General features: G+C 69.0%; 60 protein-coding genes, 1 pseudogene and 1 other annotated feature (2 of these 62 running past the window's edge). Of the genes and pseudogenes, 26 read left to right on the top strand and 35 right to left on the bottom strand.

Annotated features, from left to right (window positions below):
- The 5 genes from ACPCJR_RS11975 to ACPCJR_RS11995 all read left to right on the top strand — a co-directional run.
- Positions 1-449: the 3' portion of an AAA family ATPase gene (locus ACPCJR_RS11975; RefSeq protein WP_108939647.1), read on the top strand. The gene continues 1156 nt to the left of window position 1, outside the view; 449 of the gene's 1605 nt are visible here — the last part of the coding sequence; its start codon lies beyond the left edge, outside the window; it ends in the stop codon at positions 447-449.
- Between the two features lie 11 nt (positions 450-460).
- Complete coding sequence (locus ACPCJR_RS11980) at positions 461-697, top strand: hypothetical protein (protein WP_108939646.1); 237 nt, start codon at positions 461-463, stop codon at positions 695-697.
- A 26-nt stretch (positions 698-723) separates the two neighbouring features.
- Positions 724-1233 carry a hypothetical protein gene (locus ACPCJR_RS11985; RefSeq protein WP_108939645.1) on the top strand — a complete coding sequence of 170 codons (510 nt, stop codon included), beginning with the start codon at positions 724-726 and terminating at the stop codon, positions 1231-1233.
- 141 nt (positions 1234-1374) lie between these two features.
- Positions 1375-1752: a hypothetical protein gene (locus tag ACPCJR_RS11990; protein ID WP_108939644.1), complete on the top strand. Its 378-nt coding sequence runs from the start codon at positions 1375-1377 to the stop codon at positions 1750-1752.
- Positions 1749-2204, top strand: coding sequence for a hypothetical protein (locus tag ACPCJR_RS11995; RefSeq protein ID WP_108939643.1), 456 nt, complete (start codon positions 1749-1751; stop codon positions 2202-2204). Before ACPCJR_RS11990 ends, ACPCJR_RS11995 begins: the two co-directional genes overlap by 4 nt.
- A 199-nt stretch (positions 2205-2403) precedes the next feature.
- Here the strand turns inward: ACPCJR_RS11995 and ACPCJR_RS12000 are convergent, their stop codons facing one another.
- The 5 genes from ACPCJR_RS12000 to ACPCJR_RS12020 form a co-directional block, all read right to left on the bottom strand.
- Positions 2404-2676: a hypothetical protein gene (locus ACPCJR_RS12000; RefSeq protein ID WP_108939642.1), complete on the bottom strand. Its 273-nt coding sequence runs from the start codon at positions 2674-2676 to the stop codon at positions 2404-2406.
- The gene (locus ACPCJR_RS12005) at positions 2676-2888 is read right to left on the bottom strand and encodes a hypothetical protein (protein WP_108939641.1); all 213 of its coding nucleotides are present in this window, start codon (positions 2886-2888) and stop codon (positions 2676-2678) included. Before ACPCJR_RS12005 ends, ACPCJR_RS12000 begins: the two co-directional genes overlap by 1 nt.
- Before the next feature lie 56 nt (positions 2889-2944).
- Positions 2945-3133: a hypothetical protein gene (locus ACPCJR_RS12010; protein WP_108939640.1), complete on the bottom strand. Its 189-nt coding sequence runs from the start codon at positions 3131-3133 to the stop codon at positions 2945-2947.
- Between the two features lie 249 nt (positions 3134-3382).
- Positions 3383-3883, bottom strand: a complete 501-nt coding sequence (locus tag ACPCJR_RS12015; protein ID WP_108939639.1) for a hypothetical protein — start codon at positions 3881-3883, stop codon at positions 3383-3385.
- The gene (locus ACPCJR_RS12020; protein WP_108939638.1) at positions 3880-5760 is read right to left on the bottom strand and encodes a hypothetical protein; all 1881 of its coding nucleotides are present in this window, start codon (positions 5758-5760) and stop codon (positions 3880-3882) included. Before ACPCJR_RS12020 ends, ACPCJR_RS12015 begins: the two co-directional genes overlap by 4 nt.
- Positions 5761-6112: 352 nt before the next feature.
- Between ACPCJR_RS12020 and ACPCJR_RS12025 the strand changes: the two genes are divergently transcribed.
- Positions 6113-6550, top strand: a complete 438-nt coding sequence (locus tag ACPCJR_RS12025; protein ID WP_162940501.1) for a hypothetical protein — start codon at positions 6113-6115, stop codon at positions 6548-6550.
- Between the two features lie 411 nt (positions 6551-6961).
- On the opposite strand, the gene qatD is transcribed toward ACPCJR_RS12025, so the two are convergent.
- The 6 genes from qatD to ACPCJR_RS12055 form a co-directional block, all read right to left on the bottom strand.
- Positions 6962-7759: a Qat anti-phage system TatD family nuclease QatD gene (qatD, locus tag ACPCJR_RS12030; RefSeq protein ID WP_108939636.1), complete on the bottom strand. Its 798-nt coding sequence runs from the start codon at positions 7757-7759 to the stop codon at positions 6962-6964.
- A gap of 19 nt (positions 7760-7778) precedes the next feature.
- The gene (qatC, locus tag ACPCJR_RS12035; RefSeq protein ID WP_108939635.1) at positions 7779-9155 is read right to left on the bottom strand and encodes a Qat anti-phage system QueC-like protein QatC; all 1377 of its coding nucleotides are present in this window, start codon (positions 9153-9155) and stop codon (positions 7779-7781) included.
- Positions 9152-10030, bottom strand: coding sequence for a Qat anti-phage system associated protein QatB (gene qatB / locus ACPCJR_RS12040; protein ID WP_391516830.1), 879 nt, complete (start codon positions 10028-10030; stop codon positions 9152-9154). Before qatB ends, qatC begins: the two co-directional genes overlap by 4 nt.
- Position 10031: 1 nt before the next feature.
- The gene (gene qatA / locus ACPCJR_RS12045; RefSeq protein WP_108939633.1) at positions 10032-12020 is read right to left on the bottom strand and encodes a Qat anti-phage system ATPase QatA; all 1989 of its coding nucleotides are present in this window, start codon (positions 12018-12020) and stop codon (positions 10032-10034) included.
- A 266-nt stretch (positions 12021-12286) separates the two neighbouring features.
- A complete protein-coding gene (locus tag ACPCJR_RS12050; protein WP_182556145.1) occupies positions 12287-12508 on the bottom strand; it encodes a hypothetical protein in 222 nt (73 codons plus the stop codon).
- Positions 12487-12684 carry a hypothetical protein gene (locus tag ACPCJR_RS12055; protein ID WP_162940498.1) on the bottom strand — a complete coding sequence of 66 codons (198 nt, stop codon included), beginning with the start codon at positions 12682-12684 and terminating at the stop codon, positions 12487-12489. Before ACPCJR_RS12055 ends, ACPCJR_RS12050 begins: the two co-directional genes overlap by 22 nt.
- A 374-nt stretch (positions 12685-13058) precedes the next feature.
- Between ACPCJR_RS12055 and ACPCJR_RS12060 the strand changes: the two genes are divergently transcribed.
- The 4 genes from ACPCJR_RS12060 (at position 13059) to ACPCJR_RS12075 (ending at position 15932) form a co-directional block, all read left to right on the top strand.
- Positions 13059-13547, top strand: coding sequence for an RNA polymerase sigma factor (locus ACPCJR_RS12060; protein ID WP_091950927.1), 489 nt, complete (start codon positions 13059-13061; stop codon positions 13545-13547).
- Positions 13547-14263, top strand: a complete 717-nt coding sequence (locus ACPCJR_RS12065) for an anti-sigma factor family protein (protein WP_091950929.1) — start codon at positions 13547-13549, stop codon at positions 14261-14263. The genes ACPCJR_RS12060 and ACPCJR_RS12065 overlap by 1 nt, the downstream gene beginning before the upstream one ends.
- A gap of 123 nt (positions 14264-14386) precedes the next feature.
- Positions 14387-15598 carry a molybdopterin-dependent oxidoreductase gene (locus ACPCJR_RS12070; RefSeq protein ID WP_108939631.1) on the top strand — a complete coding sequence of 404 codons (1212 nt, stop codon included), beginning with the start codon at positions 14387-14389 and terminating at the stop codon, positions 15596-15598.
- A gap of 13 nt (positions 15599-15611) precedes the next feature.
- Entirely contained in the window at positions 15612-15932 is a 321-nt protein-coding gene (locus ACPCJR_RS12075; RefSeq protein WP_174804894.1) for a cytochrome c, read from the top strand.
- A gap of 49 nt (positions 15933-15981) precedes the next feature.
- Here ACPCJR_RS12075 and ACPCJR_RS12080 read toward each other — a convergent pair whose 3' ends face one another.
- Together ACPCJR_RS12080 and copM are read right to left on the bottom strand one after the other, a co-directional pair.
- Positions 15982-17421: a YncE family protein gene (locus ACPCJR_RS12080; protein ID WP_108942867.1), complete on the bottom strand. Its 1440-nt coding sequence runs from the start codon at positions 17419-17421 to the stop codon at positions 15982-15984.
- A 49-nt stretch (positions 17422-17470) separates the two neighbouring features.
- Entirely contained in the window at positions 17471-17869 is a 399-nt protein-coding gene (copM, locus tag ACPCJR_RS12085; RefSeq protein WP_091950935.1) for a CopM family metallochaperone, read from the bottom strand.
- A gap of 197 nt (positions 17870-18066) precedes the next feature.
- On the opposite strand from copM, the gene ACPCJR_RS12090 reads away from it, so the two are divergent.
- The 3 genes from ACPCJR_RS12090 (at position 18067) to ACPCJR_RS12100 (ending at position 20316) form a co-directional block, all read left to right on the top strand.
- The gene (locus tag ACPCJR_RS12090; protein WP_108939630.1) at positions 18067-18576 is read left to right on the top strand and encodes a sigma-70 family RNA polymerase sigma factor; all 510 of its coding nucleotides are present in this window, start codon (positions 18067-18069) and stop codon (positions 18574-18576) included.
- A complete protein-coding gene (locus ACPCJR_RS12095; protein ID WP_091950940.1) occupies positions 18573-19370 on the top strand; it encodes an anti-sigma factor family protein in 798 nt (265 codons plus the stop codon). Before ACPCJR_RS12090 ends, ACPCJR_RS12095 begins: the two co-directional genes overlap by 4 nt.
- A gap of 61 nt (positions 19371-19431) precedes the next feature.
- Positions 19432-20316 carry a LysR substrate-binding domain-containing protein gene (locus ACPCJR_RS12100; RefSeq protein ID WP_091950942.1) on the top strand — a complete coding sequence of 295 codons (885 nt, stop codon included), beginning with the start codon at positions 19432-19434 and terminating at the stop codon, positions 20314-20316.
- 14 nt (positions 20317-20330) lie between these two features.
- Here ACPCJR_RS12100 and ACPCJR_RS12105 read toward each other — a convergent pair whose 3' ends face one another.
- The 3 genes from ACPCJR_RS12105 to ACPCJR_RS12115 form a co-directional block, all read right to left on the bottom strand.
- On the bottom strand, positions 20331-21422 hold the full coding sequence (locus ACPCJR_RS12105) for a molybdopterin-dependent oxidoreductase (protein ID WP_091950944.1): 1092 nt from the start codon (positions 21420-21422) through the stop codon (positions 20331-20333).
- A gap of 64 nt (positions 21423-21486) precedes the next feature.
- The gene (locus ACPCJR_RS12110) at positions 21487-22569 is read right to left on the bottom strand and encodes a YeiH family protein (RefSeq protein ID WP_091950946.1); all 1083 of its coding nucleotides are present in this window, start codon (positions 22567-22569) and stop codon (positions 21487-21489) included.
- A gap of 277 nt (positions 22570-22846) precedes the next feature.
- Positions 22847-23647 (bottom strand): pentapeptide repeat-containing protein, encoded by an 801-nt coding sequence (locus tag ACPCJR_RS12115; protein WP_091950948.1) that lies wholly within the window; start codon positions 23645-23647, stop codon positions 22847-22849.
- Positions 23648-23832: 185 nt separating this feature from the next.
- On the opposite strand from ACPCJR_RS12115, the gene ACPCJR_RS12120 reads away from it, so the two are divergent.
- The 4 genes from ACPCJR_RS12120 (at position 23833) to ACPCJR_RS12135 (ending at position 29717) form a co-directional block, all read left to right on the top strand.
- Positions 23833-24507 (top strand): Crp/Fnr family transcriptional regulator, encoded by a 675-nt coding sequence (locus tag ACPCJR_RS12120; protein WP_091950950.1) that lies wholly within the window; start codon positions 23833-23835, stop codon positions 24505-24507.
- A 1083-nt stretch (positions 24508-25590) separates the two neighbouring features.
- Positions 25591-25646 (top strand) — a sequence feature (sul1 is cis-regulatory element that is thought to sense ions involved in sulfur or methionine metabolism; They are found in Alphaproteobacteria).
- 108 nt (positions 25647-25754) lie between these two features.
- On the top strand, positions 25755-27239 hold the full coding sequence (locus tag ACPCJR_RS12125) for a SulP family inorganic anion transporter (protein WP_108939628.1): 1485 nt from the start codon (positions 25755-25757) through the stop codon (positions 27237-27239).
- A 240-nt stretch (positions 27240-27479) separates the two neighbouring features.
- Entirely contained in the window at positions 27480-28676 is a 1197-nt protein-coding gene (gene nhaA / locus ACPCJR_RS12130; protein ID WP_108939627.1) for a Na+/H+ antiporter NhaA, read from the top strand.
- A 273-nt stretch (positions 28677-28949) separates the two neighbouring features.
- On the top strand, positions 28950-29717 hold the full coding sequence (locus ACPCJR_RS12135; RefSeq protein WP_108939626.1) for a potassium channel family protein: 768 nt from the start codon (positions 28950-28952) through the stop codon (positions 29715-29717).
- Between the two features lie 14 nt (positions 29718-29731).
- On the opposite strand, the gene ACPCJR_RS12140 is transcribed toward ACPCJR_RS12135, so the two are convergent.
- Positions 29732-31027 carry a DUF2254 domain-containing protein gene (locus ACPCJR_RS12140; RefSeq protein ID WP_108939625.1) on the bottom strand — a complete coding sequence of 432 codons (1296 nt, stop codon included), beginning with the start codon at positions 31025-31027 and terminating at the stop codon, positions 29732-29734.
- 134 nt (positions 31028-31161) lie between these two features.
- Between ACPCJR_RS12140 and ACPCJR_RS12145 the strand changes: the two genes are divergently transcribed.
- Positions 31162-32415, top strand: a complete 1254-nt coding sequence (locus ACPCJR_RS12145) for a cation:proton antiporter (RefSeq protein WP_108939624.1) — start codon at positions 31162-31164, stop codon at positions 32413-32415.
- Between the two features lie 83 nt (positions 32416-32498).
- Here the strand turns inward: ACPCJR_RS12145 and ACPCJR_RS12150 are convergent, their stop codons facing one another.
- The 6 genes from ACPCJR_RS12150 to ACPCJR_RS12175 all read right to left on the bottom strand — a co-directional run bounded on the left by ACPCJR_RS12150 (position 32499) and on the right by ACPCJR_RS12175 (position 37151).
- Positions 32499-33164, bottom strand: coding sequence for a response regulator (locus ACPCJR_RS12150; protein WP_108939623.1), 666 nt, complete (start codon positions 33162-33164; stop codon positions 32499-32501).
- 18 nt (positions 33165-33182) lie between these two features.
- A complete protein-coding gene (locus ACPCJR_RS12155) occupies positions 33183-35252 on the bottom strand; it encodes an ATP-binding protein (protein ID WP_108939622.1) in 2070 nt (689 codons plus the stop codon).
- Positions 35236-35571, bottom strand: a complete 336-nt coding sequence (locus ACPCJR_RS12160; protein WP_391512106.1) for a hypothetical protein — start codon at positions 35569-35571, stop codon at positions 35236-35238. Before ACPCJR_RS12160 ends, ACPCJR_RS12155 begins: the two co-directional genes overlap by 17 nt.
- A 138-nt stretch (positions 35572-35709) precedes the next feature.
- A complete protein-coding gene (locus tag ACPCJR_RS12165) occupies positions 35710-35919 on the bottom strand; it encodes a ribosome modulation factor (RefSeq protein ID WP_391512105.1) in 210 nt (69 codons plus the stop codon).
- A gap of 192 nt (positions 35920-36111) precedes the next feature.
- Positions 36112-36609 (bottom strand): PRC-barrel domain-containing protein, encoded by a 498-nt coding sequence (locus ACPCJR_RS12170; protein WP_108939619.1) that lies wholly within the window; start codon positions 36607-36609, stop codon positions 36112-36114.
- 119 nt (positions 36610-36728) lie between these two features.
- On the bottom strand, positions 36729-37151 hold the full coding sequence (locus ACPCJR_RS12175; RefSeq protein WP_108939618.1) for a hypothetical protein: 423 nt from the start codon (positions 37149-37151) through the stop codon (positions 36729-36731).
- Positions 37152-38046: 895 nt separating this feature from the next.
- On the opposite strand from ACPCJR_RS12175, the pseudogene ACPCJR_RS12180 reads away from it, so the two are divergent.
- Positions 38047-38804 (top strand): annotated as a pseudogene (locus tag ACPCJR_RS12180) (IS5 family transposase).
- A 9-nt stretch (positions 38805-38813) separates the two neighbouring features.
- On the opposite strand, the gene ACPCJR_RS12185 reads toward ACPCJR_RS12180, so the two are convergent.
- Positions 38814-39488, bottom strand: a complete 675-nt coding sequence (locus tag ACPCJR_RS12185) for a Crp/Fnr family transcriptional regulator (protein WP_108939615.1) — start codon at positions 39486-39488, stop codon at positions 38814-38816.
- A gap of 402 nt (positions 39489-39890) precedes the next feature.
- On the opposite strand from ACPCJR_RS12185, the gene ACPCJR_RS12190 reads away from it, so the two are divergent.
- From ACPCJR_RS12190 to ACPCJR_RS12210, 5 genes are read left to right on the top strand one after another with little or no spacing between them, the layout of a single operon-like run.
- Positions 39891-40712 (top strand): quinoprotein dehydrogenase-associated SoxYZ-like carrier, encoded by an 822-nt coding sequence (locus ACPCJR_RS12190; protein ID WP_108939614.1) that lies wholly within the window; start codon positions 39891-39893, stop codon positions 40710-40712.
- Positions 40712-41299, top strand: a complete 588-nt coding sequence (locus ACPCJR_RS12195) for a rhodanese-like domain-containing protein (protein ID WP_108939613.1) — start codon at positions 40712-40714, stop codon at positions 41297-41299. Before ACPCJR_RS12190 ends, ACPCJR_RS12195 begins: the two co-directional genes overlap by 1 nt.
- A 34-nt stretch (positions 41300-41333) precedes the next feature.
- The gene (locus ACPCJR_RS12200; protein ID WP_108939612.1) at positions 41334-41720 is read left to right on the top strand and encodes a thioredoxin family protein; all 387 of its coding nucleotides are present in this window, start codon (positions 41334-41336) and stop codon (positions 41718-41720) included.
- A gap of 10 nt (positions 41721-41730) precedes the next feature.
- Positions 41731-42450, top strand: a complete 720-nt coding sequence (locus ACPCJR_RS12205) for a cytochrome c biogenesis CcdA family protein (protein ID WP_108939611.1) — start codon at positions 41731-41733, stop codon at positions 42448-42450.
- Positions 42451-42464: 14 nt separating this feature from the next.
- A complete protein-coding gene (locus tag ACPCJR_RS12210) occupies positions 42465-43016 on the top strand; it encodes a hypothetical protein (protein WP_108939610.1) in 552 nt (183 codons plus the stop codon).
- 357 nt (positions 43017-43373) lie between these two features.
- On the opposite strand, the gene ACPCJR_RS12215 is transcribed toward ACPCJR_RS12210, so the two are convergent.
- The 10 genes from ACPCJR_RS12215 to ACPCJR_RS12260 form a co-directional block, all read right to left on the bottom strand.
- Positions 43374-43832 carry a DsrE family protein gene (locus ACPCJR_RS12215; protein ID WP_108939608.1) on the bottom strand — a complete coding sequence of 153 codons (459 nt, stop codon included), beginning with the start codon at positions 43830-43832 and terminating at the stop codon, positions 43374-43376.
- Between the two features lie 98 nt (positions 43833-43930).
- Positions 43931-44908 (bottom strand): MBL fold metallo-hydrolase, encoded by a 978-nt coding sequence (locus ACPCJR_RS12220; protein ID WP_108939607.1) that lies wholly within the window; start codon positions 44906-44908, stop codon positions 43931-43933.
- A 26-nt stretch (positions 44909-44934) separates the two neighbouring features.
- A complete protein-coding gene (locus ACPCJR_RS12225; protein ID WP_108939606.1) occupies positions 44935-45612 on the bottom strand; it encodes a c-type cytochrome in 678 nt (225 codons plus the stop codon).
- Positions 45596-46891 (bottom strand): sulfite dehydrogenase, encoded by a 1296-nt coding sequence (gene soxC / locus ACPCJR_RS12230; protein ID WP_108939605.1) that lies wholly within the window; start codon positions 46889-46891, stop codon positions 45596-45598. The genes ACPCJR_RS12225 and soxC overlap by 17 nt, the downstream gene beginning before the upstream one ends.
- A gap of 53 nt (positions 46892-46944) precedes the next feature.
- Positions 46945-48624: a thiosulfohydrolase SoxB gene (soxB, locus tag ACPCJR_RS12235; protein ID WP_108939604.1), complete on the bottom strand. Its 1680-nt coding sequence runs from the start codon at positions 48622-48624 to the stop codon at positions 46945-46947.
- A 17-nt stretch (positions 48625-48641) separates the two neighbouring features.
- Positions 48642-49484, bottom strand: a complete 843-nt coding sequence (gene soxA / locus ACPCJR_RS12240) for a sulfur oxidation c-type cytochrome SoxA (RefSeq protein ID WP_108939603.1) — start codon at positions 49482-49484, stop codon at positions 48642-48644.
- 58 nt (positions 49485-49542) lie between these two features.
- Positions 49543-49872: a thiosulfate oxidation carrier complex protein SoxZ gene (gene soxZ / locus ACPCJR_RS12245; protein ID WP_108939602.1), complete on the bottom strand. Its 330-nt coding sequence runs from the start codon at positions 49870-49872 to the stop codon at positions 49543-49545.
- Between the two features lie 42 nt (positions 49873-49914).
- Entirely contained in the window at positions 49915-50373 is a 459-nt protein-coding gene (gene soxY, locus ACPCJR_RS12250) for a thiosulfate oxidation carrier protein SoxY (RefSeq protein ID WP_108939601.1), read from the bottom strand.
- 33 nt (positions 50374-50406) lie between these two features.
- Positions 50407-50883 carry a sulfur oxidation c-type cytochrome SoxX gene (gene soxX, locus ACPCJR_RS12255; RefSeq protein ID WP_108939600.1) on the bottom strand — a complete coding sequence of 159 codons (477 nt, stop codon included), beginning with the start codon at positions 50881-50883 and terminating at the stop codon, positions 50407-50409.
- 169 nt (positions 50884-51052) lie between these two features.
- Positions 51053-51640 (bottom strand): thioredoxin family protein, encoded by a 588-nt coding sequence (locus tag ACPCJR_RS12260; RefSeq protein WP_108942866.1) that lies wholly within the window; start codon positions 51638-51640, stop codon positions 51053-51055.
- A gap of 156 nt (positions 51641-51796) precedes the next feature.
- Here ACPCJR_RS12260 and ACPCJR_RS12265 point away from each other — a divergent pair, with 156 nt between their 5' ends.
- On the top strand, positions 51797-52162 hold the full coding sequence (locus tag ACPCJR_RS12265) for a thioredoxin family protein (protein WP_239681434.1): 366 nt from the start codon (positions 51797-51799) through the stop codon (positions 52160-52162).
- A gap of 46 nt (positions 52163-52208) precedes the next feature.
- Positions 52209-52562: an ArsR/SmtB family transcription factor gene (locus ACPCJR_RS12270; protein WP_108939599.1), complete on the top strand. Its 354-nt coding sequence runs from the start codon at positions 52209-52211 to the stop codon at positions 52560-52562.
- Between the two features lie 13 nt (positions 52563-52575).
- Here the strand turns inward: ACPCJR_RS12270 and ACPCJR_RS12275 are convergent, their stop codons facing one another.
- On the bottom strand, positions 52576-53546 hold the 3' portion of the coding sequence (locus ACPCJR_RS12275; protein ID WP_108942865.1) for a YeeE/YedE family protein. The gene runs 88 nt beyond the window's last position; the window shows 971 of its 1059 coding nt (coding positions 89-1059); its start codon lies off the right edge, out of view; its stop codon occupies positions 52576-52578.

Below are 53546 nucleotides of genomic sequence, written 5' to 3' on the forward strand. Positions count from 1 at the left end.
CCGGCGTTATGGTTGACGAATTGGAAAAGGCCTCGGGTTCGCGCAACTCCAACGGGGGGCGTCTCCACGATGGGTTGCATGGCGTTTGGGAGGATTCGACCGCACGTGCCTGGCACTCGCAGTTCCTCCTTCACCCCATCGACGTCAGCCGGCTCGTCTACGTCTGCACGCTGAACGACGACACGCTGCCCGCGACCCTTCGCGACCGCATGCGTCTGGTTCGGGTCCCGGAGCCCGGTCCGGAGCACCTCGGCGTCCTGGCGCCCCGGCTGGCCCGGGCGGTCTGCCGGGATACCGGGCAGGACGAGCGTTTCGGCGACCTCGACGGCGACGAGCTCTCGGCCCTGGCCGACGCCTGGCGGGGGGGCTCGATCCGCCGCCTGCGCCGCCTCGTCGAGATCTGTCTCCGGAGCCGCGAGAGCGGCCCCGCGGCGATGCCCCGCCACTGAGGCGGTTCGCCGTGACGCTCCTCCAGCCACCCAGCCACGCGGGCCAGCTCCGCGTCAGCAGCGTGCTGCTCGCCTCGGCGCTCTCCCGCGCCGGCGACGACGCCCTTCTCGCCGACGGCGTCCGCGTCGTCGCCGACATGGCGGCCCGCGTGGCCGCCGGCGAGCTCGACGCCGAGGCGGCCGCCGCCGACGCGGGCCGCCTCGCCCGCTCCCTCACCCGTTCGGGATCGCGCCGCGACCCCGCCTGACGACCTTCCCACCCAAGGAGAAAACCATGGCCGAACCCAACAAGAAGCGGCGGCGGGCGCCCCTTGTCACGTCCGCAGACTGCGAAGCACTGCAGGCGGTCTACGCCCTCTCCGCCAACGCCGTTCATCGCATCGACGCCGCCGCGCGGGCGGGCATGATCTGCGAGCTCCTGGCGGGCGCGCACATTAAGCGCGTCGTCCGCGCGATCCGGCTGGCCGTCCGCGGGCAGATGCCGCCGGCCCAGGCCGCGCTCGAAATCGCGCAGTCCGAGTACGAGGCATCCCGCAAGGCCCCGCTGCATGCCCATGACGAGGCCACCAGGCCTGCCGTTCGCGAAGCGGTGCGCCAGAAGCCCGTTCAGCAGCCGCCGTGCCCGCCCCAGCCCTTGCGTCGGCTGCATCTGCCGACGCCCAACCCGGCGTGGCACATGAAGGAGCAGGGCGACGAATACGACCAGGCCATGGAGGAGTACCTGGCCATGGTCCCCGATGGCCCTTTCGAGGACGACGAGCCGGACGACCGCAATGCCGCGTAGCGCCGCTTCCGCCGCGGCCGCCCGAATAGGACGGCCGATCCCGGGCGCGCGTTCGTGCGCGCCCCGACCCGGCCAGCCCGGCTCCTCCATCCCCGGCGCGTCCCCCCGCGCCGCCGTCCCGCCCCTCCCGGAACGCCCGCCATGACCACCGAGAACCCGTCACCCGTGCACGTATTCTGGAACCGGGCGCGCCGCGTCTGGTCCATCCGCAGCGGCCGTTTGGTCGTCGACCGTCGCCCCTCCCTGGCGCTCGCCGGGTGCGTCATGCGCGCGAGCGAGGCCGGCCGCCTCCGTTGCCAGGCGGCGGCGCGTCGCGAGGTCGTCGCGACCATCGTCGGCACCCTGTCCGACGGCGCCCGGCCGGCCGACGCCATCCGCATCGGCTACCGGCCGACCGAGCCTGGCTTCCGGCGCCGCGACACGGACGAGATCGTCACCTCCGCCGACGCCGTCTGGTTCGAGCCGGACGGCACCGCCTGGGCCCTCGCCCCCACCCCTTCCCCGGAGACCCACCAGTGATCACGACCCTCCTCGACCACGTCGCCATCCGCACGGTCGTCATCCCCGTCATCGCCACGGCCTACGCCGCGACCATCCCGCCGAAGGAGAAGCCCTTCCCCTCGACCGGCGACCGCTTCCTCATGTCCGTGCGCGGGCCCGTCGCTGGTGGCCGCGCGGGATTCGCTCGGGTCTACGCCTCCCCCGCGGGCCGGGACCGCTGGACGACGACCGTGACGTGCGGGACCGTCGACGCGCGAGGCCGCGAGCGCATCGAGCTCCAGGCCCCCGGGGAGGCGTGGCGCGACCGGGACGGGCTCGGCGGGACATGGACGCCCCTGGGCGGCGGCGGCCGCTACGGAGAGCGCCAGCTACGCGTCTGGTCCGTCACGCGCCAGGACGGCCTCGACGTGACGGTGGCGATGGCCGGGCCGTGCCCCTCCGGCGCGGGCGACGTCTCTTCGGGCGACTGAGGCCCTCGTGCCCTGGCGCTAGGCACGGGATCCCCGATCATCCCCGGCGGAGGACCTTGGCATGGACAGGACGTTCGCGACGACGCTGGCGCTGTGCGCCCTGGGGCTGGCGGTGACGGGATGGGCCGCCGTGCGACCGAGGCGACGGCGCCGGCGACCGCGGCGAGCCCGATCAGGGCGGCAAGGGGCTTCCGGCGCATCAGTCCGCGTCCCGCTCGGCATGGAGCCGGAACTCGCGCAGACGGTGCCTCAGGGTGCGGTGCAGGCGGGCGTTGGCGCGCTGGTAGTCCTCGGGCTCCCAGCCGGCGTAGAACTCGGTCTCGGTCGCGACCGGGACGAAGAACAGGAGCCGGTCGCCGGAGACCCGCGCCACGGACGCGGTCGCCGTCAGCTCGTGCCCGTCCGGGACGGCCCGGCAGGTTTCGTCGCCGATCTTCACCAGGCTGAAGTAGAGGCGGCTCGCGGGGACCATCAGGCGTCCCCCCGCGGAGGCTGGCAGGCATGGTAGCCCTTGCCGCGGACGACGGCGCGAAGGTCGCCCTCGGCGCGGGCGGTGGCGACGACGCAGTAGACGGCCTTCCGCGAGAGGCCGAGAACGGCGTCGATGGTGGTGGCGGACGCGTCGGGCCGGGACGACCAGGCGTCGAGCACGGCGTCGCGGTGGGGAGCCCGGGGCGCGCCCATTAGTGCACCGCCCCGGCCTTGGGGAGGACGAGGCCCTGCATGGCGAGGATCGGGTCCTACCCGAGGCAATCGCAGAACCAGAACAGGCGCTCGAAGCCCAGCCGGCGCAGGCGGTCCGGGCAGCGGCTCTTGATGTCGCTGAGGTCCCGGCGGAGCTGGCCGATGTTGCCCACGCTGTCGCCGAGGGCCACGCGGACCTGCTCGGTCGTCATCCGGGAGACGATGGGGGCGATGACGTTCGCCATCGCGACCCGCGCGCTCAGGCTCGACGGCGAGCGGCGCTTGCGCGGGTCGTCCAGCCGGTTCGGGGGCGCGCTAACGCCAAGGGCGGCGGTTTGATCTATGCAGGAACGCTGCGCGCGCGACCCGGATTCGCAAAGGGGAGCGCAACAGGATCGTGCGCGACCGCGTCGCTTTGCGCGGTCGAAACCATGCAGACGTCGGAAGGACGGGCTCGCCTAACCTTGGCAGCCCGTCCCCGGGGCGCGTCAGCCTCAGACGCGCGCCGCGGCCTCCCAGGACCACGGGGCGGGCGCCGGCAGGGCCATCAGCCGCACGCGCGCCCCGTCGAGGTCCCTGCTGGGTGGCCCGAGCGCGAGGATCACGAGGCTGTCCGCACGCTCCCGGGCATCGTCGTCGGGCTCGCCGGCGAGCAGTTGCCCGGCCGAGACGAGGGCGCGACGCGAGGCGCCGCCCCGTTCGTCGTCCCAGGCCCCCAGGGCGGCGTACTCGCCTTCGCCGCGCCATCCTTTCAAGATCATGCGCAGGGCAGCATGGCCGGCGGCCGCGGCGGCCGCGGCGGGCGGGGCCGGGAGCGGCGCGTGGTTCTCAGTGAGGTAGGTGACGCGCCCGTAGCGGTACTGCCGGCGACCGTGGGGGTTGGCCGGCTTGGCGCCCCCGTACCAGGCGTCGAGGGCGCGCTTGCGGGCAGCCTGGAGGGCGCGGTGCCGCAGGAGGTCGTCGCTGACGTGGTCGATGACGAGGGGGCGGTTCATGCCTCGCCTCCCGGGAGCAGGTGCCGCAGGAAGTCCGGGACGTCGGCGTAAGCCTCGTCGGAAACGATGACGCCCGCCGGGCCGGTAAGGGCCGAGCGGGCGTCGGTGTCGTCACAATGGGGTGCAATGCTCCGAACAAGGACATCATAGCCCTCGACCGGGCTAGCCACAACAGCACCGGCCCCGACGTCACCGCGAGCGCACGCGTCAATGGACCCGGTCGAACCGTAAGGGTTTTCAGGGCGGGTCTTGGCGGGGCGCGGGGCGGCCTTGTCGAACCCCGTCCGCCTCGACGGCTTGCGGGGACGGCCGGGCTTGGCCTTGGCCGCGGGCTTGCCGATGGCGGCGACCTGCCGGGCTTCGCGCTGCGCCTTCTCGACCTGCGCGACCGACACGCCCTCCTCGGCGGCGACGGCGGCAACGGTCATGCCTGCTGCACGCTTGGCCAAGGCCCGCTGCCCGAGGGCGAGGCGCGCGGCCTGCGTCGCGTCGCGTGGCTTGGCCCCGGCGGCCTTGCGGCGGCCTTGCGACCGCGCCGCCTCCCGCTCCCGCTTGACGCCGTCGGAGAGGAGAACCCGCAGGTCGAGGTCCTTGTCCTTCATCTCGGCCACGGTCACGCCGAGGTCGCCCACGAGGTGCCGCGGGTTCAGCTTGTACCGGGGGTCGCTGACCTTGCCCCCGCCGCGCGGGTCCATGCGTCCTGAGGCGGCGCGCTGGGCCTTGCGGACGGCGGCCTTCGCATATCCCCGGGCCTCCCGCTTGGATAGGCCGCAGAGGGGCGCCAGACGGTCGACCTCCGCTTCGAGCTCGCGGACGGTCATCGTCCATGCGGCCGCCTTGACGAGCGAGAACAGCCACAGGTCGCGCTCGCCGCGGTGCACGGGACGGCCCCGGAAACGGCGCTCAAACAGTCTGGTGAGGTCCCGGTGGACGGCCCGCGCGAACGTCTCGTAGGTCAGCTTCGGGGGAGGCACCACGATCCCAGCGGCCTTCCTGGCGGCCCGCTTCTCCGCCTTGGCGGCGCGCTCGCGGGCCTGGGTCTTCCGGTGCGCGGCGACCTGCTGGGGCGTGTACGGCAGGACCGCCGCCCGCAAGACGTCGAAGGCGTAGCGCTCAAGGTCCCCGAACGTCGTCGGCCAGACGATGCGGGCCGGCACCGAGTTTTTCTCGTTCTGCACCCCCGGGAGCTTGAACGCCATCGTCGGGTTCGAGGCGCCGCGGTCGGGCCCGAAGTCGTCGAACTCGGTCAGGATACGCTTCTGCATGGCTAGCCAGACCGGCAGGGCCGAGGGCGACTGCCGGGTGTGGAGCCAGGACACGAGCAGCCCCTGGCCGCTGGCGAGGACGTAGGACGGCATCGGCCACCCGAGGTCCTCGCACCGCTCCACCACCGCGGCGGCGACCTCCTCCGGCGGGCGCCCGCGCCAGGCCACGCGGTTGTAGTAGTCGAGGTCGACCCAGCAGGCGTTCAGCCCGGCCAGGTTCCAGGTCGCCTTGCACGGGGAGAGCCGGTGCGCGTCCGGGTCCTTCGGGTCGCGCCGGAACGAGTTCATCGTGATGGAGAACGGCTCCAGGACGTCTACGACCCTGCGGAGCTCGTCCCCCGTCGCGCCGCCGTTGGCGGTCTTGTACCCCCGCGTACCGTCCCGCTTCGTGTACGTGTCGCGGTAGGCCATGACGACGACGCCGCGCGTGTCGTGGGGGTGGAGCATGGCCGCGTAGGACGGCCCGCGCATGTTCTCGGTTCTGAGGTCGGCGAGGCCCGGCTCGAACACGGCCGTCGGCTGGCGGCGGTAGCCGAGCGGGCTATCGAACGCGCTGAAACGCCCAGGGCGGGCCGCCTGTGCCCCTTCCGGGGCGAGGATGGTGTCGGACAAGTTCGAAGCATCTCCCGTCTGGAGAGGCTCGCGAGGCACCCCTGCCCACGAACCCCCGGCGCCGCGCAAATCGACCGGCATGGGGATGGTGCAGCTCACGACTGCACAGGTCAAACGGGTGGGACGGCTCGTCCCGTTCTAAGAGGAGGACCCAGAGACTCCCCCTTCGGGGGAGCATAGTTATTGACCCGGTCGAACCGTAAGGGCTCGCGGACGCGGGACGGGATCGTAGGAATTCCGGACGGGCGCAAGGGTTTGACGTGGGACGAGCACGAACCGTGCCCCGGGAAAGGCCATTCGATCCTCGCGACGCACCTGGTGGGATGCATGGTCGAGAAGCAGGATGGTCCCCATGACCGACACCGCCCCTTCCCGCGAGACGTCCGCCGCCGCCCGCCGCCGCATCGCCGCCGCCGACCGTGCCCGCGAGTGGCGCGAGCGGCAGCGCGAGACCGAGGCCGCTCGCGTCGCCGAACTCGACGCCCTAAAGGCCGAGGTCACGTCCCTACGAGCTGAGCGCAACCGGCTGCAGGCCGCCCTCGGGAAGCCGGGCGCCACCGGCATCGACGAAGACCTGGCGCGTGCCTTCGTCCGGATGGGTGGTATCCGCCGGTCCGCGGCCGGCCCGCTCGCTATCGCCAACCCGAAGGTCGACGTAGCCGACGTCATTGCGGTTGCCGGCTACATCCGCTCCGGCGGCCGCCCTGCGGGACAGACGGCCTTCGACGCCGCCCGAAAGCGCGTCCTGGAGCGGCTTGCGCAGTTCCTCCCAAGCCCCGGCGAGGCGTAGGGACATCACCGATGAGAAGTGGCGGATGAAGTTGGGCTTCCTCAAGGAGCCGCCGCCGTTCGCCGAGGTCTTCGTCCTGCCCGGTCCGTCAAGCTCACGGGAGGCGCGATCTCGGAGGAGATGTGCGACCGGCATGAGGAGGCACTGCACGGGAACTCGCAGGCCGCGGTGCGGGGCCTGACCAAGGCCGTTAACGCGTGGGCGCGTGCGATTGACGCCTTCATGGCCGAGCGGATTGACGCCGAGCGCTGGCGGCGCGACCGCTTCCGCAGGCTGATGCGTAGCTAAGGGACCGGACGGCCCCCCCCCCGGGGGTGGCGCGTCACCCCAGGGTTGGTGCGCTGCCGTGACGTCCTGAGGTCGCGTGGATCGACGCCGCGCGGTGACGGCGCGACCGTAGCCCGAAAGCCGTCAGGCGAGCTTCGCAGTGGCACCTTCGGAGCGAACCTGTGCGTTGGTGGGGCTACCCGATGAAAGTGCCTTCAGGTTGACCAGGAGGTTCACACGGCATTCCTCGATTGGAACTTGAAGTGCCTCAGCCAGCCTGGTGACCGCGCGCTCGACGTCGGAGGGCCGACGGGGTTGGCCGCCCTCGGCCGTGAAAGGGCCGTCGGTCTCCGTCAACAGCCTGTCGGCCGGAAGGCCCCTAACCAGCTTCCGCCCCCGTTCGGTCGCTAGCATCTCGCTGTTGACCGAGAAGAAGCAGCCGAGGCCGGCGGCCCGTGCGGCCTCGGCCACGGAGCCCGTGAACCAGTGGAGGATGACCGTCCCTTTTGAGGGCGGCAGGTGCTCCTCGACCATTTCGAGCACTTGGCGCGCGGCTCGCACGGAATGGACCGAGAGGATCTTCCCGCCCTCCGAGGCGCATGCCTTCAGGATGCGCCCGAACACGTCCTTCTGCCGGTCGAGGCTGCGGTAGTGGCGGGGGCTTGCGTCGAGCCCGACCTCGCCGACATAGCGGGCCTCGGGCAGGTGGCGTTCCCAGACGTCGATTTCCCGCCACCGCTCCTCTACGAGTTGCGGGTGGAGACCGAGCCCGGCTCGGACGTATCTGGTGGTCGCGGCGAGGTCGCGGTTCCGCCGCCAGGCGGCAGGCGTCGTGGTCACCGCGAGGGTGTAGACGCCCTCGCGGTCGCACTCCGCGACCAACCTCTCGAAGTCCGGGTAGAGGTCCAAGTGGCAGTGGAAGTCGATCAGGCGCCCCGTCACGTTCGTTCCGGCATCGTCGCTAGGAGGTTGTGACGCCCTGCAGCAGGCGACCGACCTCCCTCATACCACGCTCGTAGACGCCGATCAGTCCGTCGAGGTTCGCGACATCCTCGCGCAGCGGCCCCGGCTTATGGACGAGGATGCGGGAAAGCCCCGGGTCGCGGGAAAGCCGGTCGAGTGCGTACTGGTACCCGCGGATCTGCTTTCCATCCTTCTTCTTCGCCGAGAGCGGTTGGGCGGTGAGGTCCTCACAGCGGTATCCAGTCGGGTCGTTCCCGGTGCCAAGGGCCGCCTCGATGGCGGCCCGCCGGATGATGCATGGGACGCAGGTGCCGCAATGGTTCTTGCCATCTCGGTTAAACCGCTTGACCGAGGGATGCGCACACGAGACCGAGAGCGGTATCAGGTCCCGCAGGATGCCAAGCATGGCGCATCCCGCCACCATCTCGCCTTTCGTACAATCCCAATACGGGTTCGTGACGGTGCCCGGGATACCCACGGCACGCAGGAGGTCGTTCCAGCGGCGAAGGTAATACGGGTGCGTCGTCCGCGTGCTGTTGGAGCCTATCCGCGTGGGGTCGAGCGGCACGTTCAGTGCGATCAGTCCGTTCTCCGGGATGCGGATGTCGAATGGCCCCGTGAGCCCGGAGCCCGCGAATGCACCTAGCGCAAGGAACAGGAACGACCGCCCCCTCGTCGAGTCCTCGCTGCCGGCGATCAGCCCACGCTTGAAGGCCAGCGAGTACCGCAGCCCTGTCAGCGGCCCCTTCCGGTTCGTGGGCCGTGCCCCTGCGACGGCGTCCACCATCGCCTGGAACAGCGCTCCCTGTGGGCCACTGACAGCGCCGTCTCCCCGGTGGCTCACGAAGAGCGGGTGGGCATGTCCGGCCAGGGTGTCCAAGGCCCCGATCAGGCTATCGAGGCCGCCCGAGTAAAGGGAGACGCCATCGAAGTCGGGGGCATCGACGTTCGGAAGGGCGGCGGGTGAGACGCTGGCGAACGCTTGCGGCCGGGGACGGAAGCGCGCCTCCCAATGGTCGCCCGTCAGGAAGCGCAGCATCCCCTCCAGCACAGGTGCAGCAGCTTGCCATCGGGCGGGATCGGACACTGGAACCTCCAGCCGCAACTCGCGGGTCCACGCGTCCTGCGCGTTGGCCGCCCGGCTGACGCGGGTGTCGAGGGCGTGAACCAGCACGGCCACCACCATGAGGTCGACCCCGACCTCGGTCGGCCTCACGCGCAATTCCCGCAGGTCGTCGAGGGCTTGGCCAATGCTGTGCTGGAGCTGTCGGTTGCCATTCACCAGATCGAGCCGGGCATGGGCCACGCCGTCCTCGACCGGGGGATCATACTGGTCGGAGGGGCCGAAATGCCCCACGAGCGCGTGTCGCGTCATTCGTCCGCCCCCTCGGCTGCCTCATCGCCCCGGTCGCCGAGAACCTCCGCGGCACGCTCGAAGATGGCGTCGATCTCCGGCCTCAGGTCCGCCTCGCGGAAGTCCCCGCCGAACTCCTCCATCGCCTCGGCGACGCAGCCGCGGACGAAGTCCTTGAGCCCCTTCTCGACGGCGCGGATCTCGTCGGGGTTCGCCGGCAGAGTGATCATGCCCGTGCCGATGGCCGTGACGATGCGCTGGTTGACGGCATTGGCGATGAACTTGCCGACGATGTCCTTGACCGTCTCGGCCGACGGTTTCTCCAAGTCGGGCGGCTGGTCCTGCATGACCTCGTTCACCGCTTCAAGGTAAGCCTCACGGGCGTGGGCGTCGTCCAGGTCACCGTCCGGTGGACAGATGTGGTCGACGAGCGCGGCGTAGATGTCCTGGATCGGGCGGTCGGCCAGATCGCCGAAGTTGAGCGTGCGGACGACCTCGCGGATGCCTCCCGGCGCCGCGGAGGCCCGAGACAGCACGTCGGCCAGGCTGGATACCGCCGAACGCTCCGCCGCCATCCGCCGCGACGTCGAGGTCGCTCCGCCGCCCGTCCGCTTCACGTAGGAGGACACGGCCCTGCCGAGCGCCCGCCGGTCGCTCCCGCCGGATTTCGTGAACCAGGTGAAACTCGACCGCGGGCCGGTGTAGCGAAGGGGTGGGTCCTTACCCTGTTGCGGCTGGCCCGGTCCTGGCTCGCCTGCGCCGGGGGGAGGGCCGCCCGCTCCCGACGGGGCGGGCCCGGCTCCTCCCGCGTCGCTACCGCCGGCGCCTCCCTCGACCCAACTCGGGATCAGGGGATTCCCGTTCTTGCCGCCCCCGAAGGGCGTGGAGGTGCCCACCTCAAGCCCCCCTTCTCGCAGCCCTCGGAGGTGCCAGGGCGGTGGCCGCCGCCCGCTTCAGCCGAAGGTTGCTGGAAGCCGCCCAGCGCGTGAGCAGCGCCCGAAGCCTCTCCTTGACCCGCTCTTCCTTCACCATGGTGTGGCCCGTCGCGGCCCAAAAGCCGAGCTTGTCCACCGGCAGGTCGTTGAGCATCTCGACGTATTGGGCCTGTAGGCCGGCGTGCTCGGTCGTGAGCACGGCGACCCCGTGGAAGGCATCCGGTTTCTGCTCTAGGGAGCTCGATGAGATCACCCGCGCCCTCAGTTCCCTGAAGACCTCGCTGACCTCCGGCGGCGCCAAGGTCCTGACCTCGGCGGCGGCGGACTGCGCGGCCATCTCCCCCGACGAGAGCTTGGCCACGAGCTTGCGCAGCTTCTCCGGAAGAGGGGCCGAGCCGGAGACGAAGTTCTTCCTGTCCTTGATGACGAACAGGTACGGCTTCAGGGAGGTGGCGCCCAGGGCGGGCTTCACCTTCGCCCAACGGATGACCTCGGGGCGCATCTTCCAGTCGGCCACGATCGAGCCGGTCCTGTCGTCGCCCCCGTCTCCACTTGCGCCGGCCGGGGGCCTGGCATCGCCTTCACCGTCCGCGAACGCCTCGATCTCGGCGAGCTCGGGGCAGATGCCGTCGCGGGCATTCGCCGCGGTCGTCGCGATGTGAGAGAACACGGCCTCAGGCAGGTAGAGTTCCGCCAGCATCAGCTTGGCGAGGTGCGACTGGCTGATCGCGTCGCCGAAGTTCCGCGCCCTCGCCACCTCCAGCCGGAGCGTCAACGCGTTCAGGAAGCGCTTGACCTGCCTGGGATTGCCCTTGGTCCCCGCGGATAAGACCGGGCTGATTTGGTCGGCGGTGAGTACGACCTCGGAAACTCGGTCGTAAGTGGCTCCCAGCGCGGTCCTGACGGCCTCCGGCGTGAAGACCTCGGTGTCCCAGGGCTTGGAGAGTGCATCCCGGCCCAGCGCCATCAGGGCGCCGAACTCGCGCGCATTCTCGCCCAGGGTCCCGCCGACTAGGAGAAGCGTCACGTAAATGTGGGTCTCGGTGTCGCCGAGGGCCGGGATCCTGAACGGCACCTGAAGCAGCTTCTCCAGGTAGGCGCGCGAATAGCCGTTGGCGGGTTGGTTGTCGGGCAGGTCGGGGAAGTGCTTGCGGACGGCGTACTCGATCATGCCCTCGTCGGCGCCCACGATGAACGCGGTCTTGTCGAGGAACACGAAGAGCCTGATCGCCTCTAGGGTCTCGATGGCGGTCGCGGGGAGGCACCGGTCGAGGTCGTCCACCAGCACGACCAGCCGCTCGATCCCGGCCTTCGCGATCAGCTTCTTGAAGGACTTCCGGAAGTCGCCGATCTCCTTCGGGACGCTGTAGCCCTTCTCGAACCTCCCTTCGGGTTTCTCCTCGTCGCCACCCTCCTTCCTGAGGTCCTGGATCTCCTTAAGGGCCTGATCGCGCTCCTCGCTGTTCGTTGCCTTCTCCTTCACCCACTCGACCGCCGAGCCCAGCAGCTCGTCGAAGCCGAATGCCGGGATGCCGGTGACAGCGGTGAAGGCCAGGGTGCCCGCCTTCTTCGCGAGCTTGAGCTTGTCGACGCTCTTGAGGGCTTCCTTGACCTCGTCCGTCGCCTTCGACCAGAGGGACCGGTTCTCGATGAGGCCCAGGAGCACCCCTTCGATCAGGGCGATCTTGGCGTCTTCGAAGCCTTGGAACTGCCAGCCGTTGAACTTGAGGCAGAGGACCTTCCCATCCTTCGATAGCCCATCTGCGACCATCTCCAGGACGCTGGACTTGCCGGCACCCCAATCGCCGTGAACGCCCACGGAGATCGCGTGCTCCGACTTCTCGCTGATTAAGCGGACGATGGTCTTGGCGATGGCCTCGTTATTGAGTAGGTCGACCTTGGTTTCGACGTCGCTCAGGTAGCCGAGAGATGGCGTCGATGCTGCCGTCATTGCATCCCCCTCGCTCAGCCTGGGCCTTTTCGGGCGGCCAACAATGGGTGAGCGTGTCGAAGGGTTTAACGACTTATGAAACGTTAAGGTTGCATGTCAAAATCACCTTTTGTTCCGCCTTGGCCGATAGTGGCTCTTGGGTACGGCGAGCGGGGTCTGCTCGGGCGTGCGGACGTGGTGTTCGATGGATGGCCACGTAGTTCATGCAGGTCGCCTCGCCGCTAGGGGAAGCGACACCTTTTACAGGCTTTGCACCCTCGGTCGTGTCAGATGAAGTAGCGGTAGTCGCCCTGGACGTCGAAACCTTGGGGGACGTGCTTGAGGATGCGCCCGACCCGCCGGGCAGCCTGCAGGGTTATGGGAGAAGCACCGTCGAACTGGGTCGAGTTCCAGTTCATCTTGGTCAGGGCCAGAGTCTCGGCGGCAAGATCGTGGCTGCTGGTGTCGTTCAGGTGCGGCCGGAGCATCAGCGGCCTGGGGACACGCATGCCTGGATAGGTCTTATCTTGAGCAGGCGCACATCGAGCAGGCCAATTAGCGCTTCTCCAAGGCTGACCTTGCTGCCAACGAGCAAGAGGCGAACGAGCATCTCCGCGACGACACCCTTGCTCATGCCAACCTGATAGAGGCCAAGGCCGCTGCGCACCAGGCCGAGGTCGACCACCTCAGGGCCGGCGCGCAGGCGGCCGCCCCGGAACCGGTCTCTGCGCCCGCGCCGCGCGATCCGCCAACCACGGAGGCCGCCTTCATGTAGAAGTCACACCTTAGTTCGTTCGGCTTCGCGCCATGAGCGGACATCAACTCGATACCCGGAACCGGACATTCAGCTTCGCGCCCACCCCGGTCTTAAAACCGCATCCTCACAATGCCTGAAAGCAGACATACGAGCTTGCAATCGATTGTTCAGCAACAGCAACGCTCCGAGTAGCGCTGCAGAGGTGTAAGGCCTCCCGACATCCACAACCATCGACGACCGTTGCGACTCTGTGTGGACATGCATCGATGTGCTATGGAGTGCGGGGAGGATGACACATCAGGATGCGGTCCATCGGTGAGCACCTCGTCGAAGCGTGGCCGCGCCTGTTCCGCTACGCGCTGACGCTGACGCGGGAGCCCGACGCCGCGCGCGACCTGATGCAGCAGAGCGCCCTCAAGGCGCTCTCGACGGGGACGACGCCGAGCGAACCGCGGGCGGCCCGCGCCTACCTGTTCCGGATCGTGCGCCACGCCTGGATCGATCGGCTCCGCCGGAACCGGACCCGCCGCGAGGACGATCTCGTGGATTGGCCCGACGAAGGGTTCGACGACCGCCTGATTGAGGCCATCGCCGTGCGCCAGGCTTTCGCCACCCTCGATGCACCCTGCCGAAAGGTCGTGACCTGCGTGGACGTCGAAGGCCTGAGCTACCGGGAGACCGCCAAACGGCTCGGCATTCCCGTCGGCACGGTCATGAGCCGTCTGCACAGGGCGAGGCGGATCATGCTGCACCGGATCGCCGAGCCGTCCGATGGGAGCGAGGGGCCGTGATGCGCTGGGAGACCCTCAATGCCTACGTCGATGGGGAACTTGATGCGAAGGACCGGCGCGCGGTCGCGGAGACGCTGGCCCGCGATCCGGTCCTGGCCGCGCGGGTCGCGACCCTGACCCGGCTGAAGCAGGGGGTGAAACGGGAGGTGAAGGCTGCGGTCGTGCCGCCCCCGCGCGCGCCGATGGCCCGCGCCTCCCTCGGATGGGCGTGCGCCGCGGCCCTGGTCGTCCTCGTCGGCACCGGCTGGCTGGCCCCGTCGTCTCGCCCGCCGGCCGACGCCGCGCGCGCGGCCTTCATGGCCTGGAGTGCGGCGGGCGCACCCGCGAACGCCATGCAGCCCGCGGGCGGCCTGAACGGCTTCCCCCTCGATCTCGGGGCGGCGGGCTTCCGCTTGGTCTACCTGTCCGAGGGTGACGGTTCGGCTGGCCGGCTTGCCGGTTACGAGGGGCGTCACGGCTGCCGGCTCGCCGTCTGGAGCAGGCCGTCGCGCGGGCAGGCCGGACTCGAGATCGCGCAAGGGGACCGCGACCTGCGTGTGGCGCGCTGGGACAGCAAGGGGCGCCGCTATGTCCTCCTGTCCGAGACGGTGCCGGCCGAGCGCTTCGCCTTGCTGGCCGAGGCGGCCGTGCTCCTCACCGAACCGACCAAGACGGACCGCCTGCGGCTCGCCCTGGACCGGGCCACCGGCCTCTCTGAACGCCCCTGCACCGGCTGACCGGCGCGGGCCGCGGAATTTATTTCGACCCGCCGCGAATAGACCGGGGGCGACGTGCGTCTCCTCCTCCGCACGTCGCGGGCCCGGTCGCCGGAGTCACGCGCGAAACCGGGGAGGAATCGGATGCTCGACAGACGCGATCTCATCAGGCGGGCGGGTCTCACCGCCCTGGCGGGCCTCGGCGGCGGCAGCTTCGCGTCGTTGCGGGCACTCGCGGGCGACACCACCACGCTGCCCTTCGGCAACGGCGAGCGGCCCCTGGTGGCCTATCCGGGCAAGCGCCCGCTGCTCCAGATGACCGCGCGCCCGCCGCAACTGGAGACCCCGTTCTCGGTGTTCGACGAGGGCGCCATCACGCCCAACGACGCGTTCTTCGTGCGCTACCACCTCGCCGACATCCCGACCGAGATCGACCCCGAGACCTACCGGGTCGCGATCAAGGGCCATGTCGAGAAGGAGGTCTCGCTCTCGCTCGCCGACCTGAAGGCGATGCCGACGACCGAGATCGTCGCGGTCAATCAGTGCTCGGGCAACTCTCGCGGCTTCTTCGAACCGCGCATGGCCGGCGGGCAGCTCGCCAACGGGGCGATGGGCTGCGCCCGATGGACCGGCGTGCCGCTGAAGGCGGTGCTCGACAAGGCCGGGGTGAAGGCGGGCGCCGTCGAGGTCGCCTTCACCGGCCTTGACGGCCCGGTGATCCCGGAGACGCCGGACTTCGCCAAGTCGCTCAAGCTCGACCACGCCCGCGACGGGCAGGTGATGCTCGCCTGGGGCATGAACGGGCAGGATCTGCCCTGGCTCAACGGCTATCCCCTGCGCCTCGTCGTGCCAGGATTCTACGGCACCTACTGGGTCAAGCACCTGGAGAGCATCAGCGTGCTCGACAAACCCTTCGACGGCTTCTGGATGCAGAAGGCCTATCGCATCCCCGACAACGACTGCGCCTGCACGCAACCCGGCAAGGCGGCGGACAAGACCGTGCCGATCAACCGCTTCACCGTGCGCTCCTTTCTCACCAACCTGACCGACGGGGCGGACGTGAAGGCCGGGCGCACGCCCTTGCGCGGCATCGCCTTCGATGGTGGCTCGGGAATCAAGTCGGTGGCGGTCTCGACCGACGACGGCAAGACCTGGGCGGAAGCGCGGCTCGGGCAGGATCTCGGCCCCTACGCCTTCCGGCCCTGGACCCTCGACGCGGAGCTGTCGCAGGGGGCGCACGCGATCCGGGTGCGGGCAACCGCCAACGACGGGGCGAGCCAGCCGATGGAGCCGCGCTGGAACCCGGCCGGGTACCTGCGCAACGTGGTCGAGACCACCCGCGTGCGCGCGGCCTGAGGGAGTGACGACGATGACCCGCACCACCCTCGCCCTGACGGCGGCGCTTGCCCTCGCCACCGGCGCGGCCCTCGCCGCCCCGAAATCCTACGCGGTGCCGGAGCCGACCGCGGAGCTGCGGGCGCCGAAGGCCGGCACGCACGCGGAGGGCTTCGAGGCGGCCCAGGCGAACTGCCTCGTCTGCCATTCGGTGGACTACATCGCGATGCAGCCGCCCGGCAAAGGCGCGGCCTTCTGGGAGTCCGAGGTGACCAAGATGGTCAAGGTCTACCACGCGCCGATCGACGCGGCGCAGGCCAAGGCCATCGCCGCCTACCTCGCCGACACCTACTGAGGCGCGGCTGGAAACATGGGGCGGTCCGGCGACCGCCCCCCTCGTCCCGTCAGCGCGGTGCCTGCGTCTGGACCGTCGCGCCGGTCTCGCCGGGCTTGCCCTCGACGATGACGAGGCTTCGCCGCGCGGCCTCGTTCGCGTTCTGCGTCACCTGCCGGATCGGGCCCACGGCGTTGACGATGGCCGCGCCCACCGGGTTCGTCATGAAGGCGGCCAGCGGCTCCAGCGGCCCGGCGCCCTTCGGATCGGCCGAGAGGGCCAGCACGTAGGGCTTCTTCGGCGTGAGGCCCGTCACCGCCGCCTGCAGGGTCTGCAACACGCCCTGGTCGAACAGCGTGACCTGCGTGGCCGCCTTGCCATCCGGCCCGGCCAGCGTCAGCGTGCTCGACTGGCCCGCCGCGCCCAGCGGCTGGAGGTTCGGCGCACCCGCTCCCTCCGACACCGCGTCCGGGACGTAGGCCACCCCCTGCGGCCCCTGGCCGATCGGGATGGTGGCGATCACCGCGTTGCTGCCGGTGTCGATCACCGCGACCGCGTCGGCATTCTCCAGGCCGACATAGATCCGCGAACCATCGCCCGAGGGCCAGAGGCCGTGCGGGAGCGCGCCGGTGGGAATCGTCGCGACCTGCGAGAAGTCGTCGGTGCGGAACACCTTCACTTGGTTCAGGCCGCCGATCGTCACGTAGGCGAACTGCCCGGCCTTCGTGCGCGCGATGTTGACGTGGTTGGTGATCGGTCCGGTCTCGATGGTCTTGAGCGCCTTGAACGGCGGCGTGGCCTCGAACACCTGGACGCGGCCGACGTCCTTGAGGGTGAACCACACCTGCTTGCCGTCGGGCGTCGCCGCGATGTCGGGGCAGAACGGGCTCTCCTGCTTGATCCGCCCGACGATCTCGCGGCTCTTCACGTCGATGGCGACCGTCTCGGGGCTGAAGCTGGAGCAGACGTAGCCGTAACGCCCGTCGGGCGAGAAGATCGTCATGCCGGGCCCGTTTGGCACCGTGATCCGGCCCGTCTCCTTGCCGGTCCCCGCGTCGAGGATCGCGACGTAGTCCTCGCCGCGCACGCTGACCCAGACCTCGCGCCCATCCGGCGTGAAGAACGCCTCGTGCGGCGAGCGGCCGACATAGGTTGTGCGGCGCACAGTGTTGGTGGCGGTGTCGATGAAGCTGACCGAGTTCGAGCCGATCGAGACGGCGAGCAGGGTCTTGCGGTCGGGCGAGAAGCCCATGCCGTGGACCAGGAGCTGGCCGCGATAGAGCGGGCTCAGGTTCGCGGGCGTCGTGTCGCCGAGACGGATCACGCCTAGGAGCGTATTGGCGGCTGGGTCGATCACCGAGACCGTGTTGGAGAACTGGTCCGAGGTGTAGAACCGGTCGCGGGGGCCGACCGGCACGTCCGGCGCCGAGGCGGGCCCCGGCGCCTGGCCCGCAAGCGCGGTCCCGCCGAGGAGGGCGAGCAGCAGGGTCGCCGGAATGAGGTGTCGCATCATGAAGGTCTCTTCGCGCTGATGGTCGGGACGGGGGACGGCGATCCGCTCAGTGGTGGTGGCGGGCCGGCGGCTGCGTCGGTGGGGTCTGCGCGACCGGTCGCTCGGCGAGGGCGCGGCGCATGACCTCGATCTCCTGCGCCTGCTCGACGACGATGCCCTGCGCGAGCCGACGCAGGACCGGGTCGCGGCCGTATGCGAGTTCGGCCTTCGCCATCTCGATCGCGCCCTGATGGTGCGGGATCATCATGGCGGCGAAATCCCGGTCGGGGTCGCCGGACGGCGACACCGCCATGTCCGCGTGCATCCGCGCCATCGATTGGGCCATCATCGCATCGAAGCCGCCGGGGGCGGTCTCCGCATGCCCGGCGCGCATCATCATGCCGCCGCCCAGGACACCCCCGGCCATGAACAAGGTGATGAGGATCGCCGTCGGTGCTCCGCGCATGGTCTCTCCCGCAGTGTCGAGGTCACGCGGGGAGAGATGCCGGCCGGGCCGGGATATTCCCCGGCGCTCCCGGTCAAGCGGTCACGGATGCGTGATCGGCTCGCCGGGGCCAAGCTTGGAATAGTTCGGGCAATTCCGGCATCTCTGTTCCGAACGGCGGCACGGGCATCGCCGTAGCCGCGATCCGGAGACCACCCTTGGACGACCTCGCCGTCCTGATCGAACCGCAGATTCCGGCCCTGCGGCGCTACGCGACCGCGCTGCTGCGGCAGCGCGAAGCAGCCGACGACCTCGTCCAGGACACGCTGGAACGGGCGATCCGCGCCTGGCCGCAGCGCCGCGAGGGCGATCTGCGGGCGTGGCTGTTCGCGATCCTGCGCAACCGCTACCTCGAAGGCGTGCGCCGCCGCCGGGGCATCGAGGTCGGCCCGGAGGCGCTGATGGAGATCGCGGAGGCCGGGGTCGATCCCGAGGCGGCCGTGGGCGCGCGGGACGTGCTCGACGGGATCGCCGCGCTTCCCGAGGAGCAGCGGTCCGTCCTGCTCCTCGTCGCGGTCGAGGACATGTCCTATGCCGAGGTCGCCGCCGTGCTCGCGATCCCCGTCGGCACGGTGATGTCGCGCCTCAGCCGGGCGCGCGGCCGGTTGCGCGCCTTCCTCGACCGGGCTCCCACGATCGTCACCGGGCATCTGCGGAGGGTGAAATGACCGCGTCCGACCCGCGTCCCGTCGGCGAGGACGACCTGCACGCCTTTGTGGACGGACGGCTCGATCCGGGCCGCCGCGCCCGCGTCGAGGCGTGGCTCGCCGCGCATCCGGAGGCAGCCGCCCGGGTCGCCGCCGACCGGGAGGTGCGGGAACGCCTGCGGGCGCGCCTCGCGCCCGTGGCGGACGAGCCGATCCCCGCCCGCCTGCGCATCGCGAACCTCGCAGGCTCGCGCCGGATGCGCCTCCCGCGTCGGTGGCCGAGCGCGGCGGCGGCGGCGCTCCTGCTCGCCCTCGGCGGCGCGGCCGGGTGGGCCGGGCGCGGCGCCGTGCCGGGCCCGGGCGCCCACGCCGAACCGATGACGCAGGCGGCCGTCTCCGCCTTCCGCACCTACGTGGTCGAGGCCGCCCATCCGGTCGAGGTCCGCGCCGACGGCTCGACCGACCTCGTGCGATGGCTCAGCGCGCGCCTGGGCCGGCCCGTCACCGTGCCGGACCTGCGGGCGCAGGGATTCCGGCTCATGGGCGGGCGCCTGCTCCCCGCCGGAGACGAGCCGGCGGCGATGCTGATGTACGACGACGACCGGGGCACCCGCCTGACCCTGTACAGCCGGGCCGGGCCGACCGGCGGGCGCGGCGTGTTCCGCTACGCCCGCGCCGACGACGTGGCCGCCTTCTCGTGGATCGATGCCGGGATGTCCTACGTGGTGACGGCCCGCACGGACGAGGCGCGGCTGCTCCGGGTCGCCGAGGCGGTCGATGCGCAGGTCTCGGGCAAGCGCGAAGTCGCGCGGTGATGCTCGTATCCGAACCCTGCCGGACCACGCCGGCCAAGGCCCCCGCCGAGCACGAGACGCCATGACCCTCGACCAGTTGCGCATCTTCGTGGCGGTTGCCGAGCGCCAGCACGTCACGCGGGCGGCCGAGGCGCTGAACCTCGTCCAGTCGGCGGTCAGCGCCGCCATCAGCGCACTGGAGACTCGGCACGCCGTCAAGTTGTTCCACCGGGTCGGCCGGGGCATCGAACTGACCGAAGCGGGCGGCGTCTTTCTCAGCGAGGCTCGCGCGGTGCTCGCCCGCGCCCAGGCGGCCGAACAGGTGCTCGCGGACCTCAGCGGCTTGCGGCGCGGCACGCTGTCCATCCAGGCGAGCCAGACCATCGCCAGCCACTGGCTCCCCCGGCACCTCGTCGCCTTTCGGGCGGCCTATCCCGACATCGTCCTGCGGCTCGGCATCGGCAACACCGCCGAAGCCGCCGAGGCGGTCCGAGCCGGGACGGCGGAACTCGCCTTCGTGGAGGGCCCGATCGAGGACGGCAGCCTCGCGAGCACTCCGGTCGCCGAGGACCGGCTGATCCTCGTCATCGCGCCTGATCACCCGTTGGCCGCACGCGCGCGGTCGGGACGATCCGACCTCGCTTCAGTCTCCTGGGTGCTGCGCGAACCCGGATCGGGCACGCGCTCCGCCTTCGAGGCGGCGATCGTCGCGCTGGGCATCGCACCGGACGCACTCACGGTTGCCCTCGAACTGCCGTCGAACGAGGCTGTCCTCGCCGCCGTCGTGGCGGGGGCCGGGGCGAGCGTTCTATCCGAAGCGGTGGTCGGACCCTCTCTGCGAACCGGAGCGCTCGTCGCCGTGCCCTTCGCTCTGCCGACGCGAACCTTCCGGGTCCTGCGCCACAAGGAGCGCTACCGCAGTCGCGCCGCCGACGCCTTGCTCGACCTGATCCGTGCCGCCCCCTGACGGGGGGCGGCCCTTCAGGCGACCTCGACCCACACACGGTGCCAGGAGGCGCTGAGGTAGCCCTTGAAGTTCCACGTCTCGTCCGGCCGCGCCGGCTGGGTCTGCCCGGCGCTGTCCCAGGCGCGCACCACGAGGTCGCGCTCGCCGGACGGAAGGTCCAGCACGATCTCCCAGAACGTCCAGGCGAAGGGAGCGCCGGCCTCGTGTTCCAGCGTAGCTTGATGCCAGGACCGACCGCCATCGCCCGAGACATCGACGCGCACGATCGCCCGATCTCCCGCGATGGCGTACCCGCGAATGGTGGTCTCGCCCGCCTTGAGCCGGGCTCCGCGCGCGGGCTCGCAGATCGCGGCGTTGAGCGGCATCGTTTCGATGGTGTGGCCTTTCGCGGGATTGGCGGTCTCGGCCGTCACGTCCGGCGGGAACAGCTTGTAGTCGTCGGCTTGCATCGGGTTGGTCGAGGGATGGTCCTGCACCGTGATGCGCTTCAGCCATTTCGGGCTGCGCACGCCCGCGAAGCCCGGCACGACGGCCCGCACGGGGAAGCCGTGCTCGGGCAACAGCGATGCCCCGTTCATCGCGAAGGCCAGCAGTGTCTCGCCGGCGACCGCCTTGGCGAGCGGGATCGAGACGCCGTAGGGCCGTCCCTCCACCACATCTTGGCTCTCGAAGGCCACATGGAGGTCCGAGTGGAGGTTCGCTCCTGGCGCTACGCCCGCCGCACGCAGGACGTCGCCGAGGCGGACGCCGGTCCAGTCCGCCGTCCCGATGGCGCCGCCGTCCCAAGGATCGCCCGAGACTGGGGCGACCGCCCGCATATCGGCGCGGCGGTTGCCGGCGCACTGCATCGTGGCCGTGACGGTCGCCTCGGGAAAACGCGCGCGCAGATCCGCCAGCGACAGATCGAGGGGACCGACATGCGCGCCATCGACGGACAGGCGCCATGCGGCGGCGTCGATCTCCGGCAGGTCGCCGTGGGAGCGGACGTAGAAGTCTTCCGCAGGGGTCCGGTAACGGGCCCGCAGGCGGGTCAGCGGTGGCTCGGCATTGTAGGGGCGCTCCCCATGAACGATCAGGCGCGCCATACGCTCGGTCAAGCTCGACATGGGTGTCTCTATCGCAGAAGGTCGGACTCCAACGCGCTCATACGCGCCGGGTGGCAGGCCTATTTCAGGCGATGCCGAGCAGGCGGATCAGCCCGAGGCTCACGGCCGTCAGGGCGGCGAGCGAAGCGACTACCGCCAGGGTGACGCGTGGTCCCGCCTTGGCGACGCTGCGCACGTCGACGCCGAGGCCGAGGGCCGCCATCGACACGATGGTCAGCGCGTTCGCCGCCGCGGCCATGGGGTGCAAAGCCGCTTCGGGAACGAGCTCCGCGGAGCGAAGACCCGTCAAGGCCAGGAAGGCGAGGATGAACCACGGCACCAGCCGGTGCAGCGGCATCCGGCCCGAGGCGGGGCGCTCGCCGGCCGTGCGGTGCGGTACGGTCACGCCCGTCCCCGCGCGCAGCCAGCTAATCCCGAGCGAGAGAGCCAGGACCACTGGCCCAAGCATCAGCACGCGGACCAGCTTGACCAGGGTGCCGACTTGGACGCTGAGGGCGGCCACCGGGGCGGTTGCGGCGAGAACCTGCGGCACGGCGTAGACCGTGAGCCCCGCGAGCACACCGTACTGCATCGGTGAGAGTCCGAGCAGCGGCACGAGCAGCGGCAACCCGAGAACGACGAGAACGCCGAGCACGGCGGTGAAGGCGATGGAAGAGGCGACGTCCTCGCCGTCCGCGTCGATCACCGGGGCCGCCGCCGCGATCGCCGAGTTTCCACAGATCGAGTTGCCGCAGGCGACGAGGATGGCCAGGCGCGGGGTCAACCCGAGAACTCGGCCGATGCCGTAGCTCGCCGCAATGGCGAGGGCCACCACCACCGCGATGCCGACGAGGAGCCCCGGCCCGGCCGCGAGCAGCGTCCCGAGGCTGAGCGAGGCGCCGAGCAGGACGACGGCGATTTCCAGGACGGTCTTGGCGCCGAACGCGATACCGCGAGCGAAGCGCCGACCAGGGTTCCAGGCCGTGCGGACGGCCGTGCCCAGCACGATGGAGAGGACCAGAGCCTCCAGCCACGCACGGCCGAAGATATGCTTCTCGACCATCTCCAGCCCGAGGGCGGCGCCCGTCACCGCGAGGCAAAGGCTCAGGCCGGGCAGGATGGAAGACAGGGCAAGAGCGCGTGATCGGAGAAAGGCTGCTGCGGGCATGGTGCGTGCACCTCGCGGACTGGATCTGCCACGACCATGACCGCGTCCATTCGTTCGATCCAACGGAACGTATCGATCATTTTGATCACGCGATGCGATGATTTGGCTGGGGACGACGAACGTCGTGCTTTGGCTTGAAGCCAGTCTTGTCGATTGGGCAACCCGAGTTTGCGGCTTCGCTGATATCAGGGAACGTTGTAGATTACCGCTGACTAGGTTTCTTGAGACAGAAACCGTTGAGGTCAGAGGCGGGCCGTCAGGTTGGTGAACGGGCGGATCAATCGGATGCCTGAGTGACGGCACGGTCGATGTTCACCCTCTCCGCCCAGTCCTTGGCCTCGGACTGACCTTGGAGGTCGATGAGACGAGCGCCGCTGACATCGACGTTCTTGAAGTCCGCGCCCGTGACCGTAGCACCGGTCAAATTGGCCCCGGACAAGTCTGAGCCCATCAGCACCACGCCAGTGAGATCGGCATCCTTAAGATTCGCATACTCCAGGCGTGACCGGCCGAGGTTGGCTCCCTTGAGGTTCGCGCCCGACAGGTTCACCGAGGTGAACACCGCCCGCATCAGACCCATGGACTGATTCTTGATGTTGGCTCCGCCCTTGAGATCGACCAGCGTGGCGCTGCTCATGTTGGCGCCCTTGAAATCGCCGATGGGCATGGACCGGCTGAGGTCGGCCCCGCTGAGGTTGGCCTCCCGCGCAGTGATGCCGAACATTTTCGCGTCCGCGAGCTTGGCCCCGGAAAGGTCTGCCTTCAGGAGCCATGCCTGTTCGAGGTTTGCGCCGCTGAGGTCGGCGCCGCGTAGATTGGCCTTGTTCAGGCGCGCAGTTCGTAAGTTGACGCCCCGGAGATTCAACCCGGAGAGATCGAGGCCCGACAGCGCCTTGTCGTGCAGGTCGATGGGCTTACCGTCCGCGGCCTGGATCATCGCCTCTACGTCGGCGCGGCTCATCTCGGCCTTCGTCATGGCAGGCGAGGACATGTCGGCTCCGAGCAGCAGATCTTGTTCGGCCGCGGCGGGGCCGGCAGCGAAGACGGCGAGCATGAAGCTGAGGGCTAAGCGGCGCATCGGTTTACTCCCGGCGGGCGCCACGCATGGCGGGCACCCTTATCGTGTTCGTTGTGTCGCGATGCTATGCCGGGCCGCTGCACCCGGTCGGTGACCCAGGTCACACAAATCCGGCGCGGCGGGAGGAAAACGCAACGCGCGCCGGACGATCAACCCGTCGTCATGGCCGGGGGACCACGCCAGCCATGACGGATGCCCAAAAGGTCGAGCGGTGGATCGACCGGTTTCCGCTTCTTCAAGCTCTCAGCCCGGCGCATCTTCAGATCGCTCGGGGAACCGTGCATTTCCCGGTGCTGGATGCAGGCGCCATCGCCTACGAACTAAATGGCGAGTGTGCCAACTACCTGATGTGCCTGGAGGGACGCACGCGGATCTTCCGGATGTCGGAGGGCGGACGCGAGGTGCTGATCTACAAGGTTGGCCCGGGCGGCACCTGCCCCCTCACCACTCAGTGTCTCCTGTCCGGCGGCACCTTTCCGGCGCAGAGCGTGGCCGAGGAGCGGACCGAACTCGCGGCCCTGCCGGTCGGCACGTTCCAGCACCTGATCGGCGACAGCGCGGCGTTCCGCAGATTCGTCATGGATGACTACACGCGATTGATGTCCGGCCTGTTCACGCTGATCGACGAGGTCGCGTTCGCACCGCTGAAGCAGCGCCTCGCGCAACGCCTCCTCGCTGAAGCCGATCCGCGGGGCGTCGCCGCGGTGACCCATCAAAAGCTCGCGGACGATGTCGGAAGCGTGCGCGAGGTGGTGAGCCGCATTCTGGCACAATGGGCCGAGGCGGGCCTGATCGAACTTCGTCGAGGCGCGGTCGAGATTGTTGACCGGACCCGCTTGGAGGCCGCCGGGCGGCGGTGACTGGCGGCGTGCTGGTGTCCATTTTTGAGGCCGACGCCAATCGAGCTTTACGACTGGGTTGGTTCGGTAGGGCCTTGTCTGCTCTTTTTGGCAAGCCCTCCCCAGAGCAGACAGGCCACTACTGGCCAGAAGTTGCCGAACCGGGTCCATTGAACTGCCTGGAAGCGGACATTCCGACCGTCTGCAATGGGTCAGGAGTTCGCACGCCGTTTGTTCGGCTGTGCGCCACTTCCGGACCTTCTGTCACAGCCGCTGGAATAGCCGCTCTTCGCTCGCAAGCGGTCGCTGCGCGGAGTGGTCGAGCTGGGAGGCTACATGATCTTGAGATCGAAGCCACACGCGTCCAGGCTCGCCGCTGGAAGGTCGAGAAGCAGCTCGACCTTCCGGGCTGCGAAGTTTTTGGGACCGTGTCATGCAGGAGATAGCCGAGCTCATCGCCGAGCGCGGCCCCTTCATGCCCGACGAGATCCTGCCAGAGCTCAGAGCCGTGACGCTGCGCGGCGTCACTTTGCACAAGGAGCCGCTTACCCCCGGGACCCTCAAGAAGAGATGGACGTGCGGGTGTCGTTCGGGCGCTACTTCGAGCCTTGCGAAGAGCGACGCTACGCCCGCTGGGCCGGATGACGCGCGCGGGTGCTCGGCCAGGGTGCCAAGCGCCTCGTGTCGGTCGTCGCCCTGGCCGATGGGTACCAAGCCGTACTGGCAGTAAGTGGCGAGCCATGTAGTATCCCGGAGCCGTCCCGCAGGAAGGCAGTAACACCCCCGCGGTTCGCCTATGTCGTGTCGCCACCAGTCCGATAGCCCGCCCACGCCGAGTTTCCGGGAAGCGCCCTGCTCGACCCGCAAGTGGCGGCGTCGAACCTGCACGCCGCCGGCGGCTTGCAACGACAACGAGGGTGGTGCCTGGGTCCGGGCTCGCGCGATCTTCGCAGCCGTGCTCGGTGGCCTTCTTTTCATCGGCGCGGCGCTCGGTGTCCTCGACCTCTAACGATCATCCGCGGCATCCCGCTGCCCCGGTCGGGAATCGGACGTACCCGCCGCATTGCGCTGCAGCGAACACTTGGGTTATGGTTCCCCCACAAGACCGGACCCGGTGAAAGCCCGGGTGGCTCTTCCGGCCGCCAATCCGCCGGATAACGCAAATCGTGGTGCCTGAGTCGCGGACCTCCGAGGAGGCCGACCGGCCCTGTTGCGCGCCCCATGCGACGTACCGAACGCGCCTGGGACAAGGAAAGCCTTTCACAACAATGGATCTCGTCCACCTACGGAGCGAGTGGGCTCCGAACGTCACGCGCGAGTTGCTGGCTGGCGCCGTCGTGGCCCTCGCCCTCATCCCCGAGGCCATCGCCTTCTCCATCATCGCCGGCGTCGACCCGAAGGTCGGCCTCTATGCCTCGTTCTGCATCGCCGTCGTCACCGCCTTCGCGGGCGGGCGGCCCGCCATGATCTCCGCCGCAACAGGCGCCATGGCGCTCCTGATGGTGGGCCTCGTGAAGGACCATGGCGTCGGCTATCTGTTCGCCGCCACCATCCTCACCGGCCTCCTCCAGATCGCCGCCGGCGCGCTCAGGCTCGGCAACCTGATGCGCTTCGTCTCGCGCTCGGTCGTGACCGGGTTCGTGAACGCCCTGGCCATCCTGATCTTCCTGGCGCAGATGCCGGAACTCATCGGCCAAAGCACCACCGTCTACCTGATAACGGCGGTCGGCCTCGGCATCATCTACGGCCTGCCGTACCTCACCAAGGCGGTACCCTCGCCGCTGGTCACCATCGTCCTACTGACCGGCGTCTCGATATACCTCGGCCTCGGCATCCACAAAGTCGGCGACATGGGCGCGCTCCCGAGCGAATTGCCCTGGGTGGCCCTGCCGCAGGTGTCGTTCACCTGGGAGACTCTGCGCATCATCCTGCCGGTGTCGCTGACACTCACCATGGTTGGCCTGCTGGAAAGCCTGATGACTGCGGCCATCGTCGACGAGATGACCGACACGACCTCGAACAAGAACCGCGAGTGCGCCGGCCAGGGCGTCGCCAACATCGCCTCCGGGTTCCTCGGCGGCATGGCCGGCTGCGCCATGATCGGCCAGTCGGTAATCAATGTCTCCTCCGGCGGCCGGGGGCGGCTCTCGACCCTGTTCTCCGGCGTGTTCCTGCTGTTCCTGATCGTCGTACTCGGCCCCTACGTGGCGCAGATTCCGATGGCGGCGCTGGTCGCGGTCATGATCATGGTCTCGATCAACACCTTCCAGTGGAAGTCCTTCCACACGCTGGTGACCCATCCGAAGTCGTCGAGCTTCGTCATGCTCGGCACCGTCGTGGTCGTCGTGGCCACCCACGACCTCGCCAAGGGCGTGCTGTTCGGGGTGATCCTCAGCGGCCTGTTCTTCGCTCACAAGGTCACCAAGTTCTTCGGCGTCGCGTCCTTGCGCGACGAGGCCCGTGCGGTTCGCACCTACAAGGTGACCGGCCAGATCTTCTTCGCCACCGCCGAGGCGTTCCACTCCGCCTTCGACTTCCGCGAGGAGGATCTCCGGGGCGTCGTGCTCGACCTCACGGCCGCGCACTTCTGGGACGTCACCAGCGTCAACGCCCTCGACCGGGTCGTACTCAAGTTCCGGCACCACGGCATCCCGGTCGAGGTCATCGGCATGAACGAGGCCACGGCCACGATGGTCGAACGGCTCGGCACCCATGACAAGCCGGGGGCTGCATTGGTCGCACCCGGCCACTGACCGGGGAAGAGGCATGGGCGCAGGCGGGGACACGTGCCCGTGCCGCCCGACCCAAGGCCTTTAGGCTTGGCCTGCCGCCGGTTACACGACACGCCGGCGAATTTTGGCGCCTCCCCTGGGGATCCGGTGCGGGACGGGTTGTCCCTGTCCGGCTTGGATGCGATAGCCCGCGCAGGGTGCGCGGTCCGTCGGTCGGACCGGCAGGACGAGCGCTGGTCGGGCCGCCAGCGCCGGAGTCCCGTGCCCTTGCTCACCGCCTCGCGGCCTCGCCGCCGTCCCCTGTCGGCCCTGCGCAACGTCCTGACTAGCGACGCCGGCGGCGGCCTCGTCCTGATGGCGAGCGCCGCGCTCGCCCTGGTGATCGCCAACTCGCCGCTGGCGGACACCTACTTCGCCGCGCTGAAGGCCTACGTCGGTCCCCTATCGGTCCTGCACTGGATCAACGACGCCCTGATGGCGGTGTTCTTCCTGCTCGTCGGTCTGGAGATCAAGCGCGAGGTGCTCGACGGGCGCCTGCGCACCTGGCCCGACCGCGTCCTGCCGGGGCTGGCCGCGCTCGGCGGCATGGCGGTCCCGGCCATCGTCTACGCCGCCGTGAACTGGAACTCGCCCGAAACCCTGCGCGGCTGGGCGATTCCCGCCGCCACCGACATCGCCTTCGCGCTCGGCGTGCTGGCGCTGCTCGGCCCCCGGGTGCCGGTCTCGCTCAAGGTGTTCCTGACGGCGCTCGCCATCATCGACGACCTGGGCGCAGTCCTCATCATCGCGGCCTTCTATACCGCCGACCTGTCGCTGCCGATGCTCGGCGGGGCGGCGGTCACGCTCGCGGTCCTCTACGGGATGAACAAGGCCGGCGTCGCCCGCCTGTGGCCCTACCTGCTGCTCGGCGCGGTGCTGTGGGTGTTCGTGCTCAAGTCGGGCGTCCACGCCACCATCGCCGGCGTGCTGCTGGCGCTGACGGTTCCGCTCCGTCTCAGCGTCGGCAAGCCGGACGATCCGACCTCGCCGCTCCACATCCTCGAGCACGCGGTCCATCCCTGGTCGGCCTACCTCATCCTGCCCGTCTTCGGCTTCGCCAACGCGGGCGTGTCGCTCGCCGGGATCACGCCGCGCATGCTGCTCGACCCGGTCACGCTCGGCGTGGCGCTCGGGCTGTTTGTGGGCAAGCAGGTTGGTGTGTTTGGTCTCGTCATCGCCGCGGTGAGGCTCGGACTGGCGCAGCGCCCGGCCCATGCGACCTGGGCCCAGATCTACGGCGTCTCCCTCCTCTGCGGCGTCGGCTTCACCATGAGCCTGTTCATCGGCCTGCTCGCCTTCGCGAACGCCCCGGAGCTTGAGGCCGAGACCAAGGTCGGCGTGCTGATCGGCTCTCTCGCCTGCATGGCCGCGGGGGCGCTGGTCCTGCGCCTCGCCCCGGCCCGCCCGACCCACCACTGAGCCGGCACCTGTCGCGCTCCGCCGGAGCGCGACGTCATCGTCCACTCCCCGGAAGCGGGTGAAGCATCATGCCCCGTCAGTTGCCGCCGCGTCGTCCCGGCGCCATCGAAGGCCGCCTGTCGGACCTCATCCTCGCCCTCGTGGGGGTCCTGCTCCTCGGGGTGGGGGTGCTCATGCTCCTGTCCTGGCTATCCGGCGATGCCGTAGGAGCCGTGGCCGGATACGCGATTACACGGGATTCCTGAGATCCAGACCCTTCCTGTCACACGACCGATGACGATGATCACCGCGACGCTGCGCGAGCTGTACGAGGGCGACTCGCGGGGCGCTCACCGCTTTCGCTACGCCCTGCTGGTGTTCGACGTGGCGACCATCGCCTTCGTCGTCATCAGCTCGTTCCTGCCGCTGTCGCCGTGGATCGTCGCCTGCGACCTCGCGGTGGGCGCCTGCGTCCTGGCCGACTTCGCCGCTCGACTGCTCATCAGCCGCGCGTCGCTGCGCGAGTTCCGGCACCTGAGCACGTGGACGGACCTCGTGGCGGTGGCTTCGTTCCTCGCGCCCGTCGTGGTCGAGGGCGTCGGCTTCCTGCGCATCCTGCGGACGCTGCGCCTACTGCGCACCTACCACCTGCTGGAGCGGCTGCGGCAGGACAGCGACCTGTTCCGCCGCAACGAGGACGCGATCCTCGCGGCCACGAACCTGGTGGTGTTCGTGTTCGTCATGACGGGCATCGTCTACGCCACCCAACACGGCGGCAATCCGGCGATCCAGACACCGGTCGACGCCCTCTATTTCACGGTGACGTCGCTTACGACGACCGGCTACGGCGACATCACTCTGCCCGGGCCGACGGGCCGGCTGATGTCCGTCTTCGTGATGATCTGCGGCGTGACGCTGTTCTTCCGCCTCGCGCAGGTGGTGTTCCGCCCCTACAAGGTGCGCTTCCCCTGCGAGGCGTGCGGGCTGCAGCGCCACGAGCCGGACGCCGTGCACTGCAAGGCCTGCGGACACCTGCTGAACATCCCGGACGAGGGGACCTAGCGCCGGTCGGGGCGTCAGGCGACGGCGACGGGTGCGGTCCTGCGGAACCGACGGTGGCGGTCTTCCAGGTCGGCGAGATCGGACGGGTCCGCCACGTCGCGCCGTGCGGCGGCGATGACGAGGTCCGCATGGCGGGAGAGTTCGGTGGCTCGGTCCTCGAACCGCTCGACCTCGGCCACGCGGGTGAGCACGTCGAGCATCCGTCCGAGCACGTAGACTGAGCCGGCCGCGTTCTGGCGGATCATGTGGAACATGGCATCGCACAGCCCGTCGTAGTCCGTCACCGGGTGGACCAGGACGGCACGGCCCTCGCGCAGCACCACACCGGTAGGCAGGTGTCGGGGAGCGATGCGGCATAGGGCGTCCCCGAGATGGTCGACGACGCTGCCGGCGGTGAAGGGGTCGTTGATGCCGGGCGACAGCGCCCGGACCGCGATCTCCACCAACTGGCGGATCGAGAATTCCAAGTCCTGGAGCGCCGCGGGACGGCGACCCAGCGTCACGGCGTCGAGGATGGCCCCCTCGGCTCCCTCGGCCCGCGCGGACAGGAAGGCCATCGGATAGCCGGAGGGTACGTAGTCGCCGGGCCGCACCCGCAGGGTGACCATGACCCGATTCTCGTCGGCCCAATCTGCCAGGGCGTCGGTGTCCATCGCCTGCACGTAACCGCCACCGGTCGCGGCGGTGGCACACCCGCTCGGCGCCTCGGTGGGGCGAGTCGGCCCCGCCTCGTCGCAGGTGTGGTTGGCGATGGCCTTGCACAGGTCGCGCTGGACCGCATCGACCACGGTCTCGATGTTGATGCTGGTGGCGATATGATGGACGAACCAGACCAGCGTGCCGATGGCGACCAGCGCCAGGACCAGGGCTCCGGTGATGGCGAGGTGGGGGACGAACGGGCTCTCTTCCACGGTGCGCACCGTGCGTAGGACCATCAGCGAGTAGGCGAAGGCTCCGAGGAAAATGCCCAGGACCGTCTGGTTGCGGGCATCGCGAATGAAGTTGCGCAGGAGCCGCGGGCCCATCTGGCCCGAGGCCAAGGTCAGGGCGGCGATGGTGATGGAGAAGGTCGTGCCGGCGACCCCGATGTTCGAGGAGGCGATGGCGCTGAGCAGCGCCCGTGCCCCCTCGGCGCCGCCCGAGTATCCCCAGTTCGTGTCCGGGGACGAGGCATCGAAGCCGGCGATATGGGCCGTCTCCAGCCAGACCCCGAACTGGGCCAGCAGGATGCAGCCGAGCACGACCAGAGCTGGGCGAAGCCAGAACAGGTCGCCGAGGATTTCCAGCCAGGCCTTGATGCGTGCGTTCATCGTCGAGGCCTGACAGCTCCCGCTGCCGGCGACAACCGGCACGAAGGACCGTCCCGGTCGTTGGACATGGACGTGACGGTCCGTCCGACCCGGAACCGCTCGTTCAGGGACGCCGAGCGCGGGAAAGACACACCTTGATCTCGATCTTCGATCTCGCCGCGCTGCTGCTCATCCTGTCGGCCCTCTTCGGCTGGCTGAACCGACGCTTCCTGCGGATGCCGCATAGCATTGGGCTGCTCGTCATGGGGCTCCTCGCCTCGCTCGCTCTGGTGCTCGCCGACGTCGCCTTCCCGCAGCAGCACCTCTACGAGGATCTCACCCGTGTCCTCGACCAGGTCGACTTCACCGGCGTGGTCATGAACGGCATGCTCGCCTTCCTGCTGTTCGCCGGGGCCCTGAACCTCGACCTCGGCGCCCTGCGCGAGCGCGCCTTCGCGGTGGCCACCCTCGCGCTCCTCGGGACGCTCGTGTCGACCGCCGTGGTCGGCGCGGCCTTCTGGGCCGCGGCGCAGGCGCTCGGCACTCCGATGCCGCTGACTTGGGCCCTCGTGTTCGGCGCATTGATCAGCCCGACGGACCCCGTCGCGGTGCTGGCCACCCTGAAGAACGTCAAGGTACCGGAAGCCCTTGAAGTGGAGATGCAGGGCGAGGCCCTGTTCAACGACGGCATCGGCATCGTGCTGTTCACGGTGCTGGTCGCCTTCGCGGTGGGATCGGGGGGCGAGACGACGAGCGTCGGCGGGGTGGCGACGCTCCTCGTGCACGAGGCCGTGGGCGGCGTGCTTCTCGGCATCGTCACCGGCTACGTCGCCTACCGCGCAATGAAGGCCATCGACGATTTCCCGGTCGAGGTGCTGATCACCCTGGCGCTGGTCACCAGCACCTACGCGATTGCCCAGAAGCTGGGGGCGAGCGGGCCTCTCGCCGTGGTCGCGGCGGGGCTGCTCGTCGGCGAGCGTGCGCCCCGCTATGCCATGAGCGACACCACCCAGAAGTACGTCTCGGCTCTGTGGACGCTCATCGACGAGGTGCTGAACTCGGTACTGTTCCTCCTGATCGGCCTGGAGGTGTTGGTCCTCCGCTTCCAGGTCTCCAGCTTGGCGTTGGCCGCCTGCGCCGTTCCCGTCGTTCTCGTCGCCCGCCTCGTCGCGGTCTCGACACCCGTCCTGCTGTTCCGTTGGGGCGGCAACCTCTCGCTCGGCAACGTGCCGTTCCTGACCTGGGCGGGCGTGCGGGGTGGCATCTCGGTGGCGCTGGCGCTCTCGCTCCCGGATAGCGGTGCCAAACATGCCATCCTCGCGGCGACCTACGCCGTCGTGCTCTTCACCATCATCGTGCAGGGCTCAACACTCGGCCTCGTAGCCAGGCGGACGCTTCGCGCGACCTAGGCTGCCTCAAAGCCTCGCAGTACGGTTGCGGCCAGCCAGAGGGGATTGGAGCGAGCCCGGAGACCGTGTGTTCACAGGCGGGATCAACGTAGAGTCAGGGCGTCCAGCCAGCCATGTGCAGCGCCGTAGCGGATGATCTCGGCGCGGGTCCGCAACCCGAGCTTCTCCGCCGCCCGCGCCTTGTAGGTCTCGACCGACTTCACGCTGACGTCGATGCGCCGGGCGATCTCCTTGTTGCTGAAGCCTTGCGCGATCAACCGCAGGGTCTCGGCCTCGCGCGGGCTCAGTGGCTCGCGGCCTTCCGCCGTGCCCGGGCGCCCATCCGAGCCGGAAGTTGCCGCCAGGGCATGGCCGGCAATGGAGGGGTCGAGATAGACGCCGCCGGAGGCCACGGCCCGGACCGCCCGGAGCAGGTCGTCCGCGGCCGAGCGCTTGAGGAGGTAGCCGCGCGCGCCGGCTCTCATCAGCGGCTGCACGTAGGCCGCATCCTCGTGGACGGTCAGCACCAGCACCCGGGTGCCGGGGCATTCACCCTTCACCCGCTCCGTCAATTCAAGGCCGTTCAGTCCGGGCATCGAGACGTCGACCACGGCGACGTCGGGCGCGACGGCGCGGATCATCGGCAGCGCCTCGCCGCCGTCGGTGGCCTCGCCGACGAGCTCGACCTCCGGGTCGGCGTTCAGCAGCGCCCGGATGCCCGCGAGGACGACCGGATGGTCGTCGGCCAGGATGACGCGGATACGGTCCATGCTGTTCCCTCTCGTGGGTCAGGCGGCTGGCGTCACCGGGATGCGGACGAACAGCGTGGTGCCGACGCCCAGGGATGCCTCCAGCGCGAGCGTGCCGTTCAGAAGGGTCAAACGCTCGCGGATGCCCGAGAGACCCAGCCGCGGCTCCGTCGGCGTGCTGCGCCCCACGGAAACGGCAGGGCCCGGTTCGAAGCCGACGCCGTCGTCCTCGATGATGACCTGGACCTCGTCCGGGCGACGGTCGACGCAGACGCTGACGGTGGCCGCGCGGGCGTGCTTGAGGACGTTGGTGAGCGCCTCCTGCACGATCCGGTAGACCGCGCTCTCGACGGCCGCCGGGAGGCGCGACGCATCCCCGACGAACTCCAGATCGGATCGGACGCCGTGGCGCTGCCCCCACTCGCGCAGAAGCGTCGCCAGCGCCTCGCGCAGCCCGAGGTCGTCCAGGGCGGTCGGGCGCAGGTCGATGGCGGCGCGGTGGATGTCGCGCCCGATCTCGCCGGCGAGGCGCTGCAGCCACTGGATCTGCCGTCCGGCTTCGGTCGAGGTTTCCTGCGCGTCGAGCAGACGTTCCAACCCCTTGAGGCCGAGCGACAGGCCGGTCACAGTCTGGCCGACCTGGTCGTGCAGCTCGCGGGCGATCCGGCGCTGTTCGTTCTCCTGCGCCTCGCCGAGGCGGCGCAGCAGGTCGAGCCGCTCCGCCTCAGCCCGCTTGCGCGGCTCGATGTCCGAGACTACGCCGTAGACGAGGCCCGCGGGGTTCCCCTGCCGAAGCCGAGGCGCTCGCCCGGTCAGGCGCACCCAGCGCGACGCCGAACCAGCCTGGAAGACCCGGAACTCCACATCGAGGGGCTTGCCCTCGGCGAGGCTTCGCCGCACCTCCGCCGCCATACGCTCCCGGTCGCCGGCGTCGACCGCCCGGAAGGCGATGTCGGCATCCGCGGTCATTTCGCGCCCCTCCGGCACCTCCGCTTCCCAACCCAAGAGCTCGGCGGCGCGTCGGGAGGCCGTCACGGTCTCCTCGGCCGTATCCCACCGTAGGGTGCCGAGCTCCGCAGCCTCGGCGGCGACGGCGCCCTGCTCCTCGCTCGACCGCAGGGCGAGGGCGAAGCGCGCCTGCTCGCCCGCCCTCCGCTGTGCCATGTCGCGCCCGACCAGCCCGACCAATGCGAGGCCGAGGCCGATGCTCAGCACGCTGCCGCCGGCCAGCAGGAGGTAGGAACGCGAAACCGGCGCGTTCAGCGTGGCGACCGGCATACCGAAATGCACCGACCAGCCGCCGGTGTCCTTAAGGGTGCGGTAGACGACCTCGACGTCCGGCCCCTCCAGCGTAGACCCGGTGTAGAACCCCTGCGGCGCCCGCTGGATCGCCGCCAGCAGGGCGGCGCCGGCCGGGTGGCCGAGTTCCTCCGCCTCGGCCCGTGTGCGGGCGATAGTGTTGCCCGCCGCATCGACGATGGTCCCGACCCAGCCCTCCGGCGCGCCCGCGTCGCGAAGGATCGAGCTGACCGCGCTTGTGGCGAGGCCGACCGAGAGGACGTGGCGGAGCGTTCCGTCGCGGACGACCGGCACCCGCAGCGCGACGAGGCGCTTGCCCGAGATCAGCCCGAGCGGCCCGATCCCGCCGACCACCGGCCGCCCCGTCCGTACCACCGCGTCGAAGCTCGCGCGGTCGGCGGTGGGGCCGAGCTCGTCGTCGAGGGAGCGGAGCAGGTTGACGACCTGCACGCCGTCAGGGCCGGCGAGCTCGACGGTTTCCCAGAGCGGGTGCTCCCGCCTCAGCCGCTCGGCCTCGGCATAGAAGGCGGCGAGGTCCGGCCGGTCGAGGCTCGCCGAGGCGGCCTCGGCTCGGAGGACCGCGACCTGCGTCGCGATGTCGGAGGCGACGCGCTCGGCCACCCGGGCCGCGCTCGCCACGGCGGCGCTCCGGGTCAGTCCGCGTTGCTGCTGCGCCATGAGCGTCGCCACCCAGCCGCTGAGCAGCAGCACGGGGATGGCGGCGGCCATCGCGAGAGCGAGGAAGGTCCGTCCGTTGCCGCGATGGATCTCAGGCCGACCGGCGTCGCCGTTCTCACGTCCGGCGGTCATGCGGGGGTAACCAATCAGGGAGGGGCGTGGTGGACGGACCTGCTGGGGAGAGCGGCCGAGCCATGCTCCCTACCACATGGTCGGCCGAGACCACGCCGTCTACGAACGGCACGCCGACCATGCCGTCATCGGTCAGCACGCGCGGATCGGTCACCGCCTGCTCATCGCCAAGGAGGCGACCTCCCGACGCGATCACCTGCAGGACTTGGCGGTCGCCCCCGGCGGCGGCGTTCCGCTCCAGGTCCCGCAGCCGCCCGATCAGGTTCGGCGGCGCGGTCGCACTGTCCTGCAGGCCGGCCTCGACCAGGGTCGTGACCACTCGCTCCAGGCTCCCGAAGGTCCGGCCTTCGAACGAGTGGGGTCGTTTCCGTCCCATCGTCCCTCCGTCGCCTTTCCGAACGGTCCCGAAGCTTTGCCTTGAGGCCGGGGAAGCCCACGGTCGAGGGAGGGTCGCGACCTAGACCAAGGTCGGGTCGACCGCCCCGTTCCGTGTTGCGGGGCCGCGGGCCGTCACGGCCGGATGTGGGACCCCCTCGGCGAAGTCCCAGGTCGAACCGTCGTAACCCTCATACCAGGCCCGGCGCTCGCGGGAATCGGCCGGATGGGGACAGGCATCCCGCGGCCGCCCGAGGGCCCGGGCGCGGGAACCCTGCTTGATGACGTCCATGATCATCGACACTCCCTCCACCACATCGACGTTTGCGAAGTGGCTTCGAGTAGCGCCCGTATACTGGCCGGCGACAAGCGGTTTGGCCGGGTGTCGCCGTTCTCACCGACGCCCGTCAGGTTCATCCCGACACCGCCCGGGCGCTGGAATGCTTGGGCGTGGCCCCGCGGACACGGGACCACGCGCCGCGGGTCAGGAGTTCTTGTTGTACTTGAACTCGGGCGCGTTCTTCAGTGCGTCCTTGTCGGTGTCGACCATCGCCTTGAGCTTGCCGTCCGCCTTGTGCAGGAAGATCGAGGATGGGTCGACCAGGACGTAGCGCTCGCCCATGCCGAGGAAGCCGCCGACGCTGACGACGACGCCGGTGACCGTCTTGCCGTTGTCGATGACGAGATCCTCGACTTCGCCGATGGTCTCGTTCTTGTTGTTGTAGAGGTTCTTGCCGACGAGCTTCGACGAGGTCACCTCGGCCGGCTTGGCGGTGACGAACTTGATCTTGGCGGTCGCGGTGTCGGCCATGGTCATCCCGCCCATGCCGCCGGCCGTCGTCGGCAGCGCGGTGCCGGCCGGTGGCGTCTTCATCTGGTTGGTCTGGGCGTCGGCGGGCGGCTGCGCCGCCTTGTCCTGGGCGAGCACGGGGCCGGCGAGCACGGAACTCGCGAGGAAAACGCCGAGTGCAAGGTTCTTCATCGGTTTTACCTGTCTATGCCGACGTGGGCTCGACCCGTCCCGTGGTTGGACCGGCGCACGTCGAGGGAGTCGGGAACGGGTGGCGGCCCGGCGGGAATGCCGGGTCGCCTCGACGGGGGTCAGTAGCCGCAGGTGCAGTAGGAGCCGCGGGCGCCGTATCCGTATCCGACCGGGGCATAGCCGTAGCCGCCGTATCCCCCGTAGTAGGCCGGCCGGACCGCCGATGCCGCGAGGCCGAGCCCGAGGCCGGCCGCCAGGCCGAGACCGGGATAGCCGCGGCGGTAGCCGTAGCGTCGACCGTAGCCGTAGCGCGGACCTCCGAAGCCGACGCGACGGTACCCGCCGAAGCCGCGGCGGTAGCCACGGAAGCCGACCGAACGGTATCCCCGGAAGCCGTGGCGGATGCCCCGGAAGCCGCCGTGGTGACCTGCGAAGCCGCCATGGTGGAAGCCATGGCCCCTGCCGAAGGGTCGCGCCTCGCTCGACGGCGAGAACAGCATCAGGCTCGATACGGCCGCGAGGGCCAGTGCGAGACGTCTCATCGGGTTTCAACTCCGTGATGGTGGTGGCTGACCCTTGCGGGCCACGACCGTGACGGGTTCGACGGGGTGGCCGATTGCCTGGCCGCGGGCCGGACGTTCCTGCGCCGGACCGCCGGGGACGCTCGGGCTCGGCGCCCCTCTCTTCCCGCTCACCGAGTGATCTGTGGCGCGGGGGATGGGTGCGCAGTCGGAGAAGACCGCATTCCTGTCGGGACAAGCCTGACACTCCTGAGGGCGCCGCCTCGGGGTCGGCTTGCGTGGCCGGTTTGGTTCACGAAAGCTTAAACCGGGGCCGCCGACCCTGCCGCCATCGTGCGGGCGGCAGTGCCCGGCCCACCCCGCTCACAGGGACGAGGGAGAGACATGAGGGCAGCCATCGTTCGGAAGGCTCGGCTCGCTTGGGGAAGACGGCCGGAGACCGGAAGCGCGGCCGGCACGGGCGACGCCCAGGTGCCGACGGTCCCGGCGGACGTGTCCATCGAGGACTGGGCACGCCTCGGCGGTGGCCTGGCATCGGCCGACGCCGACCTTCAATGCGTCCTTGGCGGCACTGCCACTGGCGGCCGCGGCATCCGATATCCCGGTTATGTCGTGTCGCCATCGCCATGACACCGGATCGGGTCCGTCGGTCCTGCAAGCCCCGTCGACCTGCCGACGGTGGCGGCGCTGGCCAAGCGAGCTGCCGGGTCCGGCCAACGACAACGGCGCCACCTCGTGGCCGCTTTGGGCCGCGCGCGGGATGGCGGTGGGTCTGCTCCTGCTCGTCGGCCTAGCCGGTATCCTCGCGTCCTGATGCCGGTCGTTCGCGAGCGCCGACGGTCTAGGTCGCGAACTCATAACGATTGGTCCGGTTGCCCGCCCGGATCGTTGGTTCTCTGGCAATGGAGGGTCTTGCATGGCGCGGTTTGATCTGACGGACGCGGAGTGGGCGGCGATCGAGCCGGTTCTTCCGACGGACGTGCGCGGCAAGGATCGGGCAGATGACCGGCGGGTGCTGAACGGCATCTTCTGGCGGCTGCGCACGGGCGCGCCCTGGGCCGACATCCCGGCCCGCTACGGCCCGCACACGACGTGAGGCAACCGTTTCCGGCGCTGGCGCAAGCGCGGGGTCTGGGATCGTCTTTTGAAAGCCGTGTCAGAGACTTACGAGGGCGACCTGCAGATGATCGACTCCACCAGTGTGCGGGTCCATCAGCACGCTGGCTGCGCTAAAAAAAAGACGACCGATCCCGTGGCATGGGTCGCTCACGGGGCGGTCTGACCAGCAAGATCCACGCGCTGGTGGATGCCGAGGGCCGGCCGATCGCGCTCAAGATCACCGAAGGCCAAGCGCACGATGGCCGGGCGGCCGACGACATGCTCGGCAATCTGGGGCCGGGGCAGACCCTTCTGGGGGATCGGGCCTACGACAGCGATGCGCGGCGCGAGCGCCTGGCCGAGCAAGGGGCCTGGGCCAACGTGAAGCCGATGCCCAACCGCAAGAACGTGCCCGCCTTCAGCGCCTTCCTGTTCAAGCACCGCAATCTGGTCGAGCGGTTCTTCAGCAAGATCAAGCACTTCCGTGCGGTCGCGACCCGATACGACAAGGACCCGGAAAACTTCCTCGCCGGCGTCAAGCTCGCAGCCGTTCGCGTCTGGCTCCGAACTTTATGAGTCTGCGACCTAATGCAGGCGGTTGGAGGCCAGGGCCGCGCGGTCGGCGAGCTCGACCTGACCGCGACGCAGGATCACGAGACCGGCCTCGGCCCATTGCGCCAGAATGCGGCTGACGACCTCGCGGACGCTGCCCACATCGGCGGCGAGCTGTTGGTGGGTCTTGTGGACAACGCCGTCGGGTCCGGCCTCCGTGAGGAGCCGGCGCGCGAGCCTTTGCTCCAGCGGCGCGAAAGCCACCTCCTCGATCAGCGTAAACATGCTCGCCATGAGCCTGGAATAGTCGTCGAGGACGAAGCTTCGAAACTCCGGGCTCTCCGCCATCAACTGCTGGAACGTTGAGGCAGGGATCGCCGCCAGTTCGGTGCGTTCCTCCGCGATGCTCGCGGCAGGGAAGCCCCCGCCGGCCAACAGGCACTGGGTAGTGAGCACGCATGTCCCGCCCGCGCCGACCTTATAGATCAGCACCTCGCGCCCGCCCTCCGACATCCGGAACACGCGGGTCCGACCATCGATGCACATGAGGTAGTTCGCGCAAGCGCCATCGAGCTCGTATGCGACGGCACCGGCTTCGAGGATGGGGAAGTGCACCGTGCCGCGCGCGATCTGCAGGTGGGCGGCGGAGAAGCCCTTGATGAGGGGAAAGCGCTCGATCCAGCGCTCGACCTGATAGTTGACCGGCATATGTGTCGTCCGCCTGCCGCCGGCGCGATTCATGACCGCCCGGTCGTTCTTGGAAGTTTCTCCCGCCGTTCCAGGCCGGTGTTACCTAAGGTCACCGGCTCGTTCGGGCTCACCGGCATAACATTTTCCACGAGGTCCCATAAGCCGATCACCGGGACGCAACACCAAGCCGTCCCAGGGCACCTCGACGCACCAAGACCAAGCCGCCAGCGGCTGAACTCTGTCCGCCCTGCCAAACGACTTCCCTCCCTTGAACCCGCCGCCGCCGCCGTTCCTGAGAGAATCGTGAGCGGCTTCCGACTTGCGTGACCCAGGTCACCGACGCCTGGCCGGATAAGGGCTATCGTCTCCTCAATCGGACCTGCGAACGGCAGGCATGACGACAACGGAGGAGCAAACGCCATGGCATCATCGCGCCGGACGACCGCCCTGCTGGCGGGCCTGACCCTGCCCATCCTGCTGGCCGCCGGATCGGCCCATGCCGCGGCGGGCGACTCCGATAACCAACGCGCCGAGCGCTGGGGCGAGATCAAGCAGCAGATCTTCGGCGACGCCAAGATCCAGTCCGGGGGCAAGGCGGTGAAGATCGACGCCCCTAAGCGGGCGGATGACGCCTCCCTGGTGCCGATCACCCTGACCGTGCCCGACAAGGACAACGTCGCGGAGTTGTCGCTCATCATCGACGACAACCCGACGCCGTACGCCGCCCACTTCGTCTTCGGCCCGGCGGCCGACCCCAGTGAGCTTAAGCTCCGAGTGCGCGTCAACAACTACACCGACGTCCACGCCGTCGCGAAGATGAAGGACGGCACGTTGCAGGAGGCCACGGAGTACGTGAAGGCGTCCGGCGGCTGCTCGGCACCGATGGGCATGAGCGACGAGGAGGCGATGCAGGGCATGGGCGACATGCGCATGAAGTTCGGCGAGACGGTGCCAGGCAAGCCCGTCCAGGCGACCCTGATGATCCGCCACCCAAACTTCTCGGGCATGCAGATGAACCAAGTGACACGCGACTACACCCCGGCCCGCTACATCCAGAAGATCACCGTCAGCTACGGCGACAAGAGCGTCTTCACGATGGACGGAGACATCTCAATCTCTGCGAACCCCGTCATTAATTTTGGGTACCTGCCTGACGGCGCCGGCCCGATAAAGGTCACCGCCACGGACAACCAGGGTGGCCACTGGGAGAAGAGCTTCCCAGTCCGCTCGGCAAGCAACTGATGCGACCCGTGCTCCGCCTTTCCATCGTGGCCGCGGCGGCCGTGTTCCTGATCGCCGCAGCGCCCGCCGACTCACCCGTCGGCGTGCGGGAGCCCGACGGCTACTGGCAGGGGGCGCTGCACGGCTACACGCCGCAGACCCTCGCAGGGGCCACCGTCGTCGATGCCGGCGAAGTCGCCAAGCTGATCGAGGTGCATAAGCCGGTACTTCTTGACGTTTCAGAGATCGACCGGAAGCCCGCGGGCCTGCCTCCGGGCGGCCTGTGGTTCCCCATCCACCGCAACATCCCCGGAAGCACGTGGCTGCCGGGCTCGGGTGAAGGGGACCTCGACGCGGCCGCCCAGGACGCCCTCAAGGCACGGGTCGCCGATCTCACCGGGGGCGACCTCGAAAGGCCCATCGTCACCTACTGCCACCCCGACTGCTGGGGCAGTTGGAACCTCGGCAAGCGCCTCGTCGCCCTGGGCTACCGGAAAGTCCACTGGTTCCCGCAGGGCATAGAGGGCTGGCAGGACGGCCATGACACAGCCGTGTCACGCCCCGACGCGCGATGGGCCGCACGCCCGAAGTCGACCGTCGGCCAATGACGACCATCATCCTCCATCCCGAAGGCTCGCCTCAATGATCCGCCGTACCCTCCTCGCCCTCCTCGCGGCGGCGCCGTTCGGGCTCGCCCCGGCCCAGGCCGCCGACTTCCTCCCGTACACGCCGGAAGCCCTGGCCGCCGCGCAGAAGGCCGGCAAACCCATCCTGGTCGAGATCAGCGCGCCCTGGTGCCCGATCTGCAAGACGCAAAGGCCCATCCTGGCGAAGCTTGGGGCCGACCCGCGGTTCAAGGATCTGCAGGTGTTCGACGTCGACTTCGACAGCCAGAAGCCGGCTCTCAAGGCACTCAACGCCCGCATGCAAAGCACGTTGATCGCGTTCAAGGGCGAGAAGGAGGTCGGGCGCTCCATCGGCGAGACCCAGCCCGAGTGGATCGAGGGCCTCGTGGAAAAGGCGCTCTGAGGCGAAACCCATGGTCGCCACCCTCGGCCTCGCCTTCCTCGCCGGCATCCTCTCCGTCCTGTCGCCGTGCGTGCTGCCGCTTCTGCCCTTGGTGCTCGGCGCGGCCGCTTCCGAGCACCGCCTGGGCCCCGCGGCGCTGGCCGCAGGTCTCGCGCTGTCCTTCGTCGTGATCGGCCTGTTCGTCGCCACGGTAGGCTTCGCCATCGGGCTCGACACCGACGTCTTCCGCACCGTCGCCGCGATCCTGCTGGTTCTGGTCGGCCTCGTCCTGATGGTCCCGGCGGTCCAGACGCGGCTGGCGGTGGCCGCCGGACCGGTGAGCGACTGGACCGAGACTCGGTTCGGCGGCTTCTCGACCGCCGGCCTCCTCGGCCAGTTCGGCGTCGGCCTCCTGCTTGGTGCCGTCTGGAGCCCCTGCGTCGGCCCGACGCTGGGCGCCGCCTCGCTCCTGGCCTCCCAGGGTCGGGATCTCGGCACCGTCGCCTTGACCATGTTCCTTTTCGGCATCGGCGCGGCGCTTCCGCTCCTGCTTCTCGGCACCCTGTCGCGCGAGGTCCTCATGCGCTGGCGCAACCGCATGATGAGCGCCGGCAAGGGTCTGAAGGCCGCGCTGGGCCTGATCCTGGTGGTGAGCGGGGCCGTGATCCTCGCGGGCTACGACAAGGCCATCGAGACCGCGCTGGTGAACGCTTCGCCGTCCTGGCTCACCGACCTCACCACTCGCCTCTGAGGGCCCGATCACCGATGCGTCTCGTCCGTTCCTGTCTCGCCGCCTGCCTCGTCTTGACGCCTTTCGGTGCCGAGGCCTGGGACATGATGGGTACCAAACGGATCGAGTTGCGCACCCGTGACGGCGACATCATCCCCGTGGGTTCCGTGACCTTCGAACCGGACGGCGCGGGGTCGAGGTTCAAGCTCGCGCTCGACCTGGCCGACTTCCGCGACCATTTCCTGTCCATGCGCGAGTTCAAGTGCGTGGAGGGGCCCGAGCTGCAGTGCTACGTGCCTTACCCGTACAAGAATCCCGCCACCGTCACGCGGGCCGATCTCTCCTGGCTGGAGCACAGCCTGATCTTCTTCTTCAAGGCCCCGACTGACTATGGAGCCAAACTGGCGAATGGACTGTACTATACGATGCAGATCACCGATGCCGGCATCGTGGGCATACCGCAATCGGTCGATCTCAACGAGATCGCCGCTCCGCCGGGCAATCCCGAATTACCACCCTTGGGACCCGAGAGCAGGTCTGACATTGAGCCGCGCGCGCGGTGGATAGAGGCCCTGATCATCCGATGACGAGGTTCTGACCGTCACTGTAGACAGCCAAAATAGTCGTCCTCGATCCGCTCGCCTCTCGAAACCACCAATAACCCTCCTCTTCGCTATAGCCTTGAACCTGATAGGAAACGATCTGAGCCTCCGCGAAGGCTGCGACCGCTTCCCGGCTCGGGAATCCTTCCTTGTAGACCCCGATCCACGATACGAGTTGTCCGGGCCCCAAAGGACGCTCGAAGCGGTGGATACAGGCCATTTGATCCCGCTGCCTCCTTTTGATGTATTCCTATATACCTACCTCTGGAGGGGCCAATAATACTTCATTCATGGCTGATGCAGCCATGATGGATCGCCTATAGTATTTGCCATGAGCTTCGATCAGATACGCAAGTAGCTCCAGCCCGCCTCTTGTAGTGTCACCAGCCGGACGGCACCGGCACGCACCACGCCGACGTTCGGCAACAGTTCCAATTTATGCCCTTCCGCGTGTTCCATGGCAGCAATTGTGTTGCCGCAGGCTGAAAGTGCGATACCTGGAACACTGTCCGTTACTGATTGAATACGAGCCCTGACCGTTGAGGTATCGGACCGAACCATGTGAAGACCGGGGCCGTAGGCGACGATCTCGACCTCGACCTCTTCGGCAGCCTCGCCGAATTCACGCGCGAGGTTGACGGCATTGTTGAGGGCGAGATCGAACACGCCGGCATCGTTCGTGCTCACCTGCATCGCAATCCGATGCGTTTTCACGCCGGTCTCGGCGGCCCTGGCCCGCGTGGCTACCAGCGTGGCCATCAGCGTCGCGATGCCCGACACGCCCCTGCGTGACATCATCATGTTCGATCCTCCCGCCCTTGCGATGTCGTTGGCCCCCGACGCCGCGTGAGGGCTTTTGCTTGAGCGGACCTGACGGCGTCAGTCCGCGGAGGCTCGGCTCAGGCAGGCACGAATCGGAAGGCGTCGCCGGATCGCTCGACGCGGCCGACACCCGAGCCCGGCAAGTGGAATCCGACGAGCGTCATCCGCTCGTTGGCCAAGCGGTCGAGCAGAGCAAGGCGGGTGCGAATCGCCAGATCGCGGTCCAGGTCGCTTCCGAACGCCCAGCCGGGCCGGCGGAAGGAGATGAGCGCATGGCTGAGGGCGTCGCCACCGATCAGGATCTGCTCACGCCCCGCCTCGACGAGGACCGAGGCGTGCCCCGGCGTGTGCCCGGGCGTCGCCACGTAGGTGAGGCCCGGCGCGACTGTCTCGCCGGGCTTGCGCCGCTCCATCTTGGCTTCCAGGCGCTTGAGCGTGCGCCGGGAGCCGACCGCCAATCCTTTCAGCCAGTCCGGCACCGTCGTCTCGACGTCGTCGCGGGTCCAGAAGTCCCATTCCGCGGCCGGCACGACGTAGCGGGCATTGGGAAACCGCTCGCTGTCGTCGAAATCGTCGACGGCGCCCCAAAGGTGGTCGGGATGGGCGTGCGTGAACACGACCCGGGTGACCGCTTCGCGCGCGACACCGGCCGCCTCCAGCGTGTCCGAAAGCTTGCCCGCCGTCGGCTGGAAGGAGTTGCCCGAACCCGCATCGATCAGGATGACCTCGCCGCCGACGCGCACGACGGACACGTTCGTCGGGATCGGGCCGGCTTCGAGGGGTTCCTGCGCGGTCTTGAAGAGCGCCTCGACCTCTGCGCGCGGCGCTTCGGGCAGCATGAAGCCGAGGGACGAGGCCAGCGTGCCGTCGCTGGCCGTCTTCACTATACCCTTGTCCAGGTCCTTGCCGGCCTCGACGGCTTCCGCCGGAGCGGCGGCTGTCCGCCCTGTCGGCCAAGCGGTTGCCAGCAGCGCCGTCATGCCGGCGACGACCGCCCGCCTGTCGCACGTCGAAGCATGCGATCCGGGCCTCACCGCGTTCTGAACCTCGGGCATCGTCGGACCTCCCGGATTGCCGCAGCCTACTGGACCGGCGCCGACGGCTTGGCCGCCTCGGATGCCTTCTCGGGGGTCACGTCGAGAGCGCGGGCGCGACTGGTGATGGCCGCCTCCTTCGGCAGGCAGTCCTTCATGCAGGGCTTGGCGTTCCAGAACTCCTTCTCCGCGGTCTCGCGGTCGTCCATGAAGAAGTTCTTCTCGTTCGGCAGGCGGATGGTGGCGAGGTTCTTCTCGTTCACCTCAAAGTCCTGATCCTTCAGGATGTCGTTGAGATAGAGAAGGTAGGCGGTGACCGAATAGGTCTCGTCGGGCGTCAGCGTCTGCGCCGCACCGAACGGCATCGCCCGATGGATGAAGTCGAACACGGTCGAGACGTAGGGCCAGTACGAGCCGACGGTCTTGACCGGGCTGTCCGACTTGATCGTGCCGGCGCCGCCCGCGAGTTCGGGCCAGCGGCCGGCGCCCTCGCCGAACTCGCCGTGGCAACTGGCGCAACGCTCCTGAAAGATCGTCTCGCCGAGCGCTGCCGTGCCCTTGCCTACCGGCAGACCCTGGCCGTCGGGGCGCACGTCGATGTCCCAGCCCTTGATCTCTTCCGGCGTCGCGGCGCGCCCGATGTTCAGCCGCTCCGCCGAAGCCGGCGCGACCGCCAGGAAGAGGCCTGCGAAGGCGATGAGGATGCGGTTAGGCGACCTCGACATTCTCGATCTCCCCGTTGGGCAGCACGTGCCAGGTCTGGATGCCGTTGTTGTGGTAGATCGAGTTGAGACCGCGGTGCTGGCGCAACGCCGCCTTGGTGGGCTGGACATAGCCGGTCTCGTCGACGGCGCGCGATTGCAGCAACAGCGGATCGCCGTTCCAGTCGAACTCGTAATAGAAGCGCGTCAGCGCCTTATCGAGCACGGGCCCGTCGAGGCGCGCGGCGCGCCAATTGCGCCCGCCGTCCAGCGAAACATCGACGCTCCGGATCGCGCCACGGCCGGACCAGGCGAGGCCCGAGAGCACCGTGAAGCCTTTGCGGTGCAACGGCGCCTGCGGGCTCGGATCGGTGATGATGGACTTCGCGTCCATGGCCCAGGTGAAGCGCCGGGCCTGCCCGTCCGGCAGGAGAGCGGTGTATTTCGAGGTTTCTTCGCGGGTGTGCCAGGGCTCGTCGCCGACCTTGATCCGGCGCAACCACTTCACCCACATGTTGCCCTGCCAGCCGGGCAGGACGAGGCGCAAGGGATAGCCGTGCTCGGGATAGAGCGCCTCGCCGTTCATGGCGTAGGCGACGATGGCGTCGTCCAGCGCCTTCTCGATCGGCACTGACCGGGTCATCGCCGAGGCGTCGGCGCCTTCCGGCAGCAGCCACTTGGCGTTGGTCTTGAGTCCCGCCTCTTCCAGCAGGCGCTTGAGCGGCACACCGGTGTACATCACGCAGTGGATCATGCCGTGGGTGAACTGGCAGCCGTTGAGTTGCGCGCCCTTCCACTCCATGCCGGAATTGGCCGCGCATTCGAGGAAGGCGATGCGGTTGACGCGAGGGAAGCGCTTCACGTCCTCCAAGGTCAGCATAAGCGGCTTCTCGACGAGGCCGTGGATCATCAGCCGATGCTCGGCCGGGTCGATCTCGGCGATGCCGCCGTGATGACGCTCGAAGCCGAGGCCGTTCGGGGTGATGATGCCCTCCAGCCGGTGCAGCGGCGTGAAGCTGACCGAACTCTGACGAGAGGCGGTCAACCACTCGACATCGCGGCGCACCACGTCCGCCTCGAACTTCGAGGGGCGGCCGTAGGGCCGGCTGACGACGCCGTCGCCGAGGGATTGCGACCATTCGGGCACGTTCGGCGGCAGGTTCTTGGCATCCGGCATCTCGGCGGCGGCCCGGCCTGCGAAGGCACCGGCTCCGACCGCGCCGCCCAGCGCGAGCCCACTGCGCAGGAATGATCTCCGGGAGGTCGGCCTCGACGAATTGGCGCGCTGCTTCGGTTCAGACATGGGCCTCTCCGAACTGTTTCATGTATTATGATATGTGAATGTTTAAGTCGCGGTTATGCGCCGCGGACAGTGACTTGCGCTGGCGTCGGGCTCACCGTTCCCTTCCGCTGGACATGCGCAGCCACGACGTCCCAAATCGGCGGCCCCTCGGTGCCCTCGTTGACGCTGGCCCAGCCGGCCACGGTGTAGGACGCCCCCGCCTCGATCGGCTTGCCGGTGCGCAGGAGCGTCAGGTCGGAGATGCGTTGCCCGGCCGGGCGGGCGATGTCGATGGCGTAGGAGACGCCGCCGACCCGCACCATGTCGCCACCCTGCTGGTAATACGGGTCCTCGTTGAAGAGGTTGTCGGCCACGTCCTCCAGCACTTCCTTGAGTCGGGCGCCGGTCATGGTCATGCGGTAGGCCGCCGGGTAGGTGATGGCGGTGGCGTTGTAGATGTCCTCGCGGGTGATCGGCTGCCCCGGAAGCAGCGTCGTGCCCCAGCGGAAGCCCGGCGAGAGCGCGATCTCGGCATCCCGCTCCGAGAGCAGCGCGTCGCAGATCATGTCGTCGAGGGTGCCGTTGAAGTTGCCGCGCCGGTAGAGCAGGCTCTCGGTCCGGCCGAGCTCCTCCCCCAGCATGACTTCGTGGGGCGCCCGGATCGCCTGGATCCTGGCCGCCATCGCCGCCTGCGGGGCGATCACGTCGGAGAAGATCGGGATCAACTTCGAGCGAAAGCCTTTCACCGCGCCGTCCCGTACGTCGAGATCGACCCGGGTCAGGAACTTGCCGTGGCTGCCCGAGGCGATGAGCAGGGTCCGGCCGACCTTCACCGCCTGCGGCAGCGCATCGTGGGTGTGGCCGGTGAGGACCACGTCGATGCCCTTCACCCGCGAAGCGAGCTTGCGATCGACGTCGAAGCCGTTGTGCGAGAGCAGGACGATAAGGTCGGCGCCCTCCTTGCGGGCCTTGTCGATGCTGGCCTGCACGTCCTCCTCGCGGATGCCGAACGACCAGTTCGGTATCATCCAGCGCGGGTTGGCGATGGGCGTGTAGGGGAAGGCCTGCCCGATCACCGCGACCTTCGCGCCGCCGCGCTCGAACATCTTCGTGGATTCGAAGGCCGGCTCGTTCCACTCGGCGTCGCGCACGTTCTGGCCGAGGAACGGGCAGCCGAGCCCGTCGACGATCTCCTTCACGCGGTCGGTGCCGAGGGTGAATTCCCAGTGGCCCGTCATGGCGTCGGGTTTGAGCAGCGCCATGCAATCGACCATGTCCTGGCCCTTGCTCAGCATCGACGTGTAGCTGTTCTGCCAAGTGTCGCCGCCGTCGAGGAACAGCACCTTGTCGCCCCGTTCGGCGCGGATCGCCTCGAGCACCGTGGCGATGCGGTCGAGGCCGCCCATGCGGCCGTAGCTGCGGGCGAGCGCGACGTAGTCCTCCGGCGTCAGGGCGTGGGCGAGCGGCGAGCCGCCGGGAATGCCGTAGAGGTCGAGCGTGGCGCGCCCCGTGATGTGGGGTACCTGCCCCCGCGCCTCGCCGACGCCGAGATTGGTCGAGGGCTCGCGGAACAGCACCGGCCGGAGCTGCGCGTGGATATCGGTCAGATGGACCAGGGTGACGTTGCCCATCGGCTCGAAGGCCAGGAGGTCGTCCTGGGTGAGGCGCTGCTGGGCGAAGGCGCGGGTCCAGCCCGACGGCACGAGGGCGGCGGTGGCGGCGGCGATCTGCAGGAAGTCGCGGCGTGAGGTCATGGTTCGCGTCCCCGCGCTCAGTTGCGGACGGCAGGCGTCTCGACCGGAAGGCCGAGGCCGCGCCAAGCGACGTAGGTTTCGAGGGCGACGAACTCGTCGGAGAGCGGCTTGAAGGGCGTGGCCCGCACGTCCTGCATGCAGCCCTCCATGCGCTCGTGCAGCGGCACGAGGCGCTGGTCGCGCAGACGGTAGACGGGAAAACCGTTGCTCTGGCCCTGGCTGAGGAAATCCGCGCGCAGATACTTGCCGTGGTTCGACTGGTGGCAACTCGCGCAGGCGAGGTCGAGCTGGCCGTTGCGCTGGTAGTAGAGGGCCTTGCCGCGTTCGAACCAGGGCGTCATCGGCCCGTCGACCTTCACGGCGACCGGCATGCCGCGGGACTGGTTGCGAAGGTAGGTCGTCATGGCGGTGAGTTCGGGCGAGCCGAAGGCCCAGGGCTCGGCCTTCATCGCCCCCTTGCGGCAGAGGTCGATCCGCTGTTCGAGGTTGACCGGCTTCCCAAGCTTCTCGTTCCACTTCGGATAGGCGGCCGCGACGCCCTTCATGGAGGTGGCCGCCTCGTTGTGGCAGCTCGCGCAGGACTTGCCCGCCGCCCCGTCGATCTTCGACCAGAGTTCCTCGCCCTGCTCCACGGCGAGGAAGCCCGGATTGTTGAAGTCGTCGGCCTGCATGGCCTGCGTCTCCTTCGAGCGGAAATACAGGCCCGAGACGACCTGATCGAACGGGGAATCTGGGCTTTGCGGCGTGATGCCGTGTCCCTGCCAAGCCGGCCGCTCCGCGCCGTCCTGCGCCTGCGGCGCGACGGCGGAAGTCAGGATCACGGCGGCGGCCAAGGCCAGGCGAAGGGGAACGGACGGCATGGGGGGCTCCGACTCGGGCGTTGGCGGGCGCTGCGGGGCGGGACGCCCCGGGTAGGCGTCACGAGACCTTGATCTGCTCCGTGGCCTGGATTTTGGAGCCGTCGTCGTCGGTCCAAGTGAAGGTCAAGGTTCCCGACTCGGCGGGCTTGATCTTGAATTGAAAGTAGGGGTTGGCCGATACGGCGCCCTCCATATTGGCGCTGAAGATCGTCTTTCCGTTCAGGTCGCAGCTGAAGGCGTTCAGGATCTTGCGCGGGATGGTCTTGCCATCCTTGTCCTTGCGCTGACCCGATTCCATCGTGTGCGACACAAGCGTCTTCACCTCGATGACGCCGCCCTTGGCGATGTCCTTCTTGTCCAGTTTGATCCGCGGTTTCACGTCTGCCATGTCGTCCTCCGGGTCTCGTGCTGTCTCTTGTTCGTCCAGACGTCAGCCGCCGCAGCCGCCGATGGTGACCTTCACTTGGCGGACGTCGCTGAAGACCGAGCCGTCGTTCATGCGGGCGATCGCGACGACGTTCTGGGTCTCGGCGAGGCGGATGCGCGTGTTGGCTTCGGCGACGCTCGACGGCGAGAAATGGAAGCTGATGACGCCGGGGTTCGGATTGCCTTCGGCGACGATCATCACCTCCTCGACGAAGCTCTCCTCCGTCATCGGCACATCGACGCTCACCGTCATCGGCACGGTGTTGCCGTTCTCGGCGATCTCGGGGAGTTCGAGTCTGACCTTCCCCCTGACCGGCTCCTTGCCGCGGGTGAACGCCTTGATGGCTTCCTCGCTGTTGTTCTTGGCCGCACGCGCGGGCCCGGCGCGCAGGGACAGCGTCGCGGCCAGGACGGCGCCGGTGCCCAGGGCCAGGGCTTGGCGGCGGTTCATTGCGTTTCTCATCGGAAGCGGCTCCCGGGTCACGTCAGGGTTGGATCACTTGAGGGTGGTGAGGTAGGCGACCACGTCCTCGACCTGCTGGGCGGTGAGGATCGGCTTGCCCTGGAACTCGGCGCGGACACGGCTCAATCCGTCGATCCGGTAGAAGGCCGGCATCACGGTCGCTTCGCCGAAGACGTGCTTCGGATTGACCACGATCATGCGCAGATGCGCCGCGCTCCAGCGGCCGGCGACGCCGTCGAGGGAAGGTCCGACCTCGCCGTGGAACGATTCCGTCTTGAGCGACGAGACCTGATGGCAGCCGAGACAATTGCCCTGACGGCGGTTCACCACGACCTTGACGCCGGCGGCGGCGTCCCCGGCCTTGTCGGTGAGGGGATCGGGAACGGCGTCCGTCCCGTCGGCGGCGACGATCCGGAACGGCGCGAGGCCGCCCGAACCCGTCTCCGATGCGGCGGTCGTCGCCAGAGCGCAAGCTCCCGCGACCGCCAAGGCATGGATCTGCCTGCGCATCTGGCGTTTCCTCGGTGTGCCGTCTGGTGCGGCTTGCGCGGTCGGTCCCGACCGCTCGCTGCGTCGCCGGGCCTCAACCCATCGACATATGCGAATTATTGCAAGTTTGACCGGGGCGCCGTCCGAGTCAAGAAAAAAACTTCTACGTCGCGAGCCGCCGGCGATAAAACTATTCGCCGCCGCGGGGTGCCGGACGGTCGAGATAGGTTTCGAGATCGGTGCCGGCATAGGCGCGCTCGGCCACGAAGGCGAAGGTGCGCCGGAACTCCTCGGGCGGTACATAGCCCTTCATGCGCAGGACCTCCCGCTCCGCCGGAGCCTTGCCGGCGAGGGCCTCGACCGTCTCTCCGAAGAACTGCACCGTCGGCGTCGAGTAGACGCCGTACTTTGCGGCGAAGCCCTTCTCGGACAGGCGCTCGCCGTCGAAATCCGTGACCTCCCGGGCGCCGATGATGTTGAGCTGCAGGATGTCAAAGTGTTCCCGGACATACCGGCTGACGGCGGCGTCGGCGAAATTCACTTGGTGCAGCCGCTTGCAGAACGGGCAGCCTCGCAGTTCCCACAGGATTGCGAGGCGCCGGCCGTGCGCGCCGGCCGCGCGCAGGTCGTCGGCGAGGTCGAGGAAGCTCTCGAGGAACCAGGGCTGATGATAGAGGCCGTCGTCACCGAGGACGGCCTGAGCCCGGGCCCGGCCGGCAAGGGAGCTGCACGCCAGCCCCGCGACACCGCCACTCAGCAACCGGCGTCGCGTCAGCATGATCGCCATCGTGGCAGCCCTCCCGGCCGATATTCGATTTTATGCATGTGTAGGGGAAGCCGACGAGGCGGGCAACGGCGACAGGAGGGCCACTCGAAACACATTCGCCTTTTGCTATATAGTGGATGGCCGACAGCGCTTGAGCGAGGACGCGTGATGCGAGCGACGCGCCGATCGGTGATGGCCCTGGCGGGCGGCCTCCTTCTCATCGCCTCGAACGCGATGGCGGCCGAACTCGTGCTCTTCGAACTGGCGGGTTGCCCGTGGTGCACGATCTGGAACCGCACGATCGGGCCGATCTATCCGAAGTCGGAGGTCGGGCGGCGCGCGCCGTTGCGGCGCGTCGCGCTCGGCGACGGCATTCCCGCCGGACTCACGCTGAAGGGCCCGATCCGCTACACACCGACCTTCGTCCTCGTCGAGGAGGGCCGCGAAGTCGACCGGATCGAGGGCTATTCCGGAGAGGATTTCTTCTGGGCCCGGATCGAGGCTCTGGTCGGCCGGCGGCCGCCTTCGCCTTGACCGGGCATGGGAGTTGCCCGAGGCCCATGTTTGAGAGGATGCGACGATGCCGCTTCAGGCGGAAACGGTGACGACCGGCCCGGAGCAGGGCGCGCTCGACCTCGATCTGCTGCTCGCCAATGCCCGCGACGCGAGCGAGCTCCTTAAGGCGCTCGCCCACGAGGCCCGGCTCGTGATCCTCTGCCTGCTGGTCGAGGGCGAGCGGTCCGTCTCGGAACTGGAGCAGTTGCTGAACCTGCGCCAGCCGGCGGTGTCGCAACAGCTCGCCCGCCTGCGCGCCGACGATCTCGTGGAGGCGCGTCGGGACGGGAAGAACATCTACTACGCCCTCGCCCGGCCCGAGGTCCGCGAGATCATCGCGGCCCTGCACCGCGCCTTCTGCGACGCGCGGAGTCGGTGAGCGGCGCGTCCGCTCAGGCGTGCCGGTCGACGAGATAGTACAGGCCTGCGCGCGCGCCGACGAGTATCGAGGCGAGGGCGAGCATCGAGCCGACCGACAGCGTCGAGAGCCCGCTCAGGCCCTGGCCGATGGTGCAGCCCAGGGCCGTCACGCCTCCGGTCCCCATGAGGAACGCTCCGAGGACGTGGCGCCCGACCTCGCGGGCATCGTCGGGGGCTTCCCAGCGGAACTCGCCCGAGCCGCGCGCCGCGGCGAAGGCCCCCAGGATCACCCCGAGGACGGACCCGACACCGAAATCGACCTTCGTTCCGCTGGCGAGCATCGCGTAGAGGAGCGTGTCCCCGACGGGACGGGCGAAGCTGAAGGACACGAGCGTGCGCGGCTCGAACGCATCGTCGCCGAGGATGCCGTTGACCCACCAGCCGCCGACGATGACGCTCCCGACGACGAGGGCGCCGAAGGGGAGCCGGCGGGTCGCCCGGAAGTCGCGTCCGGCGAGGGCCGCGCCGATGAGTGTCACGGACGCCACCACCGCAAGACCCAGCAGGCCATGCCGCGCCCGGTCGAGCCCGAGAAGGGCGCCGAGTCGCTGCGCCTCGGCTCCGTCGAGGTCGAGGCTCAACGGCTCGGTCGCGGGTGCGCGCAGGAGACCGGTCAGGCCTCCGATGGCCATGGAGGCGGACAGGCCCAGCACCAGCAGCACGAGGAAGGCGCGCAGATCCCCGCCGCCGAGGCGCAGCAGCGCCCCGAAGCCGCAGGTTCCGACGAGCGCCATCCCGAACCCGAACATGACGCCGCCGACGATCAGCCCTCCCCATTCGAGACGGGAGCCGGCATAGAGCGAGCGGGCGAGATCGAGCCCGGCGAACGCCTCCAACAGATGCACGCCGAGGATCGCCACGCCCGCGGCGAGCATCCAGGCGCGAGCCCGGCGCAGATCGCGGGCGTAGACGGCATCCTCCACGGCGCCGAGGGTGCAGAACC

Origin of the sequence: Methylobacterium sp. NPDC097929, assembly GCF_049543375.1 — a bacterium.
Lineage (GTDB): Bacteria > Pseudomonadota > Alphaproteobacteria > Rhizobiales > Beijerinckiaceae > Methylobacterium.

Coding starts and splice junctions, on each gene's coding strand:
- ACPCJR_RS12215 (WP_108939608.1), bottom strand. CDS start 43,832: ATGATGATGTCACGCAGGGGCGTGTCGGGCATCGCGACGCTGATGGCC.
- ACPCJR_RS12220 (WP_108939607.1), bottom strand. CDS start 44,908: ATGCCCGAGGTTCAGAACGCGGTGAGGCCCGGATCGCATGCTTCGACG.
- ACPCJR_RS12100 (WP_091950942.1), top strand. CDS start 19,432: ATGACCCTCGACCAGTTGCGCATCTTCGTGGCGGTTGCCGAGCGCCAG.
- ACPCJR_RS12260 (WP_108942866.1), bottom strand. CDS start 51,640: ATGCTGACGCGACGCCGGTTGCTGAGTGGCGGTGTCGCGGGGCTGGCG.
- ACPCJR_RS12155 (WP_108939622.1), bottom strand. CDS start 35,252: ATGACCGCCGGACGTGAGAACGGCGACGCCGGTCGGCCTGAGATCCAT.
- ACPCJR_RS12015 (WP_108939639.1), bottom strand. CDS start 3,883: ATGAACCGCCCCCTCGTCATCGACCACGTCAGCGACGACCTCCTGCGG.
- soxZ (WP_108939602.1), bottom strand. CDS start 49,872: ATGGCAGACGTGAAACCGCGGATCAAACTGGACAAGAAGGACATCGCC.
- ACPCJR_RS12150 (WP_108939623.1), bottom strand. CDS start 33,164: ATGGACCGTATCCGCGTCATCCTGGCCGACGACCATCCGGTCGTCCTC.
- ACPCJR_RS11985 (WP_108939645.1), top strand. CDS start 724: ATGGCCGAACCCAACAAGAAGCGGCGGCGGGCGCCCCTTGTCACGTCC.
- ACPCJR_RS12195 (WP_108939613.1), top strand. CDS start 40,712: ATGCGACCCGTGCTCCGCCTTTCCATCGTGGCCGCGGCGGCCGTGTTC.
- ACPCJR_RS12165 (WP_391512105.1), bottom strand. CDS start 35,919: ATGGACGTCATCAAGCAGGGTTCCCGCGCCCGGGCCCTCGGGCGGCCG.
- copM (WP_091950935.1), bottom strand. CDS start 17,869: ATGCGCGGAGCACCGACGGCGATCCTCATCACCTTGTTCATGGCCGGG.
- ACPCJR_RS11990 (WP_108939644.1), top strand. CDS start 1,375: ATGACCACCGAGAACCCGTCACCCGTGCACGTATTCTGGAACCGGGCG.
- ACPCJR_RS12095 (WP_091950940.1), top strand. CDS start 18,573: ATGACCGCGTCCGACCCGCGTCCCGTCGGCGAGGACGACCTGCACGCC.
- ACPCJR_RS12010 (WP_108939640.1), bottom strand. CDS start 3,133: ATGGCGAACGTCATCGCCCCCATCGTCTCCCGGATGACGACCGAGCAG.
- qatA (WP_108939633.1), bottom strand. CDS start 12,020: ATGACGGCAGCATCGACGCCATCTCTCGGCTACCTGAGCGACGTCGAA.
- ACPCJR_RS12125 (WP_108939628.1), top strand. CDS start 25,755: ATGGATCTCGTCCACCTACGGAGCGAGTGGGCTCCGAACGTCACGCGC.
- ACPCJR_RS12065 (WP_091950929.1), top strand. CDS start 13,547: ATGCGCTGGGAGACCCTCAATGCCTACGTCGATGGGGAACTTGATGCG.
- ACPCJR_RS12185 (WP_108939615.1), bottom strand. CDS start 39,488: ATGCCGGTCAACTATCAGGTCGAGCGCTGGATCGAGCGCTTTCCCCTC.
- ACPCJR_RS12050 (WP_182556145.1), bottom strand. CDS start 12,508: ATGCGTGTCCCCAGGCCGCTGATGCTCCGGCCGCACCTGAACGACACC.
- ACPCJR_RS12265 (WP_239681434.1), top strand. CDS start 51,797: ATGCGAGCGACGCGCCGATCGGTGATGGCCCTGGCGGGCGGCCTCCTT.
- soxA (WP_108939603.1), bottom strand. CDS start 49,484: ATGCCGTCCGTTCCCCTTCGCCTGGCCTTGGCCGCCGCCGTGATCCTG.
- ACPCJR_RS12000 (WP_108939642.1), bottom strand. CDS start 2,676: ATGGTCCCCGCGAGCCGCCTCTACTTCAGCCTGGTGAAGATCGGCGAC.
- ACPCJR_RS12135 (WP_108939626.1), top strand. CDS start 28,950: ATGACGATGATCACCGCGACGCTGCGCGAGCTGTACGAGGGCGACTCG.
- ACPCJR_RS12115 (WP_091950948.1), bottom strand. CDS start 23,647: ATGCGCCGCTTAGCCCTCAGCTTCATGCTCGCCGTCTTCGCTGCCGGC.
- qatC (WP_108939635.1), bottom strand. CDS start 9,155: ATGACGCGACACGCGCTCGTGGGGCATTTCGGCCCCTCCGACCAGTAT.
- ACPCJR_RS12170 (WP_108939619.1), bottom strand. CDS start 36,609: ATGAAGAACCTTGCACTCGGCGTTTTCCTCGCGAGTTCCGTGCTCGCC.
- soxC (WP_108939605.1), bottom strand. CDS start 46,891: ATGTCTGAACCGAAGCAGCGCGCCAATTCGTCGAGGCCGACCTCCCGG.
- ACPCJR_RS12070 (WP_108939631.1), top strand. CDS start 14,387: ATGCTCGACAGACGCGATCTCATCAGGCGGGCGGGTCTCACCGCCCTG.
- soxB (WP_108939604.1), bottom strand. CDS start 48,624: ATGACCTCACGCCGCGACTTCCTGCAGATCGCCGCCGCCACCGCCGCC.
- ACPCJR_RS12200 (WP_108939612.1), top strand. CDS start 41,334: ATGATCCGCCGTACCCTCCTCGCCCTCCTCGCGGCGGCGCCGTTCGGG.
- ACPCJR_RS12060 (WP_091950927.1), top strand. CDS start 13,059: ATGCGGTCCATCGGTGAGCACCTCGTCGAAGCGTGGCCGCGCCTGTTC.
- soxY (WP_108939601.1), bottom strand. CDS start 50,373: ATGAGAAACGCAATGAACCGCCGCCAAGCCCTGGCCCTGGGCACCGGC.
- ACPCJR_RS12110 (WP_091950946.1), bottom strand. CDS start 22,569: ATGCCCGCAGCAGCCTTTCTCCGATCACGCGCTCTTGCCCTGTCTTCC.
- ACPCJR_RS12205 (WP_108939611.1), top strand. CDS start 41,731: ATGGTCGCCACCCTCGGCCTCGCCTTCCTCGCCGGCATCCTCTCCGTC.
- ACPCJR_RS12120 (WP_091950950.1), top strand. CDS start 23,833: ATGACGGATGCCCAAAAGGTCGAGCGGTGGATCGACCGGTTTCCGCTT.
- ACPCJR_RS12005 (WP_108939641.1), bottom strand. CDS start 2,888: ATGGGCGCGCCCCGGGCTCCCCACCGCGACGCCGTGCTCGACGCCTGG.
- ACPCJR_RS12075 (WP_174804894.1), top strand. CDS start 15,612: ATGACCCGCACCACCCTCGCCCTGACGGCGGCGCTTGCCCTCGCCACC.
- ACPCJR_RS12080 (WP_108942867.1), bottom strand. CDS start 17,421: ATGCGACACCTCATTCCGGCGACCCTGCTGCTCGCCCTCCTCGGCGGG.
- ACPCJR_RS12140 (WP_108939625.1), bottom strand. CDS start 31,027: ATGAACGCACGCATCAAGGCCTGGCTGGAAATCCTCGGCGACCTGTTC.
- ACPCJR_RS12225 (WP_108939606.1), bottom strand. CDS start 45,612: ATGTCGAGGTCGCCTAACCGCATCCTCATCGCCTTCGCAGGCCTCTTC.
- ACPCJR_RS12025 (WP_162940501.1), top strand. CDS start 6,113: ATGACCGACACCGCCCCTTCCCGCGAGACGTCCGCCGCCGCCCGCCGC.
- ACPCJR_RS12190 (WP_108939614.1), top strand. CDS start 39,891: ATGGCATCATCGCGCCGGACGACCGCCCTGCTGGCGGGCCTGACCCTG.
- ACPCJR_RS12175 (WP_108939618.1), bottom strand. CDS start 37,151: ATGAGACGTCTCGCACTGGCCCTCGCGGCCGTATCGAGCCTGATGCTG.
- ACPCJR_RS12270 (WP_108939599.1), top strand. CDS start 52,209: ATGCCGCTTCAGGCGGAAACGGTGACGACCGGCCCGGAGCAGGGCGCG.
- ACPCJR_RS12210 (WP_108939610.1), top strand. CDS start 42,465: ATGCGTCTCGTCCGTTCCTGTCTCGCCGCCTGCCTCGTCTTGACGCCT.
- soxX (WP_108939600.1), bottom strand. CDS start 50,883: ATGCGCAGGCAGATCCATGCCTTGGCGGTCGCGGGAGCTTGCGCTCTG.
- ACPCJR_RS12105 (WP_091950944.1), bottom strand. CDS start 21,422: ATGTCGAGCTTGACCGAGCGTATGGCGCGCCTGATCGTTCATGGGGAG.